The 46,721-nt window shown below is 57.6% G+C and carries 54 protein-coding genes and 4 tRNA genes (1 of these 58 cut by a window edge); 2 read left to right on the forward strand and 56 right to left on the reverse strand.

Features of this window, described 5'->3' with window-relative positions:
- The 4 genes from fdnG to LVS58_RS17400 form a co-directional block, all read right to left on the reverse strand.
- On the reverse strand, positions 1 to 346 hold the start of the coding sequence (fdnG, locus tag LVS58_RS17385) for a formate dehydrogenase-N subunit alpha (RefSeq protein ID WP_233692105.1). 2,723 nt of this gene lie to the left of the window's left edge; the window shows 346 of its 3,069 coding nt (coding positions 1-346); its start codon is at positions 344 to 346; its stop codon lies beyond the left edge, outside the window.
- Between the two features lie 128 nt (positions 347 to 474).
- Complete coding sequence (locus tag LVS58_RS17390; protein ID WP_233692106.1) at positions 475 to 1,236, reverse strand: SDR family NAD(P)-dependent oxidoreductase; 762 nt, start codon at positions 1,234 to 1,236, stop codon at positions 475 to 477.
- Positions 1,237 to 1,260: 24 nt separating this feature from the next.
- A complete protein-coding gene (locus LVS58_RS17395; RefSeq protein ID WP_016484669.1) occupies positions 1,261 to 2,046 on the reverse strand; it encodes a sulfite exporter TauE/SafE family protein in 786 nt (261 codons plus the stop codon).
- Between the two features lie 31 nt (positions 2,047 to 2,077).
- Positions 2,078 to 3,103, reverse strand: a complete 1,026-nt coding sequence (locus LVS58_RS17400) for a TauD/TfdA family dioxygenase (protein WP_016497751.1) — start codon at positions 3,101 to 3,103, stop codon at positions 2,078 to 2,080.
- A gap of 410 nt (positions 3,104 to 3,513) precedes the next feature.
- Here LVS58_RS17400 and LVS58_RS17405 point away from each other — a divergent pair, with 410 nt between their 5' ends.
- Positions 3,514 to 4,908 carry an aminotransferase-like domain-containing protein gene (locus LVS58_RS17405; protein WP_233692107.1) on the forward strand — a complete coding sequence of 465 codons (1,395 nt, stop codon included), beginning with the start codon at positions 3,514 to 3,516 and terminating at the stop codon, positions 4,906 to 4,908.
- Positions 4,909 to 5,108: 200 nt separating this feature from the next.
- Here the strand turns inward: LVS58_RS17405 and LVS58_RS17410 are convergent, their stop codons facing one another.
- Positions 5,109 to 5,657, reverse strand: coding sequence for a single-stranded DNA-binding protein (locus tag LVS58_RS17410; protein WP_016484656.1), 549 nt, complete (start codon positions 5,655 to 5,657; stop codon positions 5,109 to 5,111).
- A gap of 9 nt (positions 5,658 to 5,666) precedes the next feature.
- Positions 5,667 to 7,061, reverse strand: coding sequence for an MFS transporter (locus LVS58_RS17415; RefSeq protein WP_233692108.1), 1,395 nt, complete (start codon positions 7,059 to 7,061; stop codon positions 5,667 to 5,669).
- Between the two features lie 129 nt (positions 7,062 to 7,190).
- Here LVS58_RS17415 and uvrA point away from each other — a divergent pair, with 129 nt between their 5' ends.
- Entirely contained in the window at positions 7,191 to 10,025 is a 2,835-nt protein-coding gene (gene uvrA / locus LVS58_RS17420) for an excinuclease ABC subunit UvrA (RefSeq protein ID WP_233692109.1), read from the forward strand.
- 72 nt (positions 10,026 to 10,097) lie between these two features.
- Here uvrA and bfr read toward each other — a convergent pair whose 3' ends face one another.
- The 50 genes from bfr to birA form a co-directional block, all read right to left on the reverse strand.
- A complete protein-coding gene (gene bfr, locus LVS58_RS17425; protein ID WP_233692110.1) occupies positions 10,098 to 10,562 on the reverse strand; it encodes a bacterioferritin in 465 nt (154 codons plus the stop codon).
- 163 nt (positions 10,563 to 10,725) lie between these two features.
- Positions 10,726 to 12,165 carry a catalase gene (locus LVS58_RS17430; protein WP_233692111.1) on the reverse strand — a complete coding sequence of 480 codons (1,440 nt, stop codon included), beginning with the start codon at positions 12,163 to 12,165 and terminating at the stop codon, positions 10,726 to 10,728.
- 172 nt (positions 12,166 to 12,337) lie between these two features.
- Positions 12,338 to 12,724, reverse strand: coding sequence for a 50S ribosomal protein L17 (gene rplQ, locus LVS58_RS17435; protein WP_003255451.1), 387 nt, complete (start codon positions 12,722 to 12,724; stop codon positions 12,338 to 12,340).
- A gap of 42 nt (positions 12,725 to 12,766) precedes the next feature.
- Positions 12,767 to 13,768: a DNA-directed RNA polymerase subunit alpha gene (locus tag LVS58_RS17440; protein WP_003255452.1), complete on the reverse strand. Its 1,002-nt coding sequence runs from the start codon at positions 13,766 to 13,768 to the stop codon at positions 12,767 to 12,769.
- 22 nt (positions 13,769 to 13,790) lie between these two features.
- Entirely contained in the window at positions 13,791 to 14,411 is a 621-nt protein-coding gene (gene rpsD / locus LVS58_RS17445) for a 30S ribosomal protein S4 (RefSeq protein ID WP_003255453.1), read from the reverse strand.
- A gap of 15 nt (positions 14,412 to 14,426) precedes the next feature.
- Entirely contained in the window at positions 14,427 to 14,816 is a 390-nt protein-coding gene (gene rpsK, locus LVS58_RS17450) for a 30S ribosomal protein S11 (protein WP_003255454.1), read from the reverse strand.
- Between the two features lie 18 nt (positions 14,817 to 14,834).
- A complete protein-coding gene (gene rpsM / locus LVS58_RS17455; protein WP_003255457.1) occupies positions 14,835 to 15,191 on the reverse strand; it encodes a 30S ribosomal protein S13 in 357 nt (118 codons plus the stop codon).
- A 131-nt stretch (positions 15,192 to 15,322) separates the two neighbouring features.
- Complete coding sequence (rpmJ, locus tag LVS58_RS17460; protein WP_002555468.1) at positions 15,323 to 15,439, reverse strand: 50S ribosomal protein L36; 117 nt, start codon at positions 15,437 to 15,439, stop codon at positions 15,323 to 15,325.
- 28 nt (positions 15,440 to 15,467) lie between these two features.
- A complete protein-coding gene (gene secY / locus LVS58_RS17465) occupies positions 15,468 to 16,799 on the reverse strand; it encodes a preprotein translocase subunit SecY (RefSeq protein ID WP_003257108.1) in 1,332 nt (443 codons plus the stop codon).
- Positions 16,800 to 17,234 carry a 50S ribosomal protein L15 gene (gene rplO, locus LVS58_RS17470; RefSeq protein WP_003255461.1) on the reverse strand — a complete coding sequence of 145 codons (435 nt, stop codon included), beginning with the start codon at positions 17,232 to 17,234 and terminating at the stop codon, positions 16,800 to 16,802. It lies immediately after the preceding gene.
- A gap of 3 nt (positions 17,235 to 17,237) precedes the next feature.
- Positions 17,238 to 17,414, reverse strand: a complete 177-nt coding sequence (gene rpmD, locus LVS58_RS17475; RefSeq protein WP_003255463.1) for a 50S ribosomal protein L30 — start codon at positions 17,412 to 17,414, stop codon at positions 17,238 to 17,240.
- Positions 17,415 to 17,416: 2 nt separating this feature from the next.
- Positions 17,417 to 17,917 carry a 30S ribosomal protein S5 gene (gene rpsE, locus LVS58_RS17480; protein WP_003255465.1) on the reverse strand — a complete coding sequence of 167 codons (501 nt, stop codon included), beginning with the start codon at positions 17,915 to 17,917 and terminating at the stop codon, positions 17,417 to 17,419.
- Positions 17,918 to 17,920: 3 nt separating this feature from the next.
- Positions 17,921 to 18,271 carry a 50S ribosomal protein L18 gene (rplR, locus tag LVS58_RS17485; protein ID WP_003255467.1) on the reverse strand — a complete coding sequence of 117 codons (351 nt, stop codon included), beginning with the start codon at positions 18,269 to 18,271 and terminating at the stop codon, positions 17,921 to 17,923.
- A gap of 10 nt (positions 18,272 to 18,281) precedes the next feature.
- Positions 18,282 to 18,815 carry a 50S ribosomal protein L6 gene (gene rplF / locus LVS58_RS17490; RefSeq protein ID WP_003255469.1) on the reverse strand — a complete coding sequence of 178 codons (534 nt, stop codon included), beginning with the start codon at positions 18,813 to 18,815 and terminating at the stop codon, positions 18,282 to 18,284.
- Positions 18,816 to 18,827: 12 nt separating this feature from the next.
- Positions 18,828 to 19,220, reverse strand: a complete 393-nt coding sequence (gene rpsH / locus LVS58_RS17495) for a 30S ribosomal protein S8 (protein WP_003255471.1) — start codon at positions 19,218 to 19,220, stop codon at positions 18,828 to 18,830.
- 208 nt (positions 19,221 to 19,428) lie between these two features.
- On the reverse strand, positions 19,429 to 19,734 hold the full coding sequence (rpsN, locus tag LVS58_RS17500; RefSeq protein ID WP_003255472.1) for a 30S ribosomal protein S14: 306 nt from the start codon (positions 19,732 to 19,734) through the stop codon (positions 19,429 to 19,431).
- 13 nt (positions 19,735 to 19,747) lie between these two features.
- Positions 19,748 to 20,287 carry a 50S ribosomal protein L5 gene (gene rplE / locus LVS58_RS17505; RefSeq protein ID WP_003255474.1) on the reverse strand — a complete coding sequence of 180 codons (540 nt, stop codon included), beginning with the start codon at positions 20,285 to 20,287 and terminating at the stop codon, positions 19,748 to 19,750.
- Positions 20,288 to 20,307: 20 nt separating this feature from the next.
- Complete coding sequence (rplX, locus tag LVS58_RS17510) at positions 20,308 to 20,622, reverse strand: 50S ribosomal protein L24 (protein ID WP_003255476.1); 315 nt, start codon at positions 20,620 to 20,622, stop codon at positions 20,308 to 20,310.
- 11 nt (positions 20,623 to 20,633) lie between these two features.
- Positions 20,634 to 21,002: a 50S ribosomal protein L14 gene (rplN, locus tag LVS58_RS17515; protein ID WP_002555479.1), complete on the reverse strand. Its 369-nt coding sequence runs from the start codon at positions 21,000 to 21,002 to the stop codon at positions 20,634 to 20,636.
- A gap of 23 nt (positions 21,003 to 21,025) precedes the next feature.
- Positions 21,026 to 21,292 (reverse strand): 30S ribosomal protein S17, encoded by a 267-nt coding sequence (gene rpsQ, locus LVS58_RS17520; protein WP_003255478.1) that lies wholly within the window; start codon positions 21,290 to 21,292, stop codon positions 21,026 to 21,028.
- A gap of 2 nt (positions 21,293 to 21,294) precedes the next feature.
- Positions 21,295 to 21,486 (reverse strand): 50S ribosomal protein L29, encoded by a 192-nt coding sequence (gene rpmC, locus LVS58_RS17525; RefSeq protein WP_002555481.1) that lies wholly within the window; start codon positions 21,484 to 21,486, stop codon positions 21,295 to 21,297.
- Positions 21,486 to 21,899 carry a 50S ribosomal protein L16 gene (gene rplP / locus LVS58_RS17530; RefSeq protein ID WP_003255479.1) on the reverse strand — a complete coding sequence of 138 codons (414 nt, stop codon included), beginning with the start codon at positions 21,897 to 21,899 and terminating at the stop codon, positions 21,486 to 21,488. Before rplP ends, rpmC begins: the two co-directional genes overlap by 1 nt.
- A gap of 12 nt (positions 21,900 to 21,911) precedes the next feature.
- Entirely contained in the window at positions 21,912 to 22,598 is a 687-nt protein-coding gene (rpsC, locus tag LVS58_RS17535; protein ID WP_003255481.1) for a 30S ribosomal protein S3, read from the reverse strand.
- A 13-nt stretch (positions 22,599 to 22,611) separates the two neighbouring features.
- Positions 22,612 to 22,944, reverse strand: coding sequence for a 50S ribosomal protein L22 (gene rplV, locus LVS58_RS17540; RefSeq protein ID WP_003103908.1), 333 nt, complete (start codon positions 22,942 to 22,944; stop codon positions 22,612 to 22,614).
- Between the two features lie 11 nt (positions 22,945 to 22,955).
- Complete coding sequence (rpsS, locus tag LVS58_RS17545; RefSeq protein WP_003255482.1) at positions 22,956 to 23,231, reverse strand: 30S ribosomal protein S19; 276 nt, start codon at positions 23,229 to 23,231, stop codon at positions 22,956 to 22,958.
- A 16-nt stretch (positions 23,232 to 23,247) separates the two neighbouring features.
- Positions 23,248 to 24,072, reverse strand: coding sequence for a 50S ribosomal protein L2 (rplB, locus tag LVS58_RS17550; protein ID WP_003255483.1), 825 nt, complete (start codon positions 24,070 to 24,072; stop codon positions 23,248 to 23,250).
- A gap of 14 nt (positions 24,073 to 24,086) precedes the next feature.
- Positions 24,087 to 24,386, reverse strand: coding sequence for a 50S ribosomal protein L23 (gene rplW, locus LVS58_RS17555; protein ID WP_003255484.1), 300 nt, complete (start codon positions 24,384 to 24,386; stop codon positions 24,087 to 24,089).
- Positions 24,383 to 24,985: a 50S ribosomal protein L4 gene (rplD, locus tag LVS58_RS17560; RefSeq protein WP_003255485.1), complete on the reverse strand. Its 603-nt coding sequence runs from the start codon at positions 24,983 to 24,985 to the stop codon at positions 24,383 to 24,385. Before rplD ends, rplW begins: the two co-directional genes overlap by 4 nt.
- A gap of 12 nt (positions 24,986 to 24,997) precedes the next feature.
- Positions 24,998 to 25,633 carry a 50S ribosomal protein L3 gene (rplC, locus tag LVS58_RS17565; RefSeq protein WP_003255486.1) on the reverse strand — a complete coding sequence of 212 codons (636 nt, stop codon included), beginning with the start codon at positions 25,631 to 25,633 and terminating at the stop codon, positions 24,998 to 25,000.
- 80 nt (positions 25,634 to 25,713) lie between these two features.
- Positions 25,714 to 26,025, reverse strand: coding sequence for a 30S ribosomal protein S10 (gene rpsJ / locus LVS58_RS17570; protein WP_003186070.1), 312 nt, complete (start codon positions 26,023 to 26,025; stop codon positions 25,714 to 25,716).
- A gap of 142 nt (positions 26,026 to 26,167) precedes the next feature.
- Positions 26,168 to 27,361: an elongation factor Tu gene (tuf, locus tag LVS58_RS17575; RefSeq protein ID WP_003255489.1), complete on the reverse strand. Its 1,194-nt coding sequence runs from the start codon at positions 27,359 to 27,361 to the stop codon at positions 26,168 to 26,170.
- A gap of 27 nt (positions 27,362 to 27,388) precedes the next feature.
- Positions 27,389 to 29,536: an elongation factor G gene (fusA, locus tag LVS58_RS17580; RefSeq protein WP_233692112.1), complete on the reverse strand. Its 2,148-nt coding sequence runs from the start codon at positions 29,534 to 29,536 to the stop codon at positions 27,389 to 27,391.
- Between the two features lie 30 nt (positions 29,537 to 29,566).
- The gene (gene rpsG, locus LVS58_RS17585) at positions 29,567 to 30,037 is read right to left on the reverse strand and encodes a 30S ribosomal protein S7 (RefSeq protein ID WP_003246741.1); all 471 of its coding nucleotides are present in this window, start codon (positions 30,035 to 30,037) and stop codon (positions 29,567 to 29,569) included.
- 106 nt (positions 30,038 to 30,143) lie between these two features.
- Positions 30,144 to 30,515 carry a 30S ribosomal protein S12 gene (gene rpsL, locus LVS58_RS17590; protein WP_003255492.1) on the reverse strand — a complete coding sequence of 124 codons (372 nt, stop codon included), beginning with the start codon at positions 30,513 to 30,515 and terminating at the stop codon, positions 30,144 to 30,146.
- 211 nt (positions 30,516 to 30,726) lie between these two features.
- Positions 30,727 to 34,926, reverse strand: coding sequence for a DNA-directed RNA polymerase subunit beta' (gene rpoC, locus LVS58_RS17595; RefSeq protein WP_014589475.1), 4,200 nt, complete (start codon positions 34,924 to 34,926; stop codon positions 30,727 to 30,729).
- 64 nt (positions 34,927 to 34,990) lie between these two features.
- Positions 34,991 to 39,064 carry a DNA-directed RNA polymerase subunit beta gene (rpoB, locus tag LVS58_RS17600; RefSeq protein WP_003255495.1) on the reverse strand — a complete coding sequence of 1,358 codons (4,074 nt, stop codon included), beginning with the start codon at positions 39,062 to 39,064 and terminating at the stop codon, positions 34,991 to 34,993.
- 220 nt (positions 39,065 to 39,284) lie between these two features.
- A complete protein-coding gene (gene rplL / locus LVS58_RS17605) occupies positions 39,285 to 39,650 on the reverse strand; it encodes a 50S ribosomal protein L7/L12 (RefSeq protein WP_003255496.1) in 366 nt (121 codons plus the stop codon).
- A 76-nt stretch (positions 39,651 to 39,726) separates the two neighbouring features.
- Entirely contained in the window at positions 39,727 to 40,227 is a 501-nt protein-coding gene (rplJ, locus tag LVS58_RS17610; RefSeq protein ID WP_003255497.1) for a 50S ribosomal protein L10, read from the reverse strand.
- A gap of 197 nt (positions 40,228 to 40,424) precedes the next feature.
- Positions 40,425 to 41,120, reverse strand: a complete 696-nt coding sequence (gene rplA / locus LVS58_RS17615) for a 50S ribosomal protein L1 (RefSeq protein WP_003255499.1) — start codon at positions 41,118 to 41,120, stop codon at positions 40,425 to 40,427.
- Positions 41,120 to 41,551: a 50S ribosomal protein L11 gene (rplK, locus tag LVS58_RS17620; protein ID WP_003255500.1), complete on the reverse strand. Its 432-nt coding sequence runs from the start codon at positions 41,549 to 41,551 to the stop codon at positions 41,120 to 41,122. Before rplK ends, rplA begins: the two co-directional genes overlap by 1 nt.
- Before the next feature lie 119 nt (positions 41,552 to 41,670).
- A complete protein-coding gene (gene nusG / locus LVS58_RS17625; protein ID WP_003255501.1) occupies positions 41,671 to 42,204 on the reverse strand; it encodes a transcription termination/antitermination protein NusG in 534 nt (177 codons plus the stop codon).
- 9 nt (positions 42,205 to 42,213) lie between these two features.
- Positions 42,214 to 42,582 (reverse strand): preprotein translocase subunit SecE, encoded by a 369-nt coding sequence (secE, locus tag LVS58_RS17630; protein ID WP_003255502.1) that lies wholly within the window; start codon positions 42,580 to 42,582, stop codon positions 42,214 to 42,216.
- 44 nt (positions 42,583 to 42,626) lie between these two features.
- Positions 42,627 to 42,702, reverse strand: a tRNA-Trp gene (locus LVS58_RS17635).
- 54 nt (positions 42,703 to 42,756) lie between these two features.
- Positions 42,757 to 43,950, reverse strand: a complete 1,194-nt coding sequence (gene tuf / locus LVS58_RS17640) for an elongation factor Tu (RefSeq protein ID WP_003255489.1) — start codon at positions 43,948 to 43,950, stop codon at positions 42,757 to 42,759.
- 78 nt (positions 43,951 to 44,028) lie between these two features.
- Positions 44,029 to 44,104 (reverse strand) — tRNA-Thr (locus LVS58_RS17645).
- A gap of 29 nt (positions 44,105 to 44,133) precedes the next feature.
- Positions 44,134 to 44,207: transfer RNA gene (locus LVS58_RS17650), tRNA-Gly, on the reverse strand.
- Between the two features lie 24 nt (positions 44,208 to 44,231).
- Positions 44,232 to 44,315: transfer RNA gene (locus LVS58_RS17655), tRNA-Tyr, on the reverse strand.
- A 152-nt stretch (positions 44,316 to 44,467) separates the two neighbouring features.
- Positions 44,468 to 44,893 carry a hypothetical protein gene (locus LVS58_RS17660; RefSeq protein ID WP_233692113.1) on the reverse strand — a complete coding sequence of 142 codons (426 nt, stop codon included), beginning with the start codon at positions 44,891 to 44,893 and terminating at the stop codon, positions 44,468 to 44,470.
- 7 nt (positions 44,894 to 44,900) lie between these two features.
- A complete protein-coding gene (locus tag LVS58_RS17665; RefSeq protein ID WP_233692114.1) occupies positions 44,901 to 45,650 on the reverse strand; it encodes a pantothenate kinase in 750 nt (249 codons plus the stop codon).
- Positions 45,640 to 46,599 (reverse strand): bifunctional biotin--[acetyl-CoA-carboxylase] ligase/biotin operon repressor BirA, encoded by a 960-nt coding sequence (gene birA, locus LVS58_RS17670; RefSeq protein WP_233692116.1) that lies wholly within the window; start codon positions 46,597 to 46,599, stop codon positions 45,640 to 45,642. The genes LVS58_RS17665 and birA overlap by 11 nt, the downstream gene beginning before the upstream one ends.
- Between the last annotated feature and the right edge of the window lie 122 nt (positions 46,600 to 46,721).

The following is a 46,721-nucleotide window of genomic DNA, read 5'->3' on the forward strand; positions in this document are numbered from 1 at the left end:
TGCGTACCTCGGGGTACTGCAGGCGGCTCGGGCTGTGGATAAAGTCCAGCAAGCCGGCGCCTTTCGGGCAAAGTGTGCCGCGGTTGACCGGGTGGTCGGCGTCCCCTTCGATATGGATGATGTTCTGTTTGACGTTCTTCCCCGCATCACCCTGGCTGTACAGGATCAGGCCGCAGCCGACCGAACAGTAGGGGCAGGTGTTACGGGTTTCTTTGGTGTGCGCCAGCTTGAAGTGACGCACCTGCTCGGCGAATGCCGGCGTCGGGGCCATGCCCAACGCTGCAAGGCTCGAGCCTCCAAGGCCGACGGCGGCGACCTTGAAGAACTGCCGACGGTTCAGGTCCATCGTGCACTCCTGATCAGTTTTCGGGCGCTCGGGGCATTGCCGGCACCTCGGGTCATCACGGTGGCGGCAAAGTCATGCCGCCAACCGTTAAGACTAGTCAAGAATGCCGAAAGTGCGATTGATCCCGGTCAGCACAGCGGTAGATTGCGCGCCACGTTCAAGGCCGCACTGCTCTGCGCCACCGGCATGATTTCGAGCGTGTTGATGTTTACGTGTGGCGGCTGTTCGGCGATCCAGGCAACCGTGGCGGCAATGTCCTCGGGCAGGATTGCCTGCACATCACGGTACAACGCATCCACCGCATTCAGGTCGCCGTTCAGGCGTACCACCGAGAAATCGGTCCCGGAACACAGCCCAGGCTCGATATTGCTGACCCGCACGCGGGTGCCTGCCAGATCGGCGCGCAGGTTCAGGCTGAACTGACGCACGAATGCCTTGCTTGCGCCATAAACATTACCGCCCGGGTAGGGGTAAGTGCCGGCAATCGAACCCATGTTGATGATCATGCCACTGTCGGCTTCGACCATCTGTGGCAACACCGCGTGGGTGACCATGGCCAAGCCGGTGATGTTTGTGTCGATCATGCGCTGCCAGTTCTCGGCGCTGCAGGCCTGAGCCCGCTCGATACCCAGCGCCAGACCTGCGTTGTTGACCAGCACATTGATGCTCGACGCAGCTTCGTTGATCTGCGCAATTGCTGCGCTGATCGACTGCCCATCAGTCACATCCAGCGCCAGTGGAATGAAGTTGTCGCCAAGCTCATGCTCCAGTGCCCGCAGCTTGTCCATGCGGCGGGCGCCACCGATCACACGGTAGCCCTTGGCAACCAAGGTGCGGCATATGGCTCGGCCAAAGCCTGAGGAGGCGCCAGTCACGAATGCAGTTTTCATCAGGTTTGTCTCCCAGAGGTATTGTCAGACCAGGTACTTCACGCCCAGGCTGGTGAACAGGCACAGCATGGAGAACACCAACACCTTGCGTACCACGTCGTTCCCTTTGCGCAGTGCCAGTGCACTGCCCATGTGATTGCCGAGGATGTTGCACGCCACCAGCGGCAACGCCAGCAGATAGACAACCTTGCCGGCCATGATGAATGCGACCAGCGCACCGATGTTGGAGGCGAAGTTGAAGGTCTTGGAGTTGGCCGAGCTGGAAACCAGGTCCATGCGCAGCAGGTAGTGAAAAGCGATGATGAACATGCTGCCGGTACCTGGGCCGAAGAAGCCGTCGTAAAAGCCGATGGCCAGACAGGTCAACGGCACGACGGTGTAGAGCATCCGCGCCGACAGCACTCGCTCCTCTATCGGGCGATCCTTGGGAGTGAGGAAAATCAGAATGCCGAAAGGGATCAATGCCAGGATGATCTTGCCCACGGTTTCCTGAGAGATCGAGACAATCAGGTGCGCTCCCAGATAGGCGCCGAGCAGTGAGAAAGGTACGCCAACCAGTGCCACCTGCCAGACCATCTTGCTGTTGGCCAGGAAGTTGCGGATGGCAGCCAGCGTACCCAGCGTACTTACCAGTTTCTCCTGCCCCAGCGCTACCTGAGGCGGCATGCCCACCAGCAAAAACCCTGGCACCAAAAACAACCCGCCGCCCCCGGCAATGCTGTCCACAAAGCCCGCGACAAAGGCAATGGCGCCCAGCAGCAGGATCGCCAGCAGCCAGTGTTCCGCCCAGTAAGCGCCTAACAGTTCCATAGCAGTAATTCCGTCGAAAAATGAAGAGAAATCAGGAGAGCACTTCGTAAAGGTGATCGGCCCGGGCAAAGCGCACCCGGTTCAGGTCGTTGACCGCGAACACCCGTAGCAGCCAACGGTCAGCACCGTCGTTCTGCGGCTCGAAACCATCGCGGGCATGCAGCACGCGCTGGTTCTTGAAGATCATGAAATCGCCTGGCAGCAGCAGGTGAGGCTCATCGAAACGCCGGGTTTCCAACAGAACGCGCAGGGTGGCCAAGGCCTGCTCGGCTCGCAGGTTCAGCCCGTGGGTGTTCTCGCTGTCGAAACGGCACAGCCACTCGCCTGAATGGCCGCGCACCAGCACTGGCAACTCAGCGGTGCAACGGCGGTTACCGGTGAACGAATCAGGGCGGCGGATTTCGAACTGCGCTTCGCACAGTTCACGCACGGTGGCCAAGGGCAGCGACGCGATCACTGCGTCAAGGTTGACCAAGGTGGTACTGATACGCGGATCACAGCGCATGCCGAAGAACGACAGGTACTCCGGGCAGCAGGAAACACTACCCAGCGGCTCGGAGGACAATGGCAGGTCGGGATTGTCGACGTGATAGGAGAAGCGCAGCCGCGAGCCATGCGAACTCTTTTGGCTGGATGATGTACGGGCCGGGATTACATGGCGAAACAGACGCCCGTCATTTTCACCCTCGTAGACAACCGGGTTGATGCCCATCAGGTTTTGCATGGTCAGGCTGACCAGACAGGCAATCGGCGTGCTGCGCGGGCTGAGCACACCAGAGTAAGGGGTCGGAGGCACATCGCGATCGCGTGGGCAATTACGCACAATCATGCTGGTCAGTTGCGGATCCTCAACGAAACCCCGGATTTGCTGGCACAGTGCTTTACCCAGGACCTCTTGAGCCTGCTCCTTGAGTTGCGGGTAAAGCTCTTTGCTGGTTTCGAAATCGAGCGGCGTATTGCTCAGCAAGGTTTGCCAGGCGCTGGAGACAACCCAGGGCAGGCGGATTTCGAGTGAGGTCTGAGGCTCGGCTGCTTGTTGCAGGTGTGCGCTTTCCATTTCAGGTGCTATTCCATTGGCCATTCGGTGTCTTGCTATGCCGGGCAGACGCGGCAGTTTTTGAAACCGTTCACACTTGGGCGATACGAGCGCGAGGTGCCACTCCAGGCACCACCACATTGCATCGACTCAATCATTGTAATTACAAAAATAAGCTCGATTCAATTGTTTTAATTGGCCGATTGCCATCATCATTGAGTCGATTTAATCAACTTATTGATTTCAAAAGATTTCTTTGAGCAGCGCTTTTAACGCGTGATCACGCGCGTGCGCACCGTGCCAAAGCGAGCCCGCAGTGATAAGCGCCGATTCGCACCAATAGAGTTAATCCACACATCGGAAACGCGATTACCCCGATAAGAGCTTTCGTGCTAGGCTTCCGCGTTCTTGCAGATTCTGGTGCCATTTCCATGTGGGTTCCTCACTACAGCGACCTGGCGCAGCCGGTCTACCTGATGATTGCCGATGCTCTTGAACAGGACATTGGCAACGGCCGTCTGGCGCCAGGCGACCGCCTGCCAACACTCAAGGATCTCGCCGAGTCATTGCAGGTGACGCCTGGCACTATCGGACGCGCCTATGACGAAGCCGCCAAACGGGGCTTGGTGGTTGGCGAGGTTGGCCGGGGTACTTTCGTCCTGCAGCAACGGCCGGCGCCTGCCCCTACCCCCACCGCACCTTTGCGGCCCGCACCGCTCAAGCATGAAAGCGGCCAGATTGACCTTTCGATCATCAAGCCCAACGATGCGCACATGGCCGACTGGCTGCGCAGAGCAATTACCGAGCTGGCGTCATCCCCCGACCTTGACCAAGTGCTCGACTACGTTACTGACGGTGGCCATGCGACGCACAAGCAGGCTGGCGCTACCTGGATTCAGCGCTGGCTGCCCGACGCTCGCGCGCAACAGGTGGTGCTGACCTCCGGCGCTCAACATGGGCTGCTGGTGGCCATCAGCAGCTTGTCGAAAGGCGATGATGTGATCCTCTGCGAGTCGCTCTGCTACCCCGGCATCATTTCCCTTGCCCACAGCATGGGCCGCCGTTTGCGCGGGGTAGCCATGGACGAGCACGGTCTGATTCCCGAGGCCTTGCGGGCCGCCTGCCAGGAGCACCGCCCGTCGCTGCTGGTGTGTGTGACCACTCACCAGAACCCGACCAACTCGGTAATGCCGCACCCGCGTCGCGAGGCTATCGCGCAGATTGCCCGCGAGTTCGACCTGTTCATCGTGGATGACGATATCTACGGTTTCCTCGAACCGGCGCCTGACTACAAACCCTTGGCCGCCTATGCACCTGAGCGCTCGGTGTACCTGACCAGCCTGTCCAAGAGCGTGCTGCCGGCCCTGCGTATCGGCTACCTCTACGCGCCGCCACAAACGCTGTCACGGTTGTCGTCCATGGTGCGCAGCAGCGTCTGGATGCCCTCCCCGCTGATGGCTCAGTTGGCCAGCAACCTGATCAACAGCGGTATGGCCGATCAGCTGGTGCGGGAGCAGCAGGAAGAAGCCGCGGCACGGCAGCTTATGGCACAGGAAATCCTTGGCAGGTACAAGATTCGCAGCCAGCCGAACAGTTTCCATATTTGGCTGGAACTCCCTGAACCATGGACCAGCGATGAATTCGCCAACCTGGCGCGCAACAATGGCGTCACCGTGGTCAGCGGCAGCCAGTTTCTGCCTGAGCGCACACCCACCAGCTGTGGCGTGCGTATCGCCCTGATGACGCCAAGCCGTGCCGAACTCAGCTTTGCCTTGACCAAGCTCGCCAGCTTGCTGGATTCATCCGAACCACGGCTTTTCTACTAGCAATGAGCGAGGCCGACGGGTGCTCTCGAATCCGCTGACACGCCGGCGACATTGGCTTCAGTGGCGCAACGCCGAGTCCTCAACATGCAGCTTGCCTATGCGGCGGGGCGCGGCGCCCCTCAGTATCGGCGTGGGCGCGCATAAAAAAACCCAGGGTAATGCCCTGGGTTTTCGATGTAGCGGACGCGTGTCCGGTCGTGTCAGAACGGAATGTCGTCATCAAAGCTGTCGAAGTCCGCAGCCGGCTGCGGCGCAGGCTGCTGCGGCGCTGGACGCTGAGGGGCCTGTTGCGGGCGCTGGGCCTGTTGGCGAGGCGGTGCCTGGTTGTATTGCTGGGGCTGGCCACCCTGGTTGTAGTTGCCGCCACCCTGGTTGTACGGGTCGCCGCCTTGCTGCTGGCCTTGCGGACGACCGCCGAGCAGCTGCATGGTGCCGTTGATGTCGACAATGATCTCGGTGGTGTAGCGCTTGATGCCGTCTTTTTCCCACTCGCGGGTCTGCAGTTTGCCTTCGATGTAGCATTGCGAACCCTTGCGCAGGTATTCGCCAGCGATTTCGGCAACCTTGCCGAACAGCGACACACGGTGCCACTCGGTACGCTCGACCTTTTGGCCCGACTGCTTGTCAGTCCACTGCTCGCTGGTGGCCAGGCTCAGGTTGGTCACGGCGTTACCGTTGGGCAGGTAGCGGACTTCGGGATCCTGACCACAGGTACCGACCAGAATGACTTTGTTAACCCCACGGGCCATAACGTTCTCCTAGGCTTCGCACGCCGAAGAGGCTGGATTCACCAGTCGCTCGAGGGTCGCACGGTCCAAAATTTTCGTATCCAGTTTGATATAGATGGCGGCTTCTTCTGCCACCACCACAGCGTCGGTCACACCCGGCACGGCCATGAGGCGCTCGGTCAGGCCGGCTTCCCGGACCGCCTCAGGCGTCAGAGGCATGCGCAGGCTGGTCACATATGGCGGCTCGTTCATGCGCAAGGCGACGATCAGCCAGATAGCACACAGCACTGCGCTACCGAGGAACACCGTGTTCAGCCCACCGTGCTGGAACAGCCAGCCGCCAAGGATGCCGCCTAACGCTGCACCGAGGAACTGGCTGGTGGAATACACCCCCATTGCCGTCCCCTTGCCACCAGCAGGCGACACCTTGCTCACCAGAGAAGGCAGCGAAGCCTCCAGCAGGTTGAATGCGGTAAAGAATACCACGGTGCCAATCACCAGTCCGCGCAAACCGTCAGCCCACTCCCAGAAGTATATCTCTGTCAGCAGCAGGACACTGACCGCGCCGGCCAACACACGTTTCATCTTGCGCTTTTTTTCGCCGTAGATGATGAACGGGACCATTGCAAAAAATGAGATGAACAGCGCGGTCAGGTACACCCACCAATGCTGCTCCTTGGGCAGGCCGCCACGCTCGACGAACGCCAGCGGCAGCGCAACGAAGCTGGCCATGAGGACGGCGTGCAGGATGAAAATGCTTACGTCCAGGCGCAGAAGGTCCGGATGACGCAGGGTCGGGCCGATGGCCTGGCGCGCCACACCCGACTCGCGGTGCTGCAAAATGCTGTGGGTGTTGGGTACGACAAAGGCGATCAACAGGATGCCGACCAAGGCAAGCCCGGCCGTAACCAGGAACAAACCTGACAAACCAAAGGCACTTGTCAGCAATGGACCAACGACCATGGCGACAGCAAACGACAGGCCGATGCTCATGCCTATCATGGCCATGGCCTTGGTCCGGTGTTGTTCGCGGGTGAGGTCCGACAGCAGTGCCATGACCGCAGCAGAAATGGCCCCTGCGCCCTGCAGGATGCGCCCGGCAATCACGCCCCAGATAGAATCAGCCTGGGCCGCCAGCACACTGCCCAGGGCAAAGATCACCAGGCCCAGATAAATCACCGGCCGGCGACCGATGCGGTCGGAAACCATCCCGAACGGGATCTGCAATACCGCCTGAGTCAGGCCATAGGCACCAATGGCCAGGCCAATCAGGGCAGGTGTGGCGCCAGCCAGGTCCATGCCGTAGGTGGCCAGTACCGGCAAGACCATGAACATGCCCAGCATACGAAAGGCAAAGACCAGGGCAAGGCCGCCAGCGGCGCGGGTTTCGCCGCCACTCATACGCTCGTTGTGGGTGTCGTGCATGGATTAACCTCGTGTGAACCGGCGGCGATTCTATCAGTCCGACAGCTTGACGGCATCTACGCGACGCTTTGCCGCGTCATACTGGCGCGCCGTATACTTCCTTGTTTATGCCCGCCAAGCGAGGCCGCAGTGGACAAGATTCTGATTCGTGGGGCACGGACCCACAACCTGAAGAACATCGACCTGACCCTGCCCCGGGACAAGTTGATCGTGATCACCGGCCTGTCGGGTTCCGGCAAGTCATCCCTGGCATTCGATACCTTGTACGCCGAAGGCCAGCGCCGCTACGTGGAATCGCTGTCGGCCTACGCCCGGCAGTTCCTGTCGATGATGGAAAAGCCCGACGTCGACACCATCGAAGGCCTGTCGCCGGCGATTTCGATCGAGCAGAAGTCGACCTCGCACAACCCGCGATCCACGGTCGGCACCATTACCGAAATCTACGACTACCTGCGCCTGCTGTACGCCCGCGTCGGTACTCCACGCTGCCCGGACCACGATATCCCGCTGGAGGCGCAAACGATCAGCCAGATGGTCGACCTGGTGCTGGAGCGCCCGGAAGGCAGCAAGCTGATGCTGCTCGCGCCGGTGGTGCGCGAGCGCAAGGGCGAGCACCTGGCGGTGTTTGACGAGCTTCGCGCCCAGGGCTTCGTGCGGGCCAGGGTCAACGGCAAGCTCTACGAACTCGATGAACTGCCCAAGCTGGACAAACAGAAGAAGCACAGCATCGATGTGGTGGTGGACCGCTTCAAAGTCCGCGCAGACCTGCAACAGCGCCTGGCCGAATCGTTCGAGACCGCGTTGAAGCTGGCCGACGGTATTGCCCTGGTGGCACCGATGGACGACGAACAAGGCGAGGAGACGATCTTCTCCGCGCGCTTCGCCTGCCCGGTGTGCGGCCACGCGATCAGTGAGCTGGAACCGAAGCTGTTCTCCTTCAACAACCCGGCTGGCGCCTGCCCGACCTGCGACGGCCTGGGGGTCAAGCAATTCTTCGACACCAAGCGCCTGGTCAACATCGAACTGACCTTGGCCGAAGGTGCGATCCGCGGCTGGGATCGGCGTAACGTGTACTACTTCCAGATGCTCGGTTCGTTGGCTGCGCACTACGGCTTCAGCCTGGAGGAGCCATTCGGCGAGTTGTTGGCCGAACACCAGAAGGTGATCCTGCAGGGCAGCGGCAAGCAGAGCGTCGACTTCAAGTACCTCAACGACCGAGGCGATATCGTCAAGCGATCGCACCCGTTCGAAGGCATTGTGCCGAACCTTGAGCGCCGCTACCGCGAAACCGAGTCGGCCACCGTGCGTGAAGAGCTGGCCAAATTCCTGGGCACGCAACCGTGCCCGGATTGCCGGGGTACGCGCCTGCGCCGCGAAGCGCGCCATGTGTGGGTGGGCGAGAAAACCCTGCCGGCGGTGACCAATATGCCGATCGGTGAAGCCAGCAACTACTTTGGTCAACTGACCCTTACTGGCCGGCGTGGCGAAATCGCGGCAAAAATCCTCAAGGAAATCTGCGAACGACTTCAGTTCCTGGTCAATGTCGGCCTCGACTACCTGACACTGGATCGTAGCGCCGACACCTTGTCCGGCGGTGAGGCGCAACGCATCCGACTCGCCAGCCAGATCGGCGCCGGTCTTGTGGGGGTGATGTACATCCTTGATGAACCGTCCATCGGCCTTCACCAACGCGACAACGACCGCCTGTTGGCCACCCTCAACCATTTGCGCGACCTGGGCAACACGGTGATCGTGGTGGAACACGACGAGGACGCCATTCGGCTGGCCGACTACGTGGTCGACATCGGCCCGGGCGCCGGTGTTCACGGTGGGCAGATCGTCGCCGAAGGCTCGCCACAGGAGGTCATGGACCATCCCGATTCGCTGACTGGCAAGTACCTGTCCGGGCGCAAGAAGATCGTTGTGCCGGCCAAGCGCACGCCGCGCAACAAGAAGCTGCAGCTCAAGCTCAAAGGCGCGCGTGGTAACAACCTGCAAAACGTCGACCTGGAAGTACCCATCGGCCTGCTGACCTGCGTGACCGGTGTATCCGGCTCGGGCAAGTCGACGCTGATCAACAACACCCTTTTCCCCTTGGCCGCCACGGCACTCAATGGCGCAAGCAGCCTGGAAGCCGCACCGCACAGCAGCATGGACGGTCTGCAGCACCTGGACAAGGTAGTGGATATCGACCAGAGCCCGATCGGCCGCACACCACGCTCCAACCCGGCGACCTACACCGGTATCTTCACGCCGATCCGCGAGCTGTTCTCGGGTGTACCGGAGTCTCGCTCACGTGGTTATGGCCCGGGGCGTTTCTCATTCAACGTCAAGGGGGGCCGTTGCGAGGCCTGTCAGGGCGATGGCCTGATCAAGGTGGAAATGCACTTCCTGCCGGACATCTACGTGCCGTGTGACGTCTGCAAGAGCAAGCGCTACAACCGCGAAACCCTGGAGATCAAGTACAAGGGCAAGAACATCCACGAGGTGCTGGAAATGACCATCGAGGATGCCCGAGCGTTCTTCGATGCGGTGCCGGCGCTGGCGCGCAAGCTGCAAACGTTGATGGATGTGGGCCTGTCGTACATCAAACTGGGGCAATCAGCGACCACCTTGTCCGGCGGTGAGGCGCAGCGGGTGAAGCTGTCGCGCGAACTGTCCAAGCGCGATACCGGCAAGACCTTGTACATCCTCGACGAACCTACCACCGGTCTGCACTTTGCCGATATCCAGCAACTGCTGGACGTGTTGCATCGCCTGCGCGACCACGGCAACACCGTGGTGGTGATCGAGCATAACCTGGATGTGATCAAGACTGCCGACTGGCTGGTTGACCTGGGGCCTGAGGGTGGCTCCAAGGGTGGGCAGATCATTGCCTGCGGTACGCCAGAAGAGCTGAGCGAGATGAAGCAGTCCTATACCGGCCATTACCTGAAACCATTGCTGGAGCGGGATCGGGCCTGAGTGTTGCCAGCGCAACGAAAAAGCCCCTGGTACCGATGGTGCCAGGGGCTTTTACTTGAGCCTGTGGATAACTTACATCTGCGACTGCAGGTAGTTTTCCAGCCCGATGGCCTTGATCAGGCCCTGCTGATTCTCAAGCCAGTAGGTGTGATCTTCTTCGGTGTCGGCCAGTTGCGCACGCAGGATGTCACGACTGACATAGTCCTTGTGCAGTTCACACAGCTCGATGCCTTTACAAAGCGCACCGCGCACTTTGTATTCGAGCTTGAGGTCTGCCTCGATCATTTCCGGCACGGTGCTGCCGACCTCCAGGTCATCGGCACGCATGTCAGGGGTCCCTTCGAGCATGAGGATACGACGCATCAGGGCATCGGCGTGCTGCGTCTCTTCCTCCATCTCGTGGTTGATGCGCTCGTAGAGCTTGGACAGGCCCCAGTCTTCGTACATGCGCGAATGAATGAAGTACTGGTCGCGTGCCGCCAGTTCGCCCTTCAGCAGCGTGACGAGATAGTTGATTACGTCCGGGTGGCCTTGCATCGCCCTGGTTCTCCATGTGAAAACGTCTATGCCACATAGTGTGAACCAGCTTTTGTCTACGGTCACTGAAAAACACGCAATTAGACGCAAAAAATCGGCTAAACAGTAGTGATATTCATGGAAAAACCGCCCAAATGAGGGCGGTTCTTCTTATCACTTCGACTTAGGCGAGATTGATGCCCAAAGCCTTTGCAATCCCTTCCCCATAGGCGGGATCCGCCTTAAAGAAGTACTGTAGCTGACGCTGAATCACGTCTTCGCTGACACCCGCCATAGCACCGGCGATGTTGCTGATCAGCAGGGCTTTCTGCTCATCGCTCATCAAACGGAACAAAGCACCGGGATGACTGAAGTAGTCGGTGTCTTCGCGGTGATCGTAGCGATCAGCCGAACCCATTATGGCCAATGCTGGCTCAGCATGACGTGGCGATTGTTTCGGGGCATCGCTATAACTGTTTGGCTCGTAGTTCGGAGCACTACCGTACCTGCCGGTCGCCATGGAGCCATCGCGCTGGTAACTGTTTACCGGGCAGCGTGGTGCGTTGACTGGCAATTGCTGGTGGTTGGTGCCCACGCGATAGCGGTGCGCGTCGGCGTAGGCGAATACTCGGCCTTGCAGCATGCGGTCCGGTGAAAGACCGACGCCGGGCACCATATTGCTCGGCCCGAACGTGGCCTGCTCGACCTCTGCAAAATAGTTGAGCGGGTTACGGTTGAGCTCCAGCACACCCACCTCGATGAGCGGATAGTCCTTCTGCGACCACGTCTTGGTCACGTCGAAAGGGTTCTCGTCGCGGCTGACTGCCTCGGTTTCGCTCATCACCTGAATGCAAACCGTCCAGCGCGGGTAGTCGCCACGCTCGATGGCCTCGAAAAGATCTCGCTGAGCGTAATCCGGGTCGGTACCTGCCAGGCGTGCAGCGTCTGTCGGGGTGAGGTTCCTAATGCCTTGTTGGGTCTTGAAGTGCCATTTGACCCAAGTGCGTTCACCCTGTGCATTGATCAGGCTGTAGGTGTGGCTGCCAAAGCCATGCATGTGGCGATAGCCGTCCGGAATGCCACGGTCGGAAAAGAGGATGGTGACCTGGTGCAGCGCTTCCGGGGAGTGCGACCAGAAGTCCCACATCATCTGAGCGTTCTTCAGGTTGGACTGCGGGTGGCGCTTCTGGGTGTGGATAAAATCCGGGAACTTCAGTGGATCGCGAATGAAGAACACAGGCGTGTTGTTACCGACGATGTCCCAGTTGCCTTCCTCGGTATAGAACTTCACCGCAAAGCCACGCGGGTCACGCTCGGTATCTGCAGAGCCGCGCTCGCCGCCAACAGTGGAGAAGCGTAAGAAAGTCTCAGTTTGTTTACCGACCTCTTCGAACAGCTTGGCGCTGGTATAGCCGGTGATATCGTGAGTAACGGTAAAGGTACCGTAGGCACCCGAGCCTTTGGCATGGACGCGGCGCTCAGGAATGTTCTCGCGATTGAAATGGGCGAGCTTCTCGATCAGGTGGAAGTCGTCGAGCAGCAGCGGACCGCGCGGACCGGCGGAGCGGGAGTTCTGGTTGTCGGCTACAGGTGCACCGCTGGCGGTGGTGAGAATCTTGCTCATGGGCTCTCCTTATCGGTCTTCATGCGCCGACTAATCGGCTTTGAAGAGAGTATCGACGAGCAAGATTACAGGCACAAATTCATTACATGACTTGTATCAATAGAAATAAACAATAGTTCTGCACACAAAAAACCGGGCACTAGGCCCGGTTTTTTGTAGCAGACAGAACGTCTTACTCAGCAGCTTCTACAGCACCGCCGACCGGACGATCAACCAGCTCGACGTACGCCATAGGCGCGTTGTCGCCAGCGCGGAAACCGCACTTCAGGATGCGCAGGTAGCCGCCCTGACGGGTGGCGTAACGCTTGCCCAGGTCGTTGAACAGTTTGCCAACAGCGGACTTCGAACGAGTACGGTCGAAGGCCAGACGACGGTTAGCAACGCTGTCTTCCTTGGCCAGGGTGATCAGCGGCTCGGCAACGCGGCGCAGTTCCTTGGCTTTCGGCAGGGTGGTTTTGATCAGCTCGTGCTCGATCAGCGACACTGCCATGTTCTGGAACATAGCCTTGCGGTGAGAGCTGGTACGGCTCAGGTGACGTCCACTTTTACGATGACGCATGATTCATTCCTTACCAAACACTACGTTCGGTGATTACGACGATCAGGCGGTCGCCTTGTCGTCTTTCTTAAGACTTGCAGGCGGCCAGTTGTCGAGGCGCATGCCGAGAGACAGACCACGAGAGGCCAGAACGTCCTTGATTTCAGTCAGGGACTTCTTACCCAGGTTAGGAGTCTTCAACAGCTCTACTTCGGTACGCTGAATCAGGTCGCCGATGTAGTAGATGTTCTCCGCCTTGAGGCAGTTGGCCGAACGTACAGTCAGTTCCAGGTCGTCAACCGGACGCAGCAGGATCGGGTCGATCTCGTCTTCCTGCTCGACTACGACAGGCTCGCTGTCACCTTTGAGGTCGACGAACGCGGCCAGCTGCTGTTGCAGGATGGTCGCAGCGCGGCGGATAGCCTCTTCAGGATCCAGGGTGCCGTTGGTTTCCAGATCAATGACCAGTTTGTCCAGGTTGGTACGCTGTTCAACACGGGCGTTCTCGACCACATAGGCGATACGACGCACCGGGCTGAAGGAGGCGTCCAACTGCAGACGGCCAATGCTACGGCTTTCGTCTTCGTCGGTTTGACGGGAGTCGGCCGGCTCGTAACCACGACCACGAGCTACAGTGAGCTTCATGTTCAGAGCGCCGTTCGACGCCAGGTTCGCGATTACGTGATCGGGGTTGACGATCTCGACATCGTGATCCAGCTGAATATCGGCAGCGGTAACCACCCCCGAACCCTTTTTCGACAAGGTCAGCGTAACTTCGTCACGACCATGCAGTTTGATAGCCAGACCTTTCAGGTTCAACAGGATTTCAATTACGTCTTCCTGAACACCTTCGATCGCGGAGTACTCATGGAGTACGCCATCGATCTCGGCCTCGACTACTGCACAGCCAGGCATGGAGGACAACAGGATGCGGCGCAGCGCGTTGCCCAGGGTATGGCCGAAACCACGCTCGAGAGGCTCGAGCGTAATCTTGGCGCGGGTCGGACTGACTACCTGCACATCAATGTGGCGGGGAGTCAGGAACTCATTTACCGAAATCTGCATGGATGCACCTATTTTCTAGCCCTTACTTGGAGTAGAGCTCGACAATCAGGTTTTCGTTGATGTCGGCAGACAGGTCGCTGCGAGCAGGAACGTTCTTGAAAACGCCCGACTTTTTAGCAGCATCCACGTCAACCCACTCAACGCGGCCACGCTGGGCGCACAGTTCAAGGGCTTGAACAATGCGCAACTGGCCCAGCGATTTCTCGCGGACTGCGACCACGTCACCCGGACGAACTTGGTAGGATGGAATGTTTACAGTCTTACCGTTGACGCTGATCGCTTTGTGCGAAACCAGCTGACGAGACTCGGAACGAGTCGAGCCGAAGCCCATACGGTAAACGACGTTATCCAGACGGCACTCGAGCAGTTGCAGCAGGTTCTCACCGGTTGCGCCTTTTTTCGAGGCAGCAGCTTGGTAGTAACCGCGGAACTGACGCTCCAGAACACCGTAGATACGACGGACTTTTTGTTTCTCACGCAGCTGGGTGCCGTAGTCGGACTGACGGCCACGGCGCTGGCCGTGGATACCTGGGGCTGCTTCGATATTGCACTTCGATTCCAGAGCGCGAACGCCGCTCTTCAGGAACAGATCAGTGCCTTCACGACGAGACAGTTTGCATTTTGGACCAATGTAACGTGCCATTCTTCTGTCTCCTGATTACACGCGACGCTTCTTCGGCGGACGGCACCCGTTGTGCGGGATTGGCGTCACGTCGGTGATGCTGGCGATCTTGTAGCCGCAGCTGTTCAATGCACGAACGGCGGACTCACGACCTGGACCTGGACCCTTGACGTTAACGTCGAGGTTCTTCAGACCGTATTCCAGCGCAGCTTGACCAGCACGCTCAGCAGCGATCTGAGCTGCGAACGGGGTGGATTTGCGCGAACCACGGAAACCCGAACCACCGGAGGTCGCCCAGGACAAAGCATTGCCCTGACGGTCGGTGATGGTCACGATGGTGTTGTTGAAAGAAGCATGGATGTGGGCGATGCCATCAACCACTGTCTTTTTGACTTTCTTACGAGGACGAGCAGCAGGTTTTGCCATGTCTATATTCCTGGGCGATTACTTGCGGATCGGCTTACGCGGGCCCTTACGGGTGCGTGCGTTGGTCTTGGTGCGCTGACCGCGAACCGGCAGACCTTTACGATGACGCAGGCCGCGGTAGCAACCCAGGTCCATCAAGCGCTTGATCTTCATGTTGATGTCACGACGCAGGTCACCTTCGGTGGTGAACTTCGCGACTTCGCCACGCAGGGTTTCGATTTGCTCGTCGCTCAGATCCTTGATCTTAGCGGCTGGGTTTACACCAGCGTCTGCACAAATCTTCTGTGCAGTTGTGCGACCGACACCATAGATGTAGGTCAGCGAGATAACAGTATGCTTGTTATCTGGAATGTTGACGCCTGCAATACGGGCCATTCAGTGGGACTCCAATTGACAGCTACCTACGCCCCGGAAGCCAAGAAATAGGGCGCGAGATAATATCGCTGTAGAAACGAATAATCAACCCAGCAGCACACTAGCTGCTGGGTTTGAAGCGCAGATCACACTCAGCCTTGGCGCTGTTTGTGACGCGGTTCCGCGCTGCAGATCACTCGTACGACGCCTTCGCGACGGATGATCTTGCAGTTACGGCACAGCTTTTTCACCGATGCACGAACTTTCATTACCGACTCCTCGAACCTTAGGGGCGTATCAGCGCAGCAAACCGCTGCCACCGTAGCCTTTCAGGTTGGCTTTCTTCATCAGGGATTCGTACTGGTGCGAAACGAGGTGCGATTGTACTTGGGACATGAAGTCCATCACAACCACTACCACAATCAGCAACGAGGTCCCGCCAAGGTAGAACGGCACATTTGCTGCCACCACCAGGAACTGGGGCAGAAGGCAGACGGCCATCATGTAAAGAGCACCGAACATGGTCAAACGGGTCAGAACGCCATCAATGTAGCGCGCCGACTGCTCACCAGGACGGATACCCGGAATAAAGGCACCGGACTTCTTCAGGTTTTCCGCTACGTCTTTCGGGTTGAACATCAACGCTGTGTAGAAGAAGCAGAAGAAAATGATCCCTGCACTAAACAGCAGAATGTTCAACGGCTGACCAGGAGCGATCGACTGCGAGATGTCCTGCAGCCAGCCCATACCCTCGGACTGACCAAACCAGGCACCCAGCGAAGCCGGGAACAGCAGAATGCTGCTCGCGAAAATGGCCGGGATAACCCCCGCCATGTTCACCTTCAGCGGCAAGTGGCTGGTCTGCGCAGCGAAGACCTTGCGGCCCTGCTGACGCTTGGCGTAATGAACGGCGATACGACGCTGACCACGCTCAATGAACACCACAAAACCGATAATCGCTACTGCCAGCAGACCGATGGCGACCAAGGCGAAAATGTTGATATCGCCTGTGCGTGCAGACTCGAAAGACTGCCCGATTGCTCTCGGAAGACCGGCAACGATACCCGCGAAAATCAACATCGAGATACCGTTGCCCACACCGCGCTCGGTGATCTGCTCGCCCAGCCACATCATGAACATCGCGCCTGCCACGAACGTGGAAACAGCGACGACATGGAAGCCCAGGCCTACAGAAAACGCCACGCCCTGGTTGGCCAGGCCAATGGACATGCCAATGGCTTGGACCAGTGCCAGGATAACGGTGCCGTAGCGGGTGTACTGGCTGATCTTGCGACGGCCAGCTTCACCTTCCTTCTTCAACTGCTCCAATTGCGGGCTGACCGCCGTCATCAACTGCATGATGATCGATGCCGAAATGTACGGCATGATCCCCAGTGCAAAGATGCTCATGCGTTCGAGCGCGCCACCGGAAAACATGTTGAACAAGCTAAGAATGGTCCCCTCATTCTGCCGAAACAGATCCGCCAGACGGTCCGGATTGATGCCGGGAACCGGGATATGCGCACCTATCCGATAGACGATGATCGCCATGAACAGAAAGCGCAGACGAGCCCAGAGTTCCGACATCCCGCCCTTACCGAGCGAAGAGAGAGCACCTTGCTTAGCCATTTATTCCTCGAATTTGCCGCCAGCTGCTTCGATAGCCGCACGCGCACCCTTGGTGGCTGCGATACCCTTGATGGTGACTGCGCGAGTAACTTCGCCAGACAGCATGATTTTCACACGCTGAATGTGCTGGTTGATCACGTTGGCATCCTTCAGGGATTGCACGGAGATCACGTCGCCTTCCACTTTGGCCAGCTCGGACAGACGCACTTCAGCGCGGTCCATGGCTTTCAGGGAAACGAAGCCGAACTTCGGCAGGCGACGGTGCAGCGGCTGTTGACCGCCTTCGAAGCCAGGAGCGATCGAACCACCCGAACGGGAAGTCTGACCTTTGTGGCCACGGCCGCCGGTCTTACCCAGACCGCTACCGATACCACGACCTGGACGATGCTTCTCGCGACGGGAACCCGGCGCTGGACTCAGATCATTGAGTTTCATCGATTAGCCCTCGACCTTCAGCATGTAGTAAGCCTTGTTGATCATCCCGCGGTTCTCGGGAGTATCCTGGACTTCTACAGTGTGACCGATGCGACGCAGACCCAGGCCTTTAACACACAGCTTGTGGTTAGGCAGACGGCCCGAGACGCTCTTGATCAGCGTTACTTTTACGGTTGCCATGATCAGAAGATCTCCTCGACGCTCTTGCCACGCTTGGCGGCAATGGATTCAGGAGATTGCATGGCTTTCAGACCCTTGAAGGTGGCGTAAACCACGTTCACTGGGTTGGTCGAACCGTAGCACTTGGCCAGAACGTTCTGAACACCAGCAACTTCCAGGACAGCACGCATTGCGCCACCGGCGATGATACCGGTACCTTCCGAGGCAGGCTGCATGTAAACCTTCGAGGCGCCGTGGGCAGCCTTGGTGGCGTACTGCAGGGTGGTGCCCTTCAGGTCAACCTGGATCATGTTGCGGCGAGCAGCTTCCATGGCTTTCTGGATCGCGGCTGGTACTTCGCGCGACTTGCCACGGCCGAAGCCAACACGACCTTTACCATCACCAACCACGGTCAGCGCGGTGAAGGTGAAGATACGGCCGCCTTTTACGGTTTTGGCAACGCGGTTAACTTGAACCAGCTTCTCGATGTAGCCTTCGTCGCGCTTTTGATCGTTATTTGCCATAACTTAGAACTCCAGCCCGCCTTCACGAGCAGCATCAGCCAGCGCTTTGACGCGGCCATGGTACTTGAAGCCGGAACGGTCAAAGGCAACTTGAGATACACCGGCGGCTTTCGCACGCTCAGCTACCAGCTTGCCAACCTTAGTGGCCGCGTCGATGTTGCCAGTGGCGCCATCACGCAGGTCTTTGTCCAAGGTCGAGGCGCTTGCCAGAACCTTGCTGCCGTCGGCCGAAATGACCTGGGCGTAGATGTGCTGCGAGGAGCGGAACACGCACAGGCGCACGACTTCGAGTTCGTGCATCTTGAGACGTGCTTTGCGAGCGCGACGCAGTCGAATAACTTTTTTGTCGGTCATTTACTAGGCCCTACTTCTTCTTGGCTTCTTTACGACGGACTACTTCGTCCGCGTAACGCACACCTTTACCTTTGTAAGGCTCTGGCGGACGGAAGTCGCGGATTTCAGCGGCCACCTGACCTACCAGCTGCTTGTCGATACCCTTGATCAGGATGTCGGTCTGGCTAGGCGTTTCAGCGGTGATACCGGCTGGCAGTTCGTAGTCCACTGGGTGAGAGAAGCCCAGGGCCAGGTTCAGGACGGTGCCTTTAGCCTGTGCCTTGTAACCAACACCGACCAGCTGGAGCTTGCGCTCGAAGCCTTGGCTTACGCCTTGGACCATGTTGTTGACCAGAGCGCGGGTGGTACCGGCCATGGCACGAGCTTGCTGGTCACCATTGCGAGCGACGAAACGCAGCTCACCAGACTCTTCGGTAACTTCAACAGACGAGTGAACGTTCAGTTCGAGAGTACCTTTGGCACCCTTCACCGAAAGCTGCTGACCGGCGAATTTGACTTCGACACCGGATGGCAGCTTAACGGGGTTCTTAGCGACGCGAGACATGTCTATCCCCCCTTAGAACACTGTGCACAGAACTTCGCCGCCGACACCGGCAGCGCGCGCAGCGCGATCAGTCATCACACCTTTGTTGGTGGAGACGATAGACACGCCCAGACCGCCACGTACTTTCGGCAGATCGGTGACGGCCTTGTACTGGCGCAGGCCTGGACGGCTGGAGCGCTTCAGTTCCTCGATGACCGGACGGCCTTCGAAGTACTTCAGTTCGATCGACAGGGAAGGCTTGGCCTCACCAGTTACCTGGTAGCCAGCGATGTAACCTTCGTCCTTCAGAACTTTGGCAACCGCGACCTTCAGGGTAGAGGAAGGCATGCTTACGACGGACTTTTCAGCCATCTGGGCATTACGGATGCGAGTTAGCATGTCCGCTAACGGGTCCTGCATACTCATGGGCTAGATGCTCCTGATACAAGAATTATTAGCCTTGCGGCTATGACAACCACCCGAACGGTTTGGGCAAAAACCCAGGCTCAGGTGAGCCGGTCATTCTAGACACAAGGCAGAAACGAAACAAGCCCCATATAGGGGCTTGTTTGTTGGCAAGGTCACCGGCGGTCGGAAGATTGCTCCCCTTCCACCCGTGCCCTGCCTGCAGCGATTACCAGGAGGCCTTGACCAGACCTGGTACGTCACCGCGCATTGCAGCTTGACGCAGCATGTTACGGCCCAGGCCGAACTTACGGTATACACCGTGAGGACGACCGGTCAGGCGGCAACGGTTGCGCAGGCGCGAGGCGCTAGCGTCGCGTGGCTGCTTCTGCAGAGCGACAACGGCAGCGAAACGCTCTTCTGGAGAGGCGTTCAGGTTGACGATGGTCGCTTTCAGCTCAGCACGCTTCTTGGCGAACTTTGCTACCGTGAGCTGACGCTTCAGCTCGCGGTTTTTCATGCTCTTCTTGGCCATTTTCCTACTCCAATCAGTTGCGGAACGGGAACTTGAAAGCACGCAGCAGAGCGCGGCCTTCGTCGTCCGAACGAGCAGTGGTGGTCAGGGTGATGTCCAAACCGCGCAGAGCATCGATCTTGTCGTAGTCGATTTCCGGGAAGATGATCTGCTCTTTCACGCCCATGCTGTAGTTGCCACGACCATCGAAGGACTTGGCATTCAGGCCGCGGAAGTCGCGAACCCGAGGCAGGGAGATCGCCAGCAGGCGGTCCAGGAATTCGTACATCTTATCGCTACGCAGGGTCACCTTGACGCCGATCGGCCAGCCTTCGCGGACTTTGAAGCCAGCGATGGATTTGCGAGCGAAAGTCACAACCGGCTTTTGACCGGTGATCTTTTCCAGGTCGGCAACAGCGTGCTCGATGACTTTCTTGTCGCCGATCGCTTCGCCCAGACCCATGTTCAGGGTGATCTTGGTAACGCGCGGAACTTCCATCACGTTCGACAGCTTAAGTTCTTCCTTAAGCTTAGGAGCGATTTCGTTCCGGTAAATCTCTTTCAGTCGTGCCATGGTCTTCTACCTAGCAGTGTTCAAGCATCAACCGCTTTTTGGGTCGACTTGAAGACACGAATTTTTTTACCGTCTTCTACTTTGAAACCAACGCGGTCAGCCTTGTTGGTTTCACCGTTGAAGATGGCAACGTTGGAAGCGTGCAGAGGCGCTTCTTTCTCGACGATACCGCCCTGTACGCCCGCCATCGGGTTAGGCTTGGTATGACGCTTGACCAGGTTCACGCCACCGATAACCAGACGGTCATCAGCCAGAACCTTCAGCACCTTACCGCGCTTACCTTTGTCTTTGCCGGCGATCACGATGATCTCGTCGTCACGACGAATCTTTTGCATGTCGGATCTCCTTACAGCACTTCAGGGGCGAGCGAGACGATCTTCATGAACTTCTCAGTACGAAGTTCACGGGTCACTGGCCCGAAGATGCGAGTGCCGATCGGCTCTTGCTTGTTGTTCAGCAGAACAGCAGCGTTGCCGTCGAAACGAATGATGGAACCGTCAGCGCGACGAACACCGTGACGGGTACGTACGACGACAGCGGTCATCACTTGGCCTTTTTTGACCTTACCGCGCGGAATTGCTTCCTTGACGGTTACTTTGATGATGTCACCGATACCGGCGTAACGGCGGTGCGAACCGCCGAGTACCTTGATGCACATGACGCGACGAGCGCCGCTGTTATCGGCCACATCGAGCATGGATTGAGTCTGAATCATAAAATTTCTCCGACCCCTAGCCCTTAGACTTCAACAGCGCGTTCGAGGACTTCAACCAGTGCCCAGGACTTGGTCTTGGCCAGCGGACGGGTTTCACGGATGGAAACCTTGTCGCCGATCTTGCACTGGTTGGCTTCGTCGTGCGCGTGCAGCTTAGTCGAACGCTTAACGTATTTACCGTAGATCGGGTGCTTTACGCGACGCTCGATCAGAACGGTGATGGTCTTGTCCATTTTGTCGCTGACGACACGGCCAGTCAGCGTACGGACGGTTTTTTCAGCTTCAGCCATGATCACTTACCTGCCTGCTGGTTGAGCACAGTTTTCACGCGAGCGATGTCACGCTTAACTTGCGAGAGCAGGTGCGACTGCCCCAACTGGCCAGTTGCTTTCTGCATACGCAGATTGAACTGGTCGCGCAGCAAGCCGAGCAGTTGCTCGTTCAGTTGCTGTGCCGATTTTTCACGAAGTTCATTCGCTTTCATCACATCACCGTCCGCTTAACAAAGGAGGTGGCGAGAGGCAGCTTTGCAGCAGCCAGGGCGAAAGCTTCGCGCGCCAGCTCTTCAGAAACACCCTCGATCTCGTACAGGACTTTGCCTGGCTGAATCTGGGCAACCCAGTATTCCACGGAGCCCTTACCTTTACCCATACGAACCTCAAGAGGTTTTTTGGAGATCGGCTTGTCCGGGAACACACGGATCCAGATCTTACCGCCACGCTTAACGTGACGGGTCAGCGCACGACGTGCGGACTCGATCTGGCGAGCGGTGAGGCGACCGCGAGCAACAGCTTTCAGGGCGAATTCGCCGAAGCTGACTTTGCTACCGCGCAGTGCCAGACCACGGTTGTGGCCAGTCATCTGCTTGCGGAATTTTGTACGCTTTGGTTGCAACATTTGGCGTACCCCTTACTTAGCAGCTTTTTTACGAGGCGCTGGTGCTTGTGGTTTCAGTTCTTCTTGGCGACCACCAATAACTTCGCCTTTGAAGATCCAAACCTTCACACCGATCACACCGTAAGTGGTGTGAGCTTCGTAGGTGTTGTAGTCGATATCGGCACGCAGGGTGTGCAGAGGCACACGACCTTCGCGATACCACTCGGTACGAGCAATCTCAGCACCGCCGAGACGACCGCTCACCTGGATCTTGATGCCCTTGGCACCAATACGCATGGCGTTCTGTACCGCGCGCTTCATGGCGCGACGGAACATTACACGGCGTTCCAGCTGCTGAGCTACGCTCTGCGCAACCAGCATTGCGTCGAGTTCCGGCTTGCGGATCTCTTCGATGTTGATGTGCACAGGCACACCCATCTGCTTGGTCAGGTCCTGACGCAGCTTCTCGACATCCTCACCTTTCTTACCGATAACGATACCGGGACGAGCGGTGTGGATGGTGATGCGTGCAGTTTGAGCCGGACGATGAATATCGATACGGCTTACGGACGCGCTTTTTAGTTTGTCTTGGAGGTACTCACGCGTTTTCAGATCCTTCAACAGGTAATCTGCGTAAGTAGCACCGTCTGCGTACCAGACGGAGGTGTGCTCCTTGACGATTCCCAGGCGAATGCCAGTGGGATGTACTTTCTGACCCATCTGATCGACTCCGTTACTTGTCCGCAACCTTGACAGTGATATGGCAAGACCGCTTGACGATGCGATCAGCACGGCCTTTGGCACGTGGCATGATGCGCTTCAGCGAACGCCCTTCGTTGACGAAGACGGTGGAGACCTTCAGGTCATCAACGTCTGCGCCTTCGTTGTGTTCGGCGTTGGCTACGGCCGACTCGAGGACTTTCTTCATGATTTCAGCGGCTTTTTTGCTGCTGAAGGCCAACAGGTTGAGCGCTTCGCCCACCTTCTTCCCGCGGATCTGGTCGGCGACCAAGCGGGCTTTCTGGGCGGAGATGCGAGCGCCCGACAACTTAGCGGCTACTTCCATTTCCTTACCCCTTAACGCTTGGCTTTCTTGTCAGCCACGTGCCCGCGATAGGTGCGGGTACCGGCGAACTCGCCCAGTTTGTGGCCGACCATGTCTTCGTTCACGAGAACTGGAACATGTTGGCGACCGTTGTGAACCGCGATGGTCAGACCGACCATTTGTGGCAGGATCATCGAACGGCGCGACCAGGTTTTAACTGGCTTGCGATCGTTCTTCTCCACCGCCACTTCGACCTTCTTCAACAGGTGAAGATCGATAAAAGGACCTTTTTTCAGAGAACGTGGCACTGTCGTATCCCTCTAGTTACTTGCGACGACGGACGATCATGTTGTCGGTACGCTTATTACCACGGGTTTTAGCACCCTTGGTTGGGAAGCCCCATGGCGATACCGGATGACGACCACCGGAGGTACGACCTTCACCACCACCGTGTGGGTGGTCAACCGGGTTCATGGCAACACCACGAACGGTTGGGCGAACGCCGCGCCAGCGTTTGGCACCAGCTTTACCCAGCGAACGCAGGCTGTGCTCGGAGTTCGAGACTTCGCCCAGGGTCGCACGGCACTCAGCCAGGACTTTACGCATTTCACCAGAGCGCAGACGCAGGGTCACGTAGACACCTTCGCGAGCGATCAGCTGAGCCGAAGCACCAGCGGAACGAGCGATCTGAGCACCTTTACCCGGCTTCAGTTCGATGCCGTGAATGGTGCTACCTACTGGAATGTTGCGCAGCTGCAGGGAGTTACCGGCCTTGATTGGGGCCAGGGCACCTGCGATCAGCTGGTCGCCAGCGCTCACGCCTTTAGGCGCGATGATGTAGCGACGCTCACCGTCTGCGTAGCACAGCAGGGCGATGTGAGCAGTACGGTTTGGATCGTATTCGATACGCTCGACAGTGGCTGGAATGCCATCTTTGTCGTTGCGACGGAAGTCGACCAGACGGTAATGCTGCTTGTGACCACCACCAACGTGACGAGTGGTAATGCGGCCATTGTTGTTACGACCACCAGACTTCGATTTTTTCTCGATCAGCGGTGCGTGAGGAGCGCCTTTGTGCAGCTCCTTGTTGACCACCTTGACCACGAAACGGCGGCCAGGGGAAGTCGGTTTGCATTTAACGATTGCCATGATGCACCCCTTCCTTACTCAGCACTGCTGCTGAAATCGAGATCTTGGCCTGGCTGAAGGGAGACGATCGCCTTCTTCCAGTCATTACGCTTGCCCAGACCACGTGCGGTACGCTTGGTTTTACCCAGAACGTTAACAGTCGACACGTTTTCAACTTTTACGTTGAACAGGCCTTCGACAGCTTTCTTGATTTCCAGCTTGGTTGCATCAGTAGCAACCTTGAATACGAACTGGCCTTTTTTCTCAGCCAGAACGGTAGCCTTCTCGGAAACGTGCGGGCCAAGGAGGACTTTGAATACGCGTTCCTGGTTCATCCCAGCAGCTCCTCGAATTTCTTCACGGCCGAGACAGTGATCAACACTTTCTCGTATGCGATCAGACTGACCGGGTCGGAACCTTGTACGTCACGTACGTCGACGTGCGGCAGGTTACGAGCAGCCAGGTACAGGTTCTGATCAACAGCGTCGGAAACGATCAATACGTCGCTCAGACCCATGCCGTTCAGCTTGTTCAGCAGATCTTTGGTTTTCGGTGCTTCAACAGCGAAGTCCTGAACCACGACCAGACGGTCGCTACGCACCAGCTCAGCGAGGATGGAGCGCAGAGCTGCGCGATACATCTTCTTGTTGAGCTTTTGCGAGTGATCTTGAGGGCGAGCTGCGAAGGTTACACCACCGCCACGCCAGATCGGACCACGAGTGGTACCAGCACGAGCACGGCCAGTACCCTTCTGACGCCATGGGCGCTTACCGCCACCAGCCACGTCGGAACGGGTCTTCTGCTGCTTGGTGCCCTGACGGCCGCCGGCCATGTAGGCCACGACTGCTTGGTGAACCAGCGTCTCGTTGAATTCGCCACCGAAAGTCAGTTCGGAAACTTCGATCGCCTGAGCGTCATTTACATTAAGTTGCATGTCAGTTTCCCCTTAACCGCGAGCCTTGACAGCTGGACGTACAACCACGTCGCCGCCAGTAGCGCCAGGTACGGCACCCTTGATCAGCAGCAGGTTGCGTTCAGCGTCTACGCGAACTACTTCCAGGGACTGAACAGTCACGCGCTCGGCGCCCATGTGACCGGACATTTTCTTGCCCTTGAACACACGACCAGGAGTCTGGCACTGGCCGATGGAACCAGGCACACGGTGCGACACGGAGTTACCGTGGGTGTTGTCCTGACCACGGAAGTTCCAGCGCTTGATGGTACCGGCGAAGCCTTTACCTTTCGACTGACCAGTAACGTCAACCAGCTGGCCTGCAGTGAAGAGTTCAGCTTTGATCAGATCGCCAGCCTGGAAATCGCCTTCTTCAAGACGGAACTCCCAAACACCGCGACCAGCGGCAACGTTGGCCTTGGCGAAGTGGCCTGCCTGAGCGGCAGTCACACGCGAAGCACGACGCTCGCCGACAGTGACTTGCACTGCACGGTAGCCATCGGTTTCTTCAGTTTTGAACTGGGTGACGCGATTCGGCTCGATCTCAATGACCGTGACCGGAATGGAGACACCTTCTTCGGTGAAAATGCGGGTCATACCGCACTTGCGACCGATTACACCAATAGTCATGTTGTAAACCTCATGAGTGTACGGGGCTTTCACCCGCTATGGCCGCCCATTTCAGAGCGTTACACGACTAGACCGAAGTCTTAGCCGAGGCTGATCTGTACTTCCACACCTGCCGCCAGATCAAGCTTCATCAGCGCGTCAACGGTTTTATCCGTTGGCTGGACGATGTCCAGAACACGCTTATGAGTGCGAATCTCGTACTGGTCACGCGCGTCTTTGTTGACGTGCGGGGAAACCAGAACGGTGAAACGCTCTTTGCGGGTAGGCAGTGGAATTGGACCACGCACTTGTGCACCAGTACGTTTCGCGGTTTCCACGATTTCCTGGGTGGATTGGTCGATCAGGCGATGGTCGAAAGCCTTCAACCTGATACGGATTTGCTGATTTTGCATTGGATTTCAGACTCCAGGCTGTTCCCAACGGACGCACTACGCCCGCTAAAAGGAGGCGTGATTCTATAGACGCCCCCAATTAGTGTCAACCCAATAAAAAAAACCCCCGCTGAGCGGGGGTTTTTTTCAATCGATCGAGTGATTACTCGATGATTTTGGCCACAACGCCGGCGCCGACGGTACGACCGCCTTCACGGATAGCGAAGCGCAGACCGTCTTCCATTGCGATGGTCTTGATCAGGGTAACAGTCATCTGAATGTTGTCACCTGGCATTACCATTTCAACGCCTTCCGGCAGTTCGCAGTTACCGGTCACGTCAGTGGTACGGAAGTAGAACTGTGGACGGTAGCCTTTGAAGAACGGAGTGTGACGACCGCCTTCTTCCTTCGACAGAACGTAGACTTCTGCGGTGAACTTGGTGTGCGGCTTGACCGAACCTGGCTTGACCAGAACCTGGCCACGCTCAACGTCGTCACGCTTGGTACCACGCAGCAGAACGCCGCAGTTCTCGCCAGCACGACCTTCGTCCAGCAGCTTGCGGAACATCTCAACACCGGTGCAGGTGGTGGTGGTGGTGTCACGCAGACCAACGATTTCCAGCGGATCCTGAACGCGGACGATACCACGCTCGATACGACCGGTCACAACGGTACCACGACCCGAAATCGAGAACACGTCTTCGATCGGCATCAGGAACGGCTGGTCGATGGCACGAACTGGCTCAGGAATGTAGCTGTCCAGAGTTTCTACCAGCTTCTTGACAGCGGTAGTGCCCATTTCGTTGTCGTCTTTGCCTTCCAGCGCCATACGAGCCGAACCGATGATGATCGGAGTGTCGTCGCCTGGGAAGTCATAGGTGGACAGCAGGTCGCGAACTTCCATCTCGACCAGTTCCAGCAGCTCAGCGTCGTCTACCAGGTCAGCCTTGTTCAGGAAGACCACGATGTACGGAACGCCTACCTGACGGGACAGCAGGATGTGCTCACGGGTTTGTGGCATCGGACCATCGGCGGCCGAGCAAACCAGGATCGCGCCGTCCATCTGGGCAGCACCGGTGATCATGTTCTTCACGTAGTCAGCGTGACCTGGGCAGTCAACGTGAGCGTAGTGACGAATGGTCGAGTTGTACTCAACGTGAGCGGTGTTGATGGTGATACCGCGCGCTTTTTCTTCCGGAGCCGAGTCGATCTTGTCGAACTCAACGATTGCCGAACCGAAAACTTCGGAGCAAACGCGAGTCAGAGCTGCGGTCAGAGTGGTCTTACCGTGGTCAACGTGGCCGATGGTGCCGACGTTAACGTGGGGAAGGGAACGATCAAATTTTTCTTTAGCCACGACAGTGAACCTCTTGCCTAAAGGGGATTAGCCTTGTTTTTTAACGAGTGCTTCGACGATGTTCGACGGAGCTTCGGCGTATTTGGAGAATTCCATGGAGTAGCTTGCGCGACCCTGAGACATGGAACGAACGTCGGTTGCGTAACCGAACATCTCTCCGAGCGGTACTTCAGCACGGACGACACGGCCAGAGACCGACTCATCCATACCCTGGACCAGACCACGACGACGGTTCAGGTCACCCATCACGTCACCCAGGTAGTCTTCCGGGGTTACAACTTCGACCTTCATGATCGGCTCGAGAACCACGCCACCGCCCTTCTGGGCCAGTTGCTTGGTCGCCATCGAAGCAGCGATCTTGAACGCCATTTCGTTGGAGTCGACGTCGTGGTACGAACCGTCGAATACCGCGGCCTTCAGGCCGATCAGAGGATAACCGGCAACAACGCCGTTTTTCATCTGCTCTTCGATACCCTTCTGGATCGCAGGGATGTATTCCTTAGGAATCACACCACCAACGACTTCGTTGGAGAACACCAGACCTTCGGTGATGTTGCCCTTGTCGTCCACGTCCGGCTCGGAGAAGCGAACCCAGCAGTGACCGAACTGACCACGACCACCCGACTGACGAACGAACTTGCCTTCGATCTCGACGTTGGATTTGGTGATCTTCTCGCGGTACGAAACCTGCGGCTTGCCGATGTTGGCTTCGACGTTGAATTCGCGCTTCATGCGGTCAACGAGGATGTCCAGGTGCAGCTCACCCATACCGGAGATGATGGTCTGACCGGTTTCTTCATCGGTCTTGACGCGGAACGATGGGTCTTCCTGAGCCAGCTTGCCCAGTGCGATACCCATCTTCTCCTGGTCCTGCTTGGTTTTCGGCTCTACAGAGAGCGAAATCACAGGCTCAGGGAAGTCCATACGCTCAAGGATGATCGGCTTGTCGGCGTTGCACAGGGTATCACCAGTAGTGACGTCCTTCATGCCGATCAGAGCAGCGATGTCGCCTGCACGTACTTCCTTGATCTCTTCACGCTGGTTGGCGTGCATCTGGACCATACGACCAACGCGCTCTTTCTTGCCCTTGACCGAGTTGATGACGGAGTCACCGGAGGTCAGGAAGCCCGAGTAAACGCGAACGAAGGTCAGAGTACCAACGAACGGGTCGGTGGCAATCTTGAAGGCCAGGGCCGAGAACGGCTCGTCGTCGTCAGCATGACGCTCGTCGAACTGTTCTGGCTTGACTTCGTCCTTAGGCACGTCGATCAGGTCAGGGTGGATACCCTTGATCGCAGGGATCTCGGTCGGAGCTGGCAGGAAGTCGATAACGGCGTCGAGAACCAGGGGAACGCCCTTGTTCTTGAACGACGAACCGCAGACAGCCGGAACGATCTCGCTGGCCAGGGTGCGCGCGCGCAGGCCTGCCTTGATCTCTTCGACGGACAGCTCACCGCCTTCAAGATACTTGTTCATCAGCTCTTCGTTGGCTTCGGCGGCGGCTTCAACCATGTTGTTGCGCCATTCGTTAGCCAACTCGACCATATCCGCAGGAATTTCTTCCTCACGGTAGGTAGTACCCTTGTCGTCGTCGTTCCAGTAGATAGCCTTCATCTTGATCAGGTCAACCTGACCCTGGAAGTTATCTTCCGAACCGATGGCCAGCTGAACAGGAACCGGGGTGTGACCCAGACGGTTCTTGATCTGACCTACGACGCGCAGGAAGTTTGCACCAGCACGGTCCATCTTGTTCACGTAAACCACACGTGGAACGCCGTACTTGTTGGCCTGACGCCATACGGTTTCGGACTGCGGCTCAACGCCGGAGGTGCCGCAGAACACAACGACCGCGCCGTCGAGTACACGCAGCGAACGCTCTACTTCAATGGTGAAGTCAACGTGGCCAGGGGTATCGATGACGTTTACGCGGTAGTTGTCATACTGACCACGGGAACCTTTCCAGAAGGTGGTAACGGCAGCGGAGGTAATGGTGATACCGCGCTCCTGCTCCTGCACCATCCAGTCGGTGGTCGCGGCGCCGTCATGCACCTCGCCCATTTTGTGGCTCAGACCTGTGTAGAACAGGATCCGCTCGGTAGTGGTGGTCTTGCCCGCGTCAACGTGGGCACAGATACCAATGTTACGGTAGCGGTTAATTGCTGTAGTACGAGCCATAAAGCCCTCGCAAAAAGATTGATGCTTGAATTAGAAGCGGTAGTGCGAGAACGCTTTGTTGGCTTCAGCCATACGGTGAACGTCTTCACGCTTCTTGACTGCAGCACCCTTGCCTTCGGCAGCATCCAGCAGTTCGCCGGCCAGACGCAGAGCCATCGACTTCTCGCCGCGCTTACGGGCGTAGTCTACGAGCCAGCGCATTGCCAGAGCGTTACGACGGGATGGACGAACTTCAACCGGAACCTGGTAAGTGGCACCGCCGACACGACGGGACTTTACTTCGACCAGCGGAGCGATGGCGTCGAGAGCTTTCTCGAAGATTTCCAGGGGGTCGCTGTTCTTGCGTGCTTTGACGGTATCCAGGGCACCGTAAACGATGCGCTCGGCTACGGCCTTCTTGCCGCTTTCCATCACGTGGTTCATGAACTTGGCGAGGATCTGGGATCCGTACTTCGGATCGTCAAGGATCTCACGTTTTGCTGCTACACGACGTCTTGGCATGATAAGCCCTCAAACGGTCTTCAGGTTAGCCCGGGACGTGGGTCTTCGACCCCTGCCCGACCTTACTCTTATCGACTCAAAAAAATGGATGTCTGCAAACGACCGATTACTTCGGACGCTTGGTACCGTACTTCGAACGACCCTGGTTACGGCCTTTAACGCCCGAGGTATCCAGAGAGCCGCGAACGGTGTGGTAACGAACACCTGGCAAGTCTTTTACACGGCCGCCACGAATCAGGACGACGCTGTGCTCTTGCAGGTTGTGGCCTTCACCACCGATGTACGAGGAAACCTCGAAACCGTTGGTCAGACGCACACGGCATACTTTACGCAGTGCCGAGTTAGGTTTTTTCGGCGTGGTGGTGTACACACGGGTGCACACGCCACGACGCTGCGGGCAGTTCTGCAGCGCAGGAACGTCGGACTTCTCGACCGAACGCTTACGCGGCTGACGTACCAGCTGGTTGATAGTTGCCATCTACTAGCTCCACTGATTGTCTTGCGACTCTATTGTCTTGCAAGAAAGCCAAAAATTGGCGAGACGGAGCCTCACCAAATTTAAGGGTACAAAAGTCTAAAGAGGATCTTGCACCCAGTCAAGACGAGGCCCCGGCCCTCCCCGCCCGATCATCGGCAACATTTCATGTCGCCGATGCTCGACCGAGGCTTGCCGGGGCCTTGCCCTGTACTTAGTTACCGCTGGAATTCAGCGCTTCGGTCAGTGCTGCTTCCACTTCACTGGCGCTTACACGCAGCGGTTTGTCGGCATCACGGCGACGCTTGCGCTCGCTGTGGTAGGCCAGACCAGTACCAGCCGGGATCAGACGACCCACGACCACGTTCTCTTTCAGGCCGCGCAGGTAGTCGCGCTTGCCGGTTACCGCCGCTTCGGTCAGTACGCGGGTTGTTTCCTGGAAGGAAGCCGCGGAGATGAACGACTCGGTGGACAGCGAGGCCTTGGTGATACCCAGCAGCACACGGGTGAACTTGGAGATGAACTTGTCCTCGCTGGCGAGACGCTCGTTCTCTACCAGCACCTGGGTCAGTTCCATCTGGTCGCCCTTGATGAAGCTGGAGTCGCCCGACTCGGAGATCTCGACCTTGCGCAGCATCTGACGCAGGATAGTCTCGATGTGCTTGTCGTTGATCTTCACGCCTTGCAGACGGTAAACGTCCTGGATCTCGTTGACGATGTACTTCGCCAGCGCGCTCACACCCAGCAGACGCAGAATGTCATGCGGATCGCTCGGGCCGTCGGAGATAACTTCGCCGCGGTTTACCTGTTCACCTTCGAAGACGTTCAGGTGGCGCCACTTCGGAATCAGCTCTTCGTACGGATCGCTACCGTCGGTCGGAGTGATCACCAGGCGACGCTTGCCCTTGGTCTCTTTGCCGAATGCGATGGTGCCGCTGACTTCAGCCAGAATCGAGGCTTCTTTCGGACGACGCGCTTCGAACAGGTCGGCAACACGCGGCAGACCACCGGTGATGTCACGGGTCTTCGACGTTTCTTGCGGGATACGCGCGATAACGTCACCAACTCCGATCTGCGCACCGTCAGCCACACCGACAAGGGCGTTGGCCGGCAGGAAGTACTGAGCAGGTACGTCAGTACCTGGCAGGTACAGGTCCTTGCCTGCGGCATCGACCATCTTGATTGCCGGACGGATTTCCTTGCCTGCGGCAGGGCGATCCTTGACGTCCAGTACTTCAATGTTGGTCAAGCCAGTCAGTTCGTCGGTCTGCCGCTTGATGGTGATGTTTTCTTCCATGCCCACGAAGGTCACGGTACCTTTCAGCTCGGTAACGATCGGGTGAGTGTGCGGGTCCCACTTGGCGACGATGGCGCCAGCTTCGACCTTTTCACCTTCCTTGACCGAAATCACCGCACCGTAAGGCAGCTTGTAGCGCTCACGCTCACGACCGAACTCGTCGGCAATAGCCAACTCACCCGAACGCGATACGGCAACCAGGTTACCGTCGGCACGCTCAACCTGCTTCAGGTTGTGCAGACGCACCATACCGCCATTCTTCACCTGGACACTGTCGGCAGCCGAAGTACGGCTTGCAGCACCACCGATGTGGAACGTACGCATGGTCAGCTGGGTACCCGGCTCACCGATCGACTGGGCAGCGATAACGCCGACAGCTTCACCGATGTTGACCTGGTGACCACGAGCCAGATCGCGGCCGTAGCACTTGGCGCAGATGCCGTAGCGGGTTTCGCAGTTGATCGGCGAACGCACGATCACTTCGTCGATGCTGTTCAGCTCGATGAACTCGACCCACTGCTCGTCGACCAGGGTACCGGCCGGAACGATAACGTCCTCGGTGCCTGGCTTGAACACGTCACGGGCGATGACACGACCCAGTACACGCTCACCCAGCGGCTCTACAACGTCGCCGCCTTCGATGTGCGGGGTCATCACCAGGCCCTGGTCGGTGCCGCAGTCGATCTCGGTCACAACCAGATCCTGGGCAACGTCCACCAGACGACGAGTCAGGTAACCGGAGTTAGCGGTTTTCAGTGCGGTATCCGCCAGACCCTTACGAGCACCGTGAGTCGAGATGAAGTACTGAAGTACGCTCAGACCTTCACGGAAGTTCGCAGTGATCGGCGTCTCGATGATGGAGCCGTCCGGCTTGGCCATCAGACCACGCATACCGGCCAGCTGACGGATCTGGGCTGCGGAACCCCGCGCACCCGAGTCAGCCATCATGTACATCGAGTTGAAGGACTCTTGCTCGACTTCCTTGCCTTCGCGGTCGATGACCTTCTCTTTCGAGAGGTTGGCCATCATCGCCTTGGACACTTCGTCGTTCGCCTTCGACCACAAGTCGATGACCTTGTTGTACTTCTCGCCCTGGGTTACCAGGCCGGAGGCGTACTGGCTCTCGATTTCCTTCACTTCGTCGGTAGCGTTACCGATGATGCGGGCTTTCTCGTCCGGGATAACAAAGTCGTTAACACCGATGGAAACGCCGGAAATGGTCGAGTAAGCGAAGCCGGTGTACATCAGCTGGTCGGCGAAAATAACGGTCTCTTTCAGACCAACCACGCGATAGCACTGGTTGATCAGCTTGGAGATCGCCTTTTTCTTCATCGGCTGGTTGACGACGTCGTACGGCAGACCTGCAGGCACAACCTGGAACAGCAGCGCACGGCCGACAGTGGTGTCGACGATGCGGGTGTTCTTGACCACCGAGCCATCACGCTCTTTCACGGTTTCGTTGATACGAACCTTGATTTTCGCGTGCAGGGCAGCTTCGCCGGCGCGGAATACGCGGTCGACTTCCTGCAGGTCGGCGAACACGCGACCCTCGCCCTTGGCATTGATCGCTTCACGGGTCATGTAATACAGACCCAGTACAACGTCCTGCGACGGAACGATGATTGGCTCACCGTTGGCTGGCGACAGGATGTTGTTGGTCGACATCATCAGCGCACGCGCTTCGAGCTGGGCTTCCAGGGTCAGCGGCACGTGAACGGCCATCTGGTCGCCGTCGAAGTCGGCGTTGTACGCAGCACAGACCAGCGGGTGCAGCTGGATAGCCTTACCTTCGATCAGTACGGGTTCAAACGCCTGGATACCCAGACGGTGAAGAGTCGGTGCACGGTTGAGCAGTACGGGGTGTTCGCGAATCACTTCGGCGAGAACGTCCCACACCTCTGGCAGCTCGCGCTCGACCATCTTCTTCGCCGCCTTGATGGTGGTCGCCAGACCACGCATTTCCAGCTTGCCGAAAATGAACGGCTTGAACAGCTCCAGGGCCATCTTCTTCGGCAGACCGCACTGGTGCAGACGCAGGGTCGGACCTACGGTAATTACCGAACGGCCGGAGTAGTCAACACGCTTGCCGAGCAAGTTCTGACGGAAGCGACCTTGCTTACCTTTGATCATGTCGGCCAGGGACTTCAGCGGACGCTTGTTCGAGCCAGTGATGGCGCGACCACGACGGCCGTTGTCCAGCAGGGCGTCGACCGCTTCCTGCAGCATGCGCTTTTCGTTGCGCACGATGATGTCCGGCGCCGACAGATCCAGCAGGCGCTTCAGGCGGTTGTTACGGTTGATCACCCGACGATACAGGTCGTTCAGGTCGGAGGTCGCAAAACGGCCACCATCCAGCGGCACCAGCGGACGCAGGTCCGGCGGCAGCACTGGCAGAACGGTCAGGACCATCCACTCAGGCAGGTTGCCCGAGCCCTGGAAAGCTTCCATCAGCTTCAGACGCTTGGAAAGCTTCTTGATCTTGGTTTCCGAGTTGGTCTGCGGAATTTCTTCGCGCAGGCGGCCGATCTCGTGCTCCAGGTCGATAGCGTGCAGCAGCTCGCGGACAGCCTCGGCACCCATGCGGGCGTCAAAGTCGTCACCGAACTCTTCCAGCGCTTCGAAGTACTGCTCGTCGTTCAGCAGCTGGCCCTTTTCCAGGGTAGTCATGCCCGGGTCGATAACGACATAGCTCTCGAAGTAGAGCACGCGCTCGATATCACGCAGGGTCATGTCCATCAGCAGGCCGATACGGGACGGCAGCGACTTCAGGAACCAGATGTGGGCAACCGGCGAGGCCAGCTCGATGTGCGCCATGCGCTCACGACGAACCTTCGCCAGGGCAACTTCAACGCCGCACTTCTCGCAGATTACGCCGCGGTGCTTGAGGCGCTTGTACTTGCCGCACAGGCACTCGTAGTCCTTGACTGGGCCAAAGATCTTGGCGCAGAACAGGCCGTCACGTTCAGGCTTGAACGTACGGTAGTTGATGGTTTCCGGCTTCTTAACTTCACCGAACGACCACGAACGGATCATTTCAGGCGACGCCAGACCGATGCGGATGGCGTCGAACTCTTCGACTTGACCCTGGTTTTTCAGCAAATTCAGTAGGTCTTTCAAGGCCTTTCCTCCTGGCGGAGCAGGGAGCGGGCATTACCTGCCCCACTCCCCTTCGCGTCACGTGTTATTCGGTTTCCAGATCGATATCGATACCGAGCGAACGGATCTCTTTGATCAACACGTTGAAGGACTCGGGCATGCCCGGCTCCATACGGTGATCGCCATCCACGATGTTCTTGTACATCTTGGTACGGCCGTTCACGTCGTCCGACTTCACTGTGAGCATTTCTTGCAGGGTGTATGCCGCGCCGTATGCTTCCAGCGCCCACACTTCCATCTCCCCGAAACGCTGACCACCGAACTGTGCCTTACCACCCAGCGGCTGCTGGGTAACCAGGCTGTAGGAACCAGTGGAACGCGCGTGCATCTTGTCGTCCACCAAGTGGTTCAGCTTGAGCATGTACATGTAACCAACGGTCACAGGACGCTCGAACTTGTTGCCGGTACGGCCGTCGAACAGCACCATCTGGCCGCTCTCTGGCAGGTCGGCCAGCTTCAACATGGCCTTGATCTCGCGCTCCTTGGCACCATCGAAGACCGGGGTAGCCATCGGCACGCCTTTCTTCAGGTTGTTAGCCAGGGCCAGGATCTCTTCGTCGGTGAACTCGTCGAGGTTTTCCTGACGACCGCCGATCTCGTTGTAGACCTCGGTCAGGAACACGCGCAGCTCAGCGGCTTTACGCTGCTCTTCGAGCATGCGGTCGATCTTCTCCCCCAGGCCCTTGGCCGCGAGGCCCAGGTGGGTTTCAAGGATCTGACCAACGTTCATACGCGAAGGTACACCCAGCGGGTTCAGTACGACGTCAACCGGAGTACCGTTGGCATCGTGCGGCATGTCTTCAACCGGCATGATGACCGAGACAACACCCTTGTTACCGTGACGACCGGCCATCTTGTCACCCGGCTGGATGCGGCGGCGGATTGCCAGGTAAACCTTGACGATCTTCAGTACGCCCGGTGCCAGGTCATCGCCCTGCTGCAGCTTGCGCTTCTTGTCTTCGAACTTGTCGTCCAGCAGACGGCGACGGTCGACGATGTACTGCTGAGCCTTTTCCAGCTGCTCGTTCAGTGCATCTTCAGCCATGCGCAGTTTGAACCACTGGCCGTGCTCCAGACCGTCCAGCACCTCGTCAGTGATCACGGTGCCTTTCTTCAGGCCTGCACCACCATCAACCACCTGGCCGTTCAGAGCAGAACGCAGACGCTCGAAGGTTGCACCTTCGACAATGCGGAACTCTTCGTTGAGGTCCTTGCGGATCTCGTCGAGCTGCATCTTCTCGATGGCCAGCGCGCGGCTATCACGCTCCACGCCATCACGGGTGAAGACCTGTACGTCGATGACAGTACCCTTGGTGCCGGTTGGCACACGCAGGGAGGTGTCCTTAACGTCGCTGGCCTTTTCACCGAAGATTGCGCGCAGCAGTTTTTCTTCCGGAGTCAGCTGGGTTTCGCCTTTTGGCGTGACCTTGCCGACCAGGATGTCGCCAGCGCCAACCTCAGCACCTACGTAAACGATACCGGCTTCGTCCAGCTTGTTCAGTGCGGCTTCACCCACGTTCGGGATGTCCGCAGTGATTTCCTCTGGGCCAAGCTTGGTGTCACGCGCCACACAGGTCAGTTCCTGAATGTGGATGGTGGTGAAGCGGTCTTCCTGAACAACACGTTCGGACAGGCAGATGGAGTCTTCGAAGTTGAAGCCGTTCCACGCCATGAACGCGATGCGCATGTTCTGACCCAGAGCCAGCTCACCCATGTCGGTGGACGGGCCGTCGGCCATGATGTCACCACGCTGAACCTTGTCACCTTTGCTCACCAGCGGACGCTGGTTGATGCAGGTGTTCTGGTTCGAACGGGTGTACTTGGTCAGGTTGTAGATATCTACACCCGCTTCGCCGGTTTCCACTTCGTCGTCGGCAACGCGAACAACGATACGGCTGGCGTCGACCGAGTCGATCACACCACCGCGGCGAGCAACCACGCAGACACCGGAGTCACGGGCAACGTTGCGCTCCATGCCGGTACCTACCAGCGGCTTGTCGGCACGCAGGGTCGGAACAGCCTGACGCTGCATGTTCGAACCCATCAACGCACGGTTGGCGTCGTCGTGCTCGAGGAATGGAATCAGCGACGCTGCAACGGAAACAACCTGCTTCGGCGAAACGTCCATCAGGGTGACGTCTTCCGGCGCCTTGACGGTGAATTCGTTCAGGTGACGAACTGCTACCAGCTCATCGATCAGTTGCTTCTTATCGTTCATCGCGGCCGAAGCCTGTGCGATGACGTGATCTGCCTCTTCGATTGCCGACAGGAACACGATGTCGTCGCTGACAACGCCTTCCTTCACCACGCGGTACGGACTTTCCAGGAAGCCGTACTGGTTGGTGCGGGCGTAGGCCGCCAAGGAGTTGATCAGACCGATGTTCGGACCTTCAGGGGTCTCGATCGGGCACACACGGCCGTAGTGGGTCGGGTGTACGTCACGGACTTCGAAGCCGGCACGCTCACGGGTCAGACCGCCAGGGCCGAGTGCGGAGACGCGGCGCTTGTGGGTAATCTCGGAGAGCGGGTTGTTCTGGTCCATGAACTGGGAAAGCTGGCTGGAACCAAAGAACTCTTTCACCGCCGCCGCTACCGGCTTGGCGTTGATGAGGTCTTGCGGCATCAGGCCTTCGCTTTCCGCCATCGACAGGCGTTCCTTGACCGCGCGCTCGACACGCACCAGGCCAACGCGGAACTGGTTCTCGGCCATCTCGCCGACGCAACGTACGCGACGGTTACCCAAGTGGTCGATGTCGTCGACGATGCCTTTGCCGTTACGGATATCGACCAGGGTCTTCAGAACCTCGACGATGTCTTCCTTGCTCAGCACACCCGAACCCTCGATCTCGGTGCGACCGATACGACGGTTGAACTTCATGCGGCCTACGGCGGACAGATCGTAACGCTCGGCACTGAAGAACAGGTTGTTGAACAGGGTCTCGGCTGCATCCTTGGTTGGCGGCTCGCCTGGACGCATCATGCGGTAGATCTCGACCAGAGCTTCCAGCTGGTTGCTGGTGGTATCGATCTTCAGCGTGTCAGAGATGAACGGACCGCAATCGATGTCGTTGGTGTACAGGGTCTCGATACGGACAACCTGCGCCTTGGCGACCTTGATCAGCAGCTCGGTGGTCATCTCGGTGTTGCATTCGGCGAGAATTTCGCCGGTAGCCGGATGCACGATAGCCTTGGCGGTAGTGCGGCCCAGGACGTATTCCATTGGAACGTCCAGTTGCTTGACGCCGGCCTTCTCGAGCTGGTTGATGTGGCGCGCGGTAATACGGCGGCCTTGCTCGACGATGACTTTGCCGGTTTCGTCATGGATGTCCATGACTGCAACTTCACCACGCAGACGCTGCGGCACCAGTTCCAGGCTGAGTTTTTCGCCGGAAATGTGGAACACGTTGGTGGTGTAGAAGGTATTGAGCACTTCTTCAGTGCTGTAACCCAGGGCGCGCAGCAGCACCGAGGCCGGCAGTTTGCGGCGACGGTCGATACGCACGAACACGCAGTCCTTCGGGTCGAACTCGAAGTCCAGCCAGGAACCGCGGTAAGGAATGATGCGAGCGGAGTACAGCAGCTTGCCCGAGCTGTGGGTCTTGCCACGGTCGTGGTCGAAGAACACACCAGGCGAACGGTGCAGCTGGGAAACGATCACACGCTCGGTACCGTTGATAACGAAGGTACCGTTCTCAGTCATCAGGGGAATTTCACCCATGTAGACTTCTTGCTCTTTGATGTCCTTGATCGCTTTGTTCGACGATTCCTTGTCGAAGATGATCAGGCGCACCTTGACCCGCAGTGGGACCGCGAAGGTCACGCCACGCAGGACACATTCCTTCACATCGAAGGCGGGTTCGCCCAGGCGATAGCCTACGTACTCCAGGGCAGCATTGCCGGAGTAGCTGATGATCGGGAATACCGATTTGAAGGCCGCGTGCAGGCCGACGTCGCGGAAGTGATCCTTGGATGCTCCCGCTTGCAGGAATTCGCGATACGAATCCAGCTGGATGGCCAGGAGGTAAGGCACATCCATGACGTCCGGCAACTTGCTAAAGTCCTTGCGGATACGTTTTTTCTCAGTGTATGAGTAAGCCATCAGCGTTCCCCAGCTTGGTCACCTGCTTGTTTGGCTTCTCCCGGCGGGAGCAGCCAGAAAATCGTGCAAACCCCTTGGTTTGCGCCACCCACATGGGTGTCTTGCAGCTCGTTATCGGGACCGGCCTGACCGGCCACCAATAACGGAAAAAGGCCGGTGGCATAAGCCACCAGCCATCAGCCTTTCGCTCAACGCTCAGGCTGGCATCGCAAGGTCGAGATTACTTCAGCTCGACTTTAGCGCCTGCTTCTTCCAGCTTCTTCTTAGCGTCTTCAGCGGCTTCTTTCGAAACGCCTTCAGCTACAACCTGAGGAGCGCCATCGACTTTCTCTTTGGCTTCTTTCAGGCCCAGACCGGTCAGTTCGCGAACGGCTTTGATCACGTTCACTTTCTTGTCGCCGGCTTCAACCAGAACAACGTTGAACTCGGTCTGCTCTTCAACAACGGCAGCAGCAGCAGCTGGGCCAGCAGCGGCAACAGCAGCGGTAACGCCGAAGGTTTCTTCCATTGCTTTGATCAGCTCAACAACTTCCAGAACGGTTTTCTGGCCGATTGCTTCGATGATTTGTTCGTTAGTCAGAGACATGACTCAATCCTGTATTGGGGTGACAGCCTACGCAGCCATCAAATTAAACGTATGATTTTGAAAGAGTTCGCACGCCTTAGGCGGCGGTAGCTTCTTTCTGGTCGCGAATGGCTGCCAGAGTACGAGCCAGCTTGCTGGTGGCGCCTTGAATAACGCTCATCAGTCGTGCAATAGCTTCGTCGCGGGTCGGCAGGGTAGCCAACACGTCGATCTGGTTCGCTGCAATGAAATTGCCGTCAAACGCAGCTGCCTTGATCTCGAACTTGTCCTGACCCTTGGCGAACTCTTTGAACAGACGAGCAGCAGCGCCCGGGTGTTCGTTGGAGAAAGCAATCAGGGTCGGGCCTTTGAACGCGTCGTTGAGGATCGAAAATTCGGTGCCTTCAACAGCGCGCTTGAGCAGGGTATTACGCACTACACGTACGTATACGCCAGCTTCGCGGGCCTCTTTACGGAGTCCGGTCATTGCGCTTACAGTCACACCACGGGCATCAGCCACGACAGCGGACAGAGCGACTTTGGCAGCCTCGTTGACTTCAGCGACGATGGCCTTCTTGTCTTCGAGTTTAATTGCCACGGGTTTACTCCTGGTTTTTACCGTTTCATCTAGCCGAAGCCGGATGTCGTTTTGGTGTCTGATTCGGTAACGAATCGGGAGCACCATCTGCGTGGGCTGATATTTTAAGGCTTGCGCCGCCTACGGTCTTGGATAGCCCCCGCCAGGCAGGGACCCCAATTTTTGCTGGCGGCGCGACTAGTCGCGCCGCCATGTTCTTACACGTTCAGCGAGCTCTGATCGATGACCAGACCTGGGCCCATGGTGGTGCTCAGGGTAACGCGCTTAACGTAAATACCTTTCGAGGAAGCTGGCTTGATACGCTTCAGGTCAGCGATCAGGGCTTCAACGTTTTCCTTCAGCTTGTCAGCTTCAAAGCCGATCTTGCCAACGGAGGTGTGGATGATACCGTTTTTGTCGGTACGGTAGCGAACCTGACCAGCCTTGGCGTTTTTCACGGCAGTGGCTACGTCTGGGGTCACGGTACCAACTTTCGGGTTAGGCATCAGGCCGCGAGGACCCAGAACCTGACCCAGTTGACCTACAACGCGCATGGCATCAGGCGATGCGATAACGACGTCATAGTTCAGGTCGCCGCCTTTCATTTCGGCAGCCAGATCGTCCATACCTACGCGATCAGCGCCGGCAGCCAGAGCAGCTTCAGCAGCTGGACCCTGGGTGAAGACAGCAACGCGAACGGTCTTGCCAGTGCCGTGTGGCAGCACGGTAGCGCTACGTACGACCTGGTCGGATTTACGCGGGTCAACACCGAGGTTAACGGCGATGTCGTAGGACTCGACGAACTTGGCAGCAGGCAGCGAGGCCAGCAGAGTTGCCGCTTCTTCGAAGTTGTAGGCCTTGCCTGCTTCGATTTTTTCGGCGATTGCCTTTTGGCGTTTGGTCAGCTTAGCCATTACACACCCTCCACGTTCAGGCCCATGCTGCGGGCAGAGCCAGCGATGGTGCGTACAGCAGCGTCCAGGTCAGCGGCAGTCAGATCAGCCTGTTTAGCTTTGGCGATGTCTTCCAGCTGAGCACGGGTAACGGTACCGACTTTAACGGTGTTCGGGCGAGCCGAACCACTGGTCAGGCCGGCAGCTTTCTTCAGCAGAACCGAGGCAGGGGTGCTCTTGGTCTCGAAGGTGAAGCTACGGTCGCTGTAGACAGTGATGATCACTGGAGTCGGCAGGCCAGCTTCTTGACCCTGGGTACGGGCGTTGAAGGCCTTGCAGAATTCCATGATGTTCACACCATGTTGACCCAGAGCTGGACCAACGGGTGGGCTTGGGTTGGCCTGGCCGGCCTTAACTTGCAGCTTGATGTAAGCCTGAATCTTCTTAGCCATGAGCTACTCCAAAATCGGGTACGAACGCCTGATGGCTCCCCGGATGACTTGCGTTTTATCCCAGTGACGACAAAACCCCGCAGCACACAGGGCTGCGGGGTATGGGATGCTTCGTCCGCCTAGACCTTTTCGACCTGGCTGAACTCGAGCTCCACCGGAGTAGAGCGACCGAAAATGAGCACTGCAACCTGCAGGCGACTCTTTTCGTAGTTAACTTCTTCGACACTACCATTGAAGTCAGCGAACGGACCATCAATGACTCGAACCACTTCACCTGGCTCGAACAGCGTCTTGGGCTTCGGCTTATCGCTACCGTCGGCAACGCGACGCAGGATGGCCTCTGCTTCTTTATCGGTAATCGGCGCAGGCTTGTCAGCAGTACCGCCGATAAAGCCCATCACGCGAGGGGTGTCCTTGACCAAGTGCCAAGTCCCTTCATTCATCTCCATCTGGACCAGCACGTAGCCAGGGAAGAATTTACGCTCACTCTTGCGCTTCTGGCCGTTGCGCATTTCGACGACTTCTTCGGTCGGGACCAAGATCTCGCCGAAACCGTCTTCCATGCCAGCCAGCTTGACGCGCTCAATCAGGGAGCGCATTACATGCTTCTCGTAACCCGAGTAAGCATGCACAACATACCAACGCTTAGCCACGGGACACCTTTAGCCAACGATCAAGGAGACCGCCCAGCCGAGCAGGGAGTCGAGCCCCCACAGCAGCAGTGCCATAACCAGCACGACAGCCACGACAATCAACGTGGTCTGGGTGGTTTCCTGGCGGGTCGGCCACACGACTTTACGAATCTCGGTACGAGCTTCCTTCGCCAGCGCAAAGAACGACTTGCCCTTCGCAGTCTGCAGAGCAACAAAGCCCGCGACAGCAGCAAGGACAAGAAGCACGAGAACGCGATACAGGATTGGAGAGGCGGAGTAATATTGATTACCCACAACACCAACAACCACCAAAGCCACTACAGCCAGCCACTTGAACAGATCAAAACGCGATTCTTGGGCTTCAGTTTTGGGGGTCATCGAGGAGGATCCTGTAAGAAGAAAGCCATCACACCGAGGTGAAATGGCAGGTCAGGAGGGAATCGAACCCCCAACCTACGGTTTTGGAGACCGTCGCTCTGCCAATTGAGCTACTGACCTGTAACGCTGTATCAGGCCGGCCATTATACCGGCCTGATCAAGTAAATCAACTACTTATTCAATAATTTTTGCTACGACACCGGCGCCGACGGTACGACCGCCTTCACGGATAGCGAAGCGCAGACCGTCTTCCATTGCGATGGTCTTGATCAGGGTAACAGTCATCTGAATGTTGTCACCTGGCATTACCATTTCAACGCCTTCCGGCAGCTCGCAGTTACCGGTCACGTCAGTGGTACGGAAGTAGAACTGTGGACGGTAGCCTTTGAAGAACGGAGTGTGACGGCCGCCTTCTTCCTTCGACAGAACGTAGACTTCTGCGGTGAACTTGGTGTGCGGCTTGACCGAACCTGGCTTGACCAGAACCTGGCCACGCTCAACGTCGTCACGCTTGGTACCACGCAGCAGAACGCCGCAGTTCTCGCCAGCACGACCTTCGTCCAGCAGCTTGCGGAACATCTCAACACCGGTGCAGGTGGTGGTGGTGGTGTCACGCAGACCAACGATTTCCAGCGGATCCTGAACGCGGACGATACCACGCTCGATACGACCGGTCACAACGGTACCACGACCCGAAATCGAGAACACGTCTTCGATCGGCATCAGGAACGGCTGGTCGATGGCACGAACTGGCTCAGGAATGTAGCTGTCCAGAGTTTCTACCAGCTTCTTGACAGCGGTAGTGCCCATTTCGTTGTCGTCTTTGCCTTCCAGCGCCATACGAGCCGAACCGATGATGATCGGAGTGTCGTCGCCTGGGAAGTCATAGGTGGACAGCAGGTCGCGAACTTCCATCTCGACCAGTTCCAGCAGCTCAGCGTCGTCTACCAGGTCAGCCTTGTTCAGGAAGACCACGATGTACGGAACGCCTACCTGACGGGACAGCAGGATGTGCTCACGGGTTTGTGGCATCGGACCATCGGCGGCCGAGCAAACCAGGATCGCGCCGTCCATCTGGGCAGCACCGGTGATCATGTTCTTCACGTAGTCAGCGTGACCTGGGCAGTCAACGTGAGCGTAGTGACGAATGGTCGAGTTGTACTCAACGTGAGCGGTGTTGATGGTGATACCGCGCGCTTTTTCTTCCGGAGCCGAGTCGATCTTGTCGAACTCAACGATTGCCGAACCGAAAACCTCGGAGCAAACGCGAGTCAGAGCTGCGGTCAGAGTGGTCTTACCGTGGTCAACGTGGCCGATAGTGCCGACGTTAACGTGGGGAAGGGAACGATCAAACTTTTCCTTAGCCATCGATACAATCCTCCGCAGAAGAAATAGTCTTGCGCTGATAAAACAAAGGCAGATATTTTCATATCTGCCTTGTTTATATGGAGCTCTTGAGCGGACTTGAACCGCTGACCTCACCCTTACCAAGGGTGTGCTCTACCAACTGAGCTACAAGAGCGAAACACTTTGTGCAAAATCCGGCAAACTTGGAGCGGGTAGCGGGAATCGAACCCGCATCATCAGCTTGGAAGGCTGAGGTTCTACCACTAAACTATACCCGCGGAGCTTGCGGCTCTCGCTAAAACTGGTGGAGGGAGAAGGATTCGAACCTTCGAAGCTCTCGCAACGGATTTACAGTCCGTCCCCTTTGACCGCTCGGGAATCCCTCCAGATGTGGCCGGCATTCTATTTGTCTGCCGCCCTAGTGTCAAGCGTTTTTTCAAATTTTTTCAATCAAATCTGAAACTTAGCTGCCTTGACACTGCTTCCAGTTCTACCACCTGAGTGGTGTTCCCTGTGAAGCGGGCGCCATTCTATCAAGCTATTCACCAGTTGCAATACCCTGGCAGAAAATAATTTTATGTTTTAAGTCTTTGAAATCATTGGAAAGAGCCAAGAGCACCGTTTGGTCCAGCAAACGCTCGCTTTCCGGAGCAACCTTGAGCCAGCGACCCTCCGCCCCAGGCAGCTGTCCCGCCACCGGTATAGTGGCAATATCCAGGCTCAGCAGGCGTTGACGCAGCGCATCCAACTGCTCCTGCCCCTTCACACCTCCGACTACCAGGCATTCATCACGACGCTTGGGCGGCGCCGACACACCTGTTTCACGCAACAGACGGATTTCTTGCTGATTCCCCTTGTACAGCGACAACGGGGCGACTTCCTTGACCTTCAGCGGGGCTTCCTGCTGATGCCATACGTAATAAAAGACGTTGAGCACCAGTAACAGCAGAAACAACCAGCGCATAGGCACCTCAATCCAAAGGGCAGGCCATTGCCAGGCCAACGAAAACCAGATCAGGCACGACGCGCGCCTGTGGCAGGGCCTCCCTCACAAGCGGCGCATCTCCGCCAGTGAGGAACACGGTGAACTCCTCCCCCCATAGCACACGAGCCTGCTCAAGCTGGGTGTAGGCAAAGCCCTGGAGCATCAATACGCAACCACGCTCTACCGCTTCGACAGTCGAGCGACCTGGTGACAAGCTGTTCAATGCGCGCTCCGCAGAGGCGTCGTCATAGCGGATACGACGGGTGTGAGTACGCAGCTGGCTACGCATCAATGGCATACCCGGGCAGATGTAGCCCCCCAGATGCTCGCCATCTGCAGACACGAAGTCCGCTTTTGCCGCGGTACCCAGGTCTATCACCAGGCAAGCGCCCTTGGCCAGGTGAAATGCACCCAGCGCCGCCAGCCAACGATCCATACCCAGACGCTGAAAGTCGTCATAACCATTACGCACGCCTGCCATTTCACGGGCAGGGTGAGCAACTCTCGCCTGCACCGCAAAAGCCTGGGCAATCAACGCGCAAAGTGCATCGGTTTCTTCTTCGCTGCGCACACTGACAATACGGCAACCCGTGAGGCGCACTGAAGCGAGCGCAGCCACTTCAGCCACCAGCGCCTGGTCGGAATCGACGATCCCGCCACCTTCAATCCCAGCATCGGCGACATGGATCACCCGCCACTTGATGAAGCTGTTACCGCAATCGAGCTCAAGAATCATCACGCAACCTCAAACTGAGCTCACCACCACTGAAGCTCTTTTCCATCCCGTCCACCTCAAGGCGCAAACCACCCTGCCCGTCGACGCCAAGAACCACACCATCAATACGTGTATTACCAGCGACCAGCGATACATTACGCCCCTGCCACAAGTGCGCCTGCTCCCACTCCTCCTGGAATGCAGCAAAGCCGTAGCGGCGATGGCGCGCCAATTCGTGTTCTAGCTGCTGACTGAGCAGCGCTACCAAGTGATTGCGATCTATCGCTGCACCCACCTCGCGCCGCATAGAGGTCCACTGCTGATCGACCTGTTCGTTTACCTGCATGTTTACATTGATACCAATGCCTAGCACCACATGACAGACATCTGCAGGATCGCCCACCAACTCCAGGAGAATCCCGGTGATCTTCTGCGCACGTACCAGCACATCGTTAGGCCATTTGAGCCCGACATCCTTTACACCGAACGCCTGCAAGGTGCGCATTACCGCCAACCCCACCACCAAGCTCAACCCCTCGAGCTGACGCATACCTCCATCGACGCGCAGCACCAGGCTGTAATAGAGATTCTCAGCAAATGGGCTGACCCACTGCCGGCCGCGCCGACCGCGTCCGGCGCTCTGACACTCAGCCAGAACCAGGAATGGAGCCGCCTGCCCTTCACTGGCAAGGCGCAAGCCTTCGGCATTGGTCGAATCGATGGTTTCATGGATGAATACCGGCCACTGCTCGCCCACGGCATACCCGGCGATTGCCTGCGCCTCAAGTAAAGCCAGGGGCGCGGCCAACTGATAACCACGCCCACGCACCTTGTGAATGGTGAGATTCAACTCACTTTCCAGATGCTGCAGCTGCTTCCAAACGGCGCTGCGACTCACCCCTAGGGCTGCCCCCAGAGCTTCTCCGGAATGGAACCGGCCGTCCTTGAGGAGATTCAACAACTTCAGCATGCCAGTCTCGACTTGGAATAAGGCTGGCATGATAGCCATGGGCTGTTGGCTTGCATAGGAAAAGGGCCTGCAGGAGCGGCCTTGTATCGCAATCTGAGAGCATTGGCAGGCCTGAATTTCAA

The organism is Pseudomonas sp. JR33AA (assembly GCF_021378985.1).
GTDB classification, from domain to species: Bacteria; Pseudomonadota; Gammaproteobacteria; order Pseudomonadales; family Pseudomonadaceae; genus Aquipseudomonas; species Aquipseudomonas alloputida.

Excerpts from the sequence above, each read along its gene's own strand:
- birA (WP_233692116.1), bottom strand. The coding sequence starts at position 46,599 with ATGCTGAAGTTGTTGAATCTCCTCAAGGACGGCCGGTTCCATTCCGGA.
- rplC (WP_003255486.1), bottom strand. The coding sequence starts at position 25,633 with ATGACTATTGGTGTAATCGGTCGCAAGTGCGGTATGACCCGCATTTTC.
- LVS58_RS17405 (WP_233692107.1), top strand. The coding sequence starts at position 3,514 with ATGTGGGTTCCTCACTACAGCGACCTGGCGCAGCCGGTCTACCTGATG.
- bfr (WP_233692110.1), bottom strand. The coding sequence starts at position 10,562 with ATGCAAGGCCACCCGGACGTAATCAACTATCTCGTCACGCTGCTGAAG.
- rplA (WP_003255499.1), bottom strand. The coding sequence starts at position 41,120 with ATGGCTAAGCTGACCAAACGCCAAAAGGCAATCGCCGAAAAAATCGAA.
- rplV (WP_003103908.1), bottom strand. The coding sequence starts at position 22,944 with ATGGAAGTAGCCGCTAAGTTGTCGGGCGCTCGCATCTCCGCCCAGAAA.
- rplK (WP_003255500.1), bottom strand. The coding sequence starts at position 41,551 with ATGGCTAAGAAGATTCAGGCTTACATCAAGCTGCAAGTTAAGGCCGGC.
- LVS58_RS17395 (WP_016484669.1), bottom strand. The coding sequence starts at position 2,046 with ATGGAACTGTTAGGCGCTTACTGGGCGGAACACTGGCTGCTGGCGATC.
- LVS58_RS17410 (WP_016484656.1), bottom strand. The coding sequence starts at position 5,657 with ATGGCCCGTGGGGTTAACAAAGTCATTCTGGTCGGTACCTGTGGTCAG.
- rplO (WP_003255461.1), bottom strand. The coding sequence starts at position 17,234 with ATGAAACTCAATGATCTGAGTCCAGCGCCGGGTTCCCGTCGCGAGAAG.
- secE (WP_003255502.1), bottom strand. The coding sequence starts at position 42,582 with ATGACCCCCAAAACTGAAGCCCAAGAATCGCGTTTTGATCTGTTCAAG.
- LVS58_RS17415 (WP_233692108.1), bottom strand. The coding sequence starts at position 7,061 with ATGCACGACACCCACAACGAGCGTATGAGTGGCGGCGAAACCCGCGCC.
- rpsD (WP_003255453.1), bottom strand. The coding sequence starts at position 14,411 with ATGGCACGTTACATTGGTCCAAAATGCAAACTGTCTCGTCGTGAAGGC.
- LVS58_RS17440 (WP_003255452.1), bottom strand. The coding sequence starts at position 13,768 with ATGCAGATTTCGGTAAATGAGTTCCTGACTCCCCGCCACATTGATGTG.
- secY (WP_003257108.1), bottom strand. The coding sequence starts at position 16,799 with ATGGCTAAGCAAGGTGCTCTCTCTTCGCTCGGTAAGGGCGGGATGTCG.
- LVS58_RS17660 (WP_233692113.1), bottom strand. The coding sequence starts at position 44,893 with ATGCGCTGGTTGTTTCTGCTGTTACTGGTGCTCAACGTCTTTTATTAC.
- rpsK (WP_003255454.1), bottom strand. The coding sequence starts at position 14,816 with ATGGCAAAACCTGCTGCTCGTCCTCGTAAGAAAGTCAAAAAGACAGTG.
- rpsC (WP_003255481.1), bottom strand. The coding sequence starts at position 22,598 with ATGGGTCAGAAAGTACATCCCACTGGCATTCGCCTGGGAATCGTCAAG.
- rpsL (WP_003255492.1), bottom strand. The coding sequence starts at position 30,515 with ATGGCAACTATCAACCAGCTGGTACGTCAGCCGCGTAAGCGTTCGGTC.
- rplF (WP_003255469.1), bottom strand. The coding sequence starts at position 18,815 with ATGTCTCGCGTCGCTAAGAACCCCGTTAAGCTGCCATCCGGTGTCGAA.
- rplP (WP_003255479.1), bottom strand. The coding sequence starts at position 21,899 with ATGTTGCAACCAAAGCGTACAAAATTCCGCAAGCAGATGACTGGCCAC.
- rpoB (WP_003255495.1), bottom strand. The coding sequence starts at position 39,064 with ATGGCTTACTCATACACTGAGAAAAAACGTATCCGCAAGGACTTTAGC.
- LVS58_RS17400 (WP_016497751.1), bottom strand. The coding sequence starts at position 3,103 with ATGGAAAGCGCACACCTGCAACAAGCAGCCGAGCCTCAGACCTCACTC.
- rpmD (WP_003255463.1), bottom strand. The coding sequence starts at position 17,414 with ATGGCAACCGTAAAAGTAACGCTGATCAAGAGCGTCTCGGGCCGTCTG.
- LVS58_RS17665 (WP_233692114.1), bottom strand. The coding sequence starts at position 45,650 with ATGATTCTTGAGCTCGATTGCGGTAACAGCTTCATCAAGTGGCGGGTG.
- rpmJ (WP_002555468.1), bottom strand. The coding sequence starts at position 15,439 with ATGAAAGTTCGTGCATCGGTGAAAAAGCTGTGCCGTAACTGCAAGATC.
- rplB (WP_003255483.1), bottom strand. The coding sequence starts at position 24,072 with ATGGCAATCGTTAAATGCAAACCGACTTCCCCTGGCCGCCGTTTCGTG.
- rplR (WP_003255467.1), bottom strand. The coding sequence starts at position 18,271 with ATGACCGACAAAAAAGTTATTCGACTGCGTCGCGCTCGCAAAGCACGT.
- rpsJ (WP_003186070.1), bottom strand. The coding sequence starts at position 26,025 with ATGCAAAATCAGCAAATCCGTATCAGGTTGAAGGCTTTCGACCATCGC.
- rplE (WP_003255474.1), bottom strand. The coding sequence starts at position 20,287 with ATGGCACGACTGAAAGAGATTTACCGGAACGAAATCGCTCCTAAGCTT.
- rplN (WP_002555479.1), bottom strand. The coding sequence starts at position 21,002 with ATGATTCAGACTCAATCCATGCTCGATGTGGCCGATAACAGCGGCGCT.
- rpsH (WP_003255471.1), bottom strand. The coding sequence starts at position 19,220 with ATGAGTATGCAGGACCCGTTAGCGGACATGCTAACTCGCATCCGTAAT.
- tuf (WP_003255489.1), bottom strand. The coding sequence starts at position 43,950 with ATGGCTAAGGAAAAGTTTGATCGTTCCCTTCCCCACGTTAACGTCGGC.
- LVS58_RS17390 (WP_233692106.1), bottom strand. The coding sequence starts at position 1,236 with ATGAAAACTGCATTCGTGACTGGCGCCTCCTCAGGCTTTGGCCGAGCC.
- rpsQ (WP_003255478.1), bottom strand. The coding sequence starts at position 21,292 with ATGGCTGAAGCTGAAAAAACCGTCCGTACGCTGACTGGCCGTGTCGTC.
- rplQ (WP_003255451.1), bottom strand. The coding sequence starts at position 12,724 with ATGCGTCATCGTAAAAGTGGACGTCACCTGAGCCGTACCAGCTCTCAC.
- rpsM (WP_003255457.1), bottom strand. The coding sequence starts at position 15,191 with ATGGCCCGTATTGCAGGCGTCAACATTCCAGATAACAAGCATACTGTT.
- rplL (WP_003255496.1), bottom strand. The coding sequence starts at position 39,650 with ATGTCTCTGACTAACGAACAAATCATCGAAGCAATCGGCCAGAAAACC.
- rpsG (WP_003246741.1), bottom strand. The coding sequence starts at position 30,037 with ATGCCAAGACGTCGTGTAGCAGCAAAACGTGAGATCCTTGACGATCCG.
- LVS58_RS17430 (WP_233692111.1), bottom strand. The coding sequence starts at position 12,165 with ATGAGCAAGATTCTCACCACCGCCAGCGGTGCACCTGTAGCCGACAAC.
- rplX (WP_003255476.1), bottom strand. The coding sequence starts at position 20,622 with ATGCAAAAGATTCGTCGTGACGACGAGATCATCGTGATCGCCGGCAAA.
- rplD (WP_003255485.1), bottom strand. The coding sequence starts at position 24,985 with ATGCAACTTAATGTAAATGACGCTCAGGCGATCGAAGTTTCCGAACTG.
- rpmC (WP_002555481.1), bottom strand. The coding sequence starts at position 21,486 with ATGAAAGCGAATGAACTTCGTGAAAAATCGGCACAGCAACTGAACGAG.
- rplW (WP_003255484.1), bottom strand. The coding sequence starts at position 24,386 with ATGAACCAGGAACGCGTATTCAAAGTCCTCCTTGGCCCGCACGTTTCC.
- rpsE (WP_003255465.1), bottom strand. The coding sequence starts at position 17,917 with ATGGCAAATAACGATCAAAAGCGCGACGAAGGCTACATCGAGAAGCTG.
- fusA (WP_233692112.1), bottom strand. The coding sequence starts at position 29,536 with ATGGCTCGTACTACAGCAATTAACCGCTACCGTAACATTGGTATCTGT.
- rpsN (WP_003255472.1), bottom strand. The coding sequence starts at position 19,734 with ATGGCCAAGAAGAGCATGAAAAACCGCGAGCTGAAGCGTCAGCTCACG.